Origin of the sequence: Sphingobacterium siyangense, assembly GCF_023277505.1 — a bacterium.
GTDB lineage: Bacteria > Bacteroidota > Bacteroidia > Sphingobacteriales > Sphingobacteriaceae > Sphingobacterium > Sphingobacterium siyangense.
The window spans coordinates 3226260-3283930 of record NZ_CP080574.1; the positions used below are offsets into that span (position 1 = coordinate 3226260).

Here is a 57671-nt window from a genome sequence, read left to right on the forward strand (position 1 = left end):
TTGACCAGAAAAAGTTCCTTTGTTGCTCGGGTAACCCCAGTGTACAGCCATCTTAAGAATTCAAGATCCAACATATCATCGTTTATATACCCCTGGTCGACAAACACGATTGGCCATTGGCCACCTTGTGCTTTATGACAGGTAATTGCAAATGCAAATTTAATCTGAAGCGCATTATAATAGGGGTCTTTTTTGATTGCTTCGAGCCTGTCCTTCTTATCCATGATGTCGGCATAATCTAAGGCAATCTCTTCGTAGAGTGCTTTTTGGGTTTCATAGGGCAGATTAGGGCTGTCTGTATAAAGGCTGTCTAGGATAACGCGGCAGGTGATGGGTTCTATTTCGTCAATGTCTACAAATTCAAGCGTGACATCTGCAAATCGAAATCCATGCTGATCGTGGATGTTACTTACTTTTCGCACTTTGGCCATATCGCCATTTGCAATAAATCCATCGCCCATGTTGTTTTCCTGTAGCCAGAAGTAGTTGTTTTTTACAACCATAATATAATCTCCGCCGGTGAGCTCCTCGTCCCGGAACAAAATCCTGTTCCTTATATTTTGGTTGTATAAATTTGCAGATCGATTTGAACGGCAGATAATCATTGTATTTTCGAGTCCATATTTATCATACGCATAGTTTATACCTTCGATTAACCGTTCACCTGTCATTCTGTAAAGATCTTTAAATCCTTTTGTTATGAATTTTGGAAAAGGGAAGTCGTCTTGATCTTTCTCTGCCGAGGTTATCTCTTCGCGTATTTTGGTTGCATTGTACAATATACCGGAGTCTTTGGATTGGCGGACAACCGTGGTTAGCTCAAAAGGATAAACGCAAAGATGAAATTCACTTTCGAGATAGCTTGGGTTTAAGGCAGGACTATCCAGGAGTCCTACAGGAGGTAATTGAGCCGTATCTCCAACAAATAATAGGGTACAGTTCTTCCCAGATTGCACATAACGGATCAAGTCGTCCAAAAGGCTTGCCGAAAACGCATTCACTGAAGCATTGGATATCATTGAGGCTTCATCGATGATAAATAAAGTGTCTTCATGCAGGTTCTCCGCCAAGGTGAAATCGAGCTGAAAAGAAACAGCCGATTTTTTACGGTATATTTTCTTATGGATCGTCAGTGCTTTGCGTCCCGAATAATAGGTGATCACTTTTGCAGCCCTGCCTGTCGGTGCCAGCAGAACAGCCTTTTTCCGCAATGCAGGCAGCACTTTAACCAGCGCAGAAATTAATGTTGTTTTTCCCGTACCCGCATATCCTCTAAGTACAAAGCAGGATTGTTTGTCAAAAGCGAGAAGAAATTCTTGCAATAATTCGAAAGCCTCCAACTGCTGTTCGGTGGCTTGCCAAGGGAATTGCTGTATTAACAGATTTTTGATGAACACCCTCAAAGTTATTTAAAAGGTTTGTCTTATCCTCTAGAAAAAGCTATTTTTGCTCTAAGAAGTTTTAATTTTTACAATTCAGCGAATGAATTATATTTCAAAACAATTTAATATTCATTATTTACCGGAGTACAATCTTTTGGTCAAGGCTGGCTTTCAGAAGGATGTCCTGGCCGTGGTTGATAAAAAGTCGATCGCACCGATTTTGATCGAGTATCCTTCAGAGGAGCCAATTTTGGATGCCACACGAATTATGAGCCTTCCGTTTCGATTTGTCCGCGTTGTGATACCACATCAAACTTTTACGTTTATTCCAAAAGAATTTTTTCTGAGCGAAAACATCAGTGATTACCTCCAGTTTTTAGGTACAACTGATCTTGAAAATACATTTAGCTATTCTTTAGATAATCTTAATTTAGTTGCTGTATATCAGTTTGATGGTCTTTTATTGAATAGGTGGAAGCGGTTGTTTCCTGATGCTGTTATACTTCCCGAATTTGCGGTTGTACTTGACCGTGCGCAGGAGCGTGTATCCATTAGGGGGAGCGTATTGGGGCTTCATTTTGTAGCTGACAATACAGTTGATTTTTATCTTTTTAAAAATGGTGTTTTCCAGCTTTACAATAGTTTTGAAATTCATAATCTAGATGATATCAGCTACTATGTGCTTAATATTTTAACACAATTCAATCTAGGGGACTCCATCAATAAAGTGCTCCTTTCAGGAGAAATTCCAAATGAATCTTATTATAAACGTATCTCTACTTATGCGGGGGATATCGAAATATTGGATTTGAAGACAAAAGTCATATTGGCGGATAGCGAGATCGAGTCAAATTTGGCCCCATATAATGTATTGTTTGATTCTATACTATGCGAATAATCGGAGGTCGTTTAGGTGGTTTAAGGCTGAACCCACCAACCAATTTACCTGTGAGGCCAACCACGGATATCGCTAAGGAAGCGTTGTTTAATATTTTACAGAACCGACTGGATTTTGATCGTTTAAAGTGTCTGGATCTTTTTGCAGGAACAGGAAATATTAGTTTTGAGCTCGCATCGCGGGATGTGGAATCAGTAGATGCAATAGATCTTCATTTCAAATGTGTGCAATATATTAATGAAACAGCCGGGAAGATGAAACTGGAGCAAATTAAAGCAAGGAAAGCCGATGTATTTAAGTTTATTGCCAGCTGTAAGAATACCTATGATTTTATTTTTGCAGACCCACCTTATGATATTCCTAAATTGCCACAATTGCCAAAATTAATTTTTGAACAGGAATTGCTGCATGAACATGGGCTCCTTGTTGTTGAGCATCCGTCAACAAGACAAATGGAAGATCATCCAAATTTTATAGAAACTAGAAAATACGGGTATTCATCATTTTCCTTTTACGCTAAGACTATCTAATATGAAAATTGCTGTTTTTCCGGGCTCTTTTGACCCCTTTACATTAGCTCATCAAGATCTTGTTGAGAGAGCAATGCCGCTATTTGATAAAATTATTATTGCAGTGGGCTATAACGCCAATAAAAAAGGAATGTTAGATCACGACGAAAGGGTAGATTCAATTAGCCGTGTTTTTAACGACGTAAGTAGGGTTGAGGTGCATAAATATAAAGGTCTTACAGTAGATTTCTGTAAGCAAGTTAAAGCACGTTTTATATTGCGTGGGCTTCGAAATACCAATGATTTTGAATTTGAAAATGCTGTTGCTCAAAATAATTTGTTGCTCAATAATGATGTTGAAAGTTATTTTTTAATGAGTAGATCTGGCAAGGCTCATATTTCTTCATCCATTGTTAGAGACGTGTGGTTTAATGGCGGAGATATCAGTGCGATGGTGCCTGTTTCTATTCTATCTTTGTTGAATGAAAAAATAAGATAAGTTACCTAAGTATAGGAAAAGCGATATTTAACAAAAAATGGCTAACAGAATATTATTTTGTTAGCCATTTTTTATAACTGAAAAACAGGAGCTTATATTCGTTATCTAACTAATATGTTTTCTTAAATTAAAGTCATTTCACTTTCTTCTATACTGTGTGACCAAATATTATTTGGTAATGCGATTGAAATATATTTACTACCCTTATTTTCAGTATATTAAAATGTTTTCCCCTTGCAGCTAGTCTAGTAAGAGCTTGCTTTATCCAAAAGAAAACATTCTTCCGGTGTCAACTTGATTTCTACAGCTCTACTGAGTTCCTCGAGCTGTTGGATACTGGTTGCACTTACAATAGGCGCCGTAACTGAAGGCCTGTGTAAACTCCAGGCTAAGGCAATAGCTGACATACTAGCTTGTTGTGTATGTGCTATCTCAGCCAACACATCTAAAATGCGCAGGCCACGCGCGTTAAATCTGTCTTTTAATGCATCGTAACGCTTAGTCTCTTTGATGTCTTCAATAGATCGGTATTTGCCCGATAGGAAGCCACTGGCAAGTGAATAGTAACTGATTACGCCCAAATGATTATCAATGGCTAATTGTTCATACTGCTCTTCGTATTTCATACGGTCGTAAAGGTTATATTCAGGCTGGATAGCGATATAATATGGCAAATTGTGGTCTTCGGCTATTTGGAGGGATTCTGAAATACGTTCTGGACTTAGGTTTGAAGCGCCGATCCATTTTATTTTTCCAGTCTGGATCAGGTGATGATAAGCCTCCAGTGTTTCATCGATTCCAGTTGTCAGATCATCATGATGAGATTGGTAAAGATCGATTGTGTCTACGTTCAATCGCAGGAGTGAATCTTCCACAGATTTAATAATATACTCTTTTTTAAGATTAGGTTTACTATTGTCAATTCGGCGTCCGCCGACTTTTGTTGCAATCTGAATTTTATCGCGAATATCTCTTTTGCTGATCCATTTGCCAATGATTGTTTCTGATTCGGACCCACTGTGACCCGGGACCCAATGTGAATAGTTGTTGGATGTATCAATAAGACTGAATCCCATATCGATAAATGCATCTAACAGGGCGAAAGACTGTTTCTCATCGACGGTCCAGCCAAATACATTTCCACCAAAGACAAGAGGTTTGAATTCAATTTCACTGTTTCCGAGTTTTACTTTTTCCATGATCATTTGATTGTTTCCTGATTAAAATTACGTAAAAAAGGCCATTTTCAATCAATTGATAGAGCATTGAAAAGTTTTTTTAAAATTTTCTCATTCATTTTCAGTGAGTTTTAAAAATGCACGTTATGGTGATTTGGAATAATAAAAACTTTGCTTACTTTTGCATCATCCCAAACGGATATGCCCGGATGGCGGAATTGGTAGACGCGCTGGTCTCAAACACCAGTGGGAAACCGTGCCGGTTCGACTCCGGCTCCGGGTACTAAAGCTTCTCAATCGAGAAGCTTTTTTTATTTACTTACTTACTTACTTACTGCTTTTTAGACTTAGTTTAAGGTAGTTTTGCGTGGTTCCTTATTCATTTCCAAAACTAATGGCCTTATTCTTCTGCTTTTCAGCTTTCTCCATTAAAATGTATTAGAAATAAAAAACACCACAATACAGCGTATTATGGTGTTACATGAATATGTGGTTTGATTAGTTTTTTGCCAAGACCATTTCTGGTTCTTCTTTTCCGCCGTGACAGGTTTTACAGGAAATAGCTTTGGCAGGCGAGCTATCCCAGCTACGATTAAAATACTTTTTGTTTATCTTTTGGGTCATCTTAATCATCGCTCGTCCAATTTCTTTTTTGTGGTTATCGTCACTTGCAAAATCCATTTTTTTAGGATCCTCTTTCGATGGTGCGTGACAGAAACCACATTTTACGCCCAAAGCGACATTAAATTCCTTCATGGTGGAAATCAATTCATCGTGGGAGATATTCTTGGGAAGAACTTTTAGATTGGTCGGTTTTGGTTCTTCTTTAGGTTTTTCCTGTTGGAAGCTAAATGCACTCAAAGCAAGGGCGATAGCAAACACCGATGCAATTGCACCTAATTTATTTATTTTTTTCATTTCTCTTTTCCTTTATGCTTACCTAAATATAGGGAGAAAGCGATAATTTTCAAACAGAAAATGAAGTTAATATGACAATTTAGATTGATTATTATTTACGTACTGCGTTATCTACATTCCAAGATTGGCTATTGGATTGATAGTTAATTCTCAGCAGCTTTCCTTCGATTGTTACGTTTTTTAAGAGTGTTGTATCAGTGGAGACCCAAGTGCTATCATTGGTTTTATTAAATCTAACTCCTGTGATATTTGGAATGCCCGTGAAAAATTCAATTTTATAGGTGTCTGTACCATCAGGCAGCACGCGTATCAAGCGATTATCGCGGTCCACTTCAATTGAATTTCCTTGGTATTTAACACGACCGATAAAGCTGCCGGAAGCGCCTGCAGAAGCACCGCCTGTATTTTCATTTTTTTTACACGAGATAAATATGATAACGAATAAAACGGACGCGACTAGAGGCTTAAACAACTTCATGTGTGTAATTTTTTGTGCTAAAATAAGCTTTTTTGGCCAAAATCTCAATTGATCAAACCAGAAATGATGTTAATAGTCAATGCAACGACAAAGGTATTTAACGCAAAGGAGAGGAGGCCGTGAAATAATGCTACTCTTCTTATTTTTTTTGACGAGATTCCCACATCAGATACTTGAAAGGTACAGCCCATCACAAATGAAAAATAAGCAAAATCCAAATAGTCGGGCTTGTCGTCTCCCGGAAATTCCAGTCCAGTTCCGGCAGCTTTATTTTCATAGTATAATCGGGCGTAATGAAAGGTATATATGGTATGGACCAATCCCCAGGAGGACAGCATGGCTAATATGCAAATAATGATAATATACGCGTCATTTAACTGTTTATCCTTACTTGATATAATAATCATCAATACCGAAACAAAACAGCCTATGGTCACTAAGATGATAAATAACGACACGAAGAGACGGCTACCATCCTCTTGCTGTGCTTTCCTGGCAATGGAAGCAATCGGCATTGTGTAGAATGTGTACCAGGATATAGAAATATAGGATACACAAAATCCAAACCAGCATAACATCAAATTAAGCAGCGGAAGGCTTTTGATCGGCGAGAGCAGGTAGATCAACAGAAAGAAAAAGACCGAAATCAGTGCCCTATGTATGGATTGCATCCGATGCAGGTAGTAGCTCATTTTTCCCATTTCAGGTTCAATTAACAGTCAAATTGTTCTTCTGCTTCAAACATCAATGGGTTGCCGTTATTGGACAGAAACAGTAGCATAGCTTCTTCCTCATAATTTTTTGGATTGGAAAAAATAAAATCTAATGCACCATCTCGGTCGATATCCCCAACGAATAGAGTCGACATAAATACGTGGTCATATTGGTCAACCTGAAAAAGTATTTTCTCTTTATTTCGATTATTTGGAATATAGAGCAGCTTGTAATTGGTAACCTCATGAAACACCTTTTCGTGCCCTTTTTCATCTGTTTGTACTTCTGTGGACTTGATAGTTCCCGAGCCCTTAAGCTCGATCGTTTGGTTATTGAAAGAATATGCAACGGATTCTTTTGGCCATACTTCGGAGTGACTTATTTTAACATGTTCCACAGCACCAGCTTTAAGCCCCTTGAGTTTCAAGAATAACAATGAATTTCTTCGTGATTCAACGCTTTTAGTCGCTACTTGTGCGCAATCGTCAAAACCGTCCTTGACCTCAAAATCGGCTTTACCTAGATAATATTGACCATTCTCTTCATAGAGATCATACCATTCTTTGTTTAATACTGTTGTAGGATCGTTCTTTTCCCATATGCGATAGCTGCGTACAAGAAAAATCTGTCCTTGTGAAGAATCGCTTTCAGGAGAAACGAACGATGTAGTGCTATCGCTAGTTGATACGGCTAAACTATCCGAAGTGTTTGCTGTATCAGGTAAATTTCTATGTTGTTTTGTAGAGGAGTTTGTACATGCCTGCAGGAAAAATAATCCCAGGATCAGGCTCATGTTAATGGAAATATTCATATACGGTGAATTTTGTTTAAATATATAAAATTCACCGTATATAAAGTAGCTTGGATCCTTAAGCGAGTATTTCTTTCAACAATGATAACGAATGGAGACACTTTTCATCATCAAAGATATAAGAAGTAGCCATGATCTCGTCCACTTTGTGATCGTTTACGAATTTTTCTATTTCTGGAAGAATTTTAGTACCATCGCCAATAAATGCACAGGAAGCCATACTTTGCACGGCCTGCTCTATGGCCGGAATGCCTTTATAGATAACTTCCTGAGTAGGTTCTGAAAGTGGCCTTCTGGTATTTGTCACAATACCAGCGAATAGATTATAGAAGCTTGTGGCCAAAAAATTGGCTTCTTCGGTACTATCGGCAGCAATAACATTTATACAAGAAATGAAATATGGCTTTTCCAAAGCATCAGAAGGAACAAAATTTTGATGATAGATCATGCTTGCTGAGGCAAACTGAGCGGGAGCAAAATGCGTTGCAAAAGCATAGGGAAGACCTAGACTAGCGGCTAAATAGGCACTATCGGTACTTGACCCGAGGATATAAAGTGGGATATCCAGTCCTTCTCCTGGAAATGCACGTACTTTTGCGTCATAGTTGTCTGCACTGAAGTAGCGCTGTAAGTCTTTTACCTCTTGAGGAAATTGAAAGGCTGTATTCAAGTTGTTTCTACGTAAAGCCATTGCGGTCAATTGATCAGTACCTGGGGCACGTCCTAAACCGAGGTCAATACGCCCTGGAAATAAGGTTTCTAAGGTTCCAAATTGCTCTGCAATGACTAAAGGAGCATGATTGGGTAACATAATCCCACCAGAACCCACGCGAATAGAACTGGTATTTGATGCGATATGTTGTATTAGGAGTGAAGTTGCTGAACTTGCAATATATTCCATATTATGATGTTCGGCCACCCATATTCTTTTAAAATCTAATTTTTCTACATGCCGGGCAATCTTAACGGTACGAGCCAATGCGCTCGCTGTATGCTCCCCTTTTTTGATCGGAGCCAAATCCAGTGCCGATAATGCTATTTTATCCATACACTAAAATTACGGAGAAGATTTTCGACAATTGTAATGAAAATGTCTATTCTAGCATTCGTTGTGTATGTATGACACTAAATTGATCATTTAGGGTTGTCGTAAAAAAAGAAAAGGAGTTCCCAACGTCCTTGATTTTAAATTTCTTTTTAATCTCTTCTGTTTTGAGCGGGAAATTTTTGGCAATGATCCCTGATTGCAATAATTTCTTGTTTTTCTTGAAATCAGAAAAGGATTCTACCTGTTTTACGATAAATGTTTTACCAGGAAAGTTTTCGATCTTTTGATCGGAAGTGTAGAGATGTGTGTTTTTATGAAGTTTTTTGATGTTAAATAATTGGCCAACCGTTTTAAAGGCCCCGGCTTTGGAGAGAGCAACATCTGGTTCATATAAATAGGATAGTGGTTCGCTATATTCATTTACTAGAGCGCGCTCACTTTCATAGCTGAAGGAGATAACTTGTTGCTGTCCGTGATATAATCTGACGGCATGAACGATGGCGTCACCTTCATAATCTTTTTCTTGCACGAAAATAAGCTCTTTGCATTCATTTTGTGAGGATACAACATAAACATCTTTTACATGTCTCAGCTGTTGTATGGCAGAAGAGATATCCAATAGTGGTGCAAGTTTGCTGATGATGGTGTTGCTGCGCTGAAAAAAGTCATCCTGCAATTGCACTAAATTAGGTTCACATTCATCTAATAAAAAGACTTTTTTGTTCTGAACTCTTCTCGAAGGATCTAAATAGATGTAATCAAATTGTTTGATTGGATCATTGAGAATGTAATCGACACCGTTAGCGGCAATGATCTGAAGGTTATCTGCTTTCAATACAGCGGCATTATGTTTTGTGATCGCTGCCAAATCAGGATTTAGTTCGCAAGACGTAACCTGTGCAGCCTGTTTTGAGAAGTAAAAGCTATCTACCCCAAAGCCACTGGTGGCATCAATCAAGCGTGTACCTTTTTTAATTAGTGAACTTTTGAATACTGCCGTTGTTTCCGAAGAACATTGCTCCAAGTTAAGCTTAGCAGGAAAATAGATCCCTGGCGTTTCCGCCCATAAGGGAATTTTTGCGCTAGCCCGTTGTCTTCCGTCAAGTTGTGCGGCAAGCTCGGAAGACAATATTCCTTCAAAAGGAGATTTTTTTAATGCAATTTTAGTAGGTGACTCAAGTGCGTTTCTGTCTAAAAACCGTTGAATCTCCTCTTGAAGGATCAATGTATTCATTTATATTTTCTTTACGAGAAGCTGACAGGTATATGTATCCTTTAATTCACTAATAACTTGCTTATCAACCAAAACGCGATCAATTGTTTCTTGATTGTAATAACGAATTGTAATAAGTTCGAGTCCGGATTCATATTTGACTTTGAACCTTTGCTCCAGCTCATTGATTAAGTCCACCAGATTTTTTCCTGTATCATCTACTGCAACGGTGAAATTGATAGCTGTGTTGTGCATCATATTGATTTTGATACGATGCTCGTAGAATAGATTAAAGATATCTCTTAAATTATCTTCCACGATAAAAGAAAAGTCCCTTGGAGAGATTGAAATAAAAATTTGATTTACCTTGAATATGAAAGAAGGGACAGGTAATGTTTGATTCGTACTTTTTATCATAGTACCCGGAGAATCGGGGTCGACAAAGGAACGTACGTTCAATGCGATTTTCTTATTCTGTAATGGTTTGATGGTTTTAGGGTGAATGACCGTGGCACCATAATAAGTGAGTTCGATGGCATCCGTATAGGATAACTCGGGAATTAGCTCGGTTTTCTCAAACCATTTTGGATCGGCATTAAGTACACCAGGAACATCCTTCCAAATCGTTACATTTTCAGCATTTAGGCAGGAAGCAAAGATCGCCGCCGAATAGTCGGAGCCTTCACGACCCAAAGTAGTTGTGAAATTTTCAGAGGTAGAGCCCAAAAAACCTTGCGTAATCACGATATATTCGTCAAGTATTGCAGGCAGCTCCGTACGAATTTTTTCTTCAGTTTTATTCCAGTCTACAACTGCTTCGCGATACGTATTGTCTGTGAATATATAATCACGCGCATCGAGCCACTTTACCTTTTCACCAATAAAAGAAACATAAGCTGCCACAATCTTCGTCGAGATAAGTTCACCCATCGATACAATTTGATCGAAAAGATAGTCATATGAATCTTGAGGTTCCTCCTCTAAAATCCATTCGATCTCCACAAAGCAGTTAGAAATCTCATCAAATATAGGGTGTTCAGCGTCAGGAAATAATTCTCGAAGAATATGAAAGTGAAATTCTTTGGCCTCTTCCAATGTCTGAAATTGATTGCCAGTATTGTTAAAATATTCTTTGGTCAATTTTTCTAGAAGGTTTGTTGTCTTTCCCATCGCTGATATGACAACTAACAAGGCTTCGCCCTTGTATTTTGAAATAATCCGCGCTGAATTTCTGACACTTTCTGCATCCTTTACTGATGCGCCCCCAAATTTAAAAACCTGCATTTATTTATTAGTTTAGTTGATTGCTAATTGATACTATCTATATAATGTAATCCTTTGTCCGAAATCAGATGTTTGAATGTCGTGTAGGGAATACGTAATTCTGTATTTCCCTCCGCATAGGATTTGATCTCATATAGGTTATAATAAAATAGAATATCGTCCTTTTCAAACGTAAAATTATCTGCGAGCGAAAACTTACCATCTTCAAAAAAATACTTTCCACTTAAAGAATCGTCCGTGCTTAACCCTTCTTGTTTGCGGAAATATTGCTCAGCGATTTTGACAAATTTATCTTTATTCTCTTTCTGAATAATGTCATCAATCATAATCTGTTTGTTTGACTGTCTATCGAAGTTTGAATAAAGGGTAAAGTGGTCACCATGTGCACCGCCCGTGTATTCGTCCTGCTTTGTCCTTAGCCCCAGAAAAACAGGAGTATTGGCAATCACATCGACCTGTAGATCCCGGTTCCAGGTTGCAGTGGATTTGCCGTTATTATCCTCCACATATTCATTGTAAGAATTAATAAATCGATGGGCGGCCTCCTGCATACTTGTGTCGCCTTCGAGATGAACAATATTGGTGATAAGTTCATTAATTTTATCTTCTTGAAAAACAGGGTATTTTGCGCGAAAATACGTTGTGTCCAATCGATCATCTTCTTTTAGAAAATAATTGCTATGCTCATCTATGCTTTTTTGACTATAGGAGAGTGTGTCTGTGGGCTGTGTCGCTATAGCGGCCTTTTTGTGGTCATTGCAAGCGGACAGCAAACAGCTGATAACTAATACTATTAAAGAAAAGTAAAATCGCATTGAATAGATTATCTCTGTTATTTAATAAGTGATTGACACATTGATCCATTCGGCATCAAAGTTTGCTTTATATTTTTCATAAAACTTTATAGCGGGCTCATTCCAATCGAGGACTTGCCATACCATGCCATGGAATCCACATTGTTTACCGTAAGCTAAAGTTTTATCAAAAAGCAGTTTTCCTATCCCCAAACCTCGCATTCTTTCGGTGACAATCAGATCCTCCAAATAGAGTCTTCTGCCTTTCCACGTCGAATATCGGACATAATATAATGAAATTCCGACAATTTCGCCATCCACTTCAGCAACGAATGCGCCCCATACGGGATTCTTTCCAAAGCCTGCATCTTTAAATTCTTCAAGTGATACTGTGACTTCGTCTGGTGCTTTTTCAAAAATAGCCAATTCTTTAATCAGCTCGAGCATTTGTGGGCAATCATTGTCGATAGCCTCTCGTATGGTTGCTTTAATCATTGTTTTTGAAGTGCTTGATTACTCTTTTACCAAATATTGTGCTTCCAATGCGTACCATTGTTGAACCTTCTTCAATCGCCAGCTTATAGTCTGAAGACATCCCCATGGAGAGAATATTGAAGTACGCTTCCTTCCGGTAAAAACTTGCCTTAATTCCATCGAATAACATTTTTAACTCATAGAATTCAGCTTTAATGACTTTTTCTTTATCCGTATTGGATGCTATGCCCATTAAGCCGCAAATTCGAATATTTTTTAATTCGAGAAACTCGTCGTCGCGAAGAAGCTCCACTAGCTCAGCATGGTCGAAACCAAATTTTGTTTCTTCTTCTGCAATATATACTTGCAACAAACAGTCGATTGTACGCTTCGCTTTCTGAGCATGTTTGTTAATCTCTTTTAATAATTTTAATGAATCAACTGACGCAATTAAGCTGATGAATGGTGTAATATATTTAACCTTATTTGTTTGAAGGTGGCCAATCATATGCCACTGAATATCTTTGGGTAAAAGCTCTGCTTTTTCAACTAATTCTTGAACATGATTTTCACCAAAGATACGTTGTCCTGCCTCATAGGCTTCCATAATGTCCGAATTGGATTTTGTTTTTGAAACTGCTACAAGTTGTACCCCAACAGCCTCGGTTTCCAATCTTAACGTTTCTAAATTACTAGCAATACTCATTTCCGATATAGTTTTGATGATGTAAAAAGTGCCAAATGTCGGTGCTTTTTGTAAATTTGTACAAAACTACGAAATGCTACGATTAATACTGAATCTACTTGCAGTGATTTTTTTATTTGGTTCTTGTGTCGGAACTGGGGGGAAAGATATTATCTCTCAAAGTAAGTTTGTGGATGCCTTGACAGAAATTCAGCTGACAGACTCTTATCTTAATATTTTACCCATTGATAGTGCACGTAAAGTGATGTTGCCTTTGTATCAAGTGACCTTTGATAAATATGGATTGGATTCGGTTTCTTTTCGAAAGAACTTAGACTATTATGGTAAGGATGCTGAAGTGATGTCTGCGATTTATAAAAAAGTGGAGGATAATTTAACGAGGGAAAATAAGATTTATGCAGATTTAGAACGGAAAAAACAAGATTCAATTCGAACGCGCGATTCAATCCAAAATATGCGTATTCAAGATAGTACCAATCGTGTTATGCGTGCACAGCAGGCTTATCAGGAACGAATTGCAGCCCTTATCCATTATCTGCCGAATAAGACGAAATTCAACTTTAGAGAAGCTTCTTCCTTGTTTAATACAAACTTTCAAACAAAGACCGGTATAAACTTGAACGGCTATCTCATGAACCAATTGTCGGTCGGTAATTCAAATTTACCAATTGAATCACCTTCTCCACAGAAAGATACGGTTTCCCAACTGAAAACACCTGGTACTTCAGTCAAGGATACTGTTGTGACACAAAAGCGTGTGGAGCCACAATTACCAACAAATGAATTGGAAAAAAGACCAATTCTTACGCCGCCGCAGCATATCAAGCCGCCGACGAAACTTTAACCATCAAAGAATATAATTTCTATGGTATATCCAATAAATGCAATTGATAAACTCGGGTTTTCCGAGATAAAAGATAAAATAAAACAAAAATGCCTAAGCGAGTCGGGGCGTGAGTTGGTTGAAAAAATTCAACCTCAAACTCGGTTTGACCAAATCGACCGGTTTCTAAGACAAACCAGCGAGTTTAAGGATCTTCTAATGAATGATGGCGCATTTCCGGTTGAAAATTTCTTTCCGCTTCGATCTATTATTGAGAAAGCTCGGGTAGAGGGGGCGTTTTTATTCGAGGATGAATTCTTTCGGGTGTTATTATCCCTCAAGACTGTTTACGCGATTATTCGTTATTTTAATGAACGGGAGGGACTCTATCCCAATCTAGAGGTATTATTTGAACATTTACCGATCGAGAAGGGAATTATTCGCGATATTGAAATGATCATTGATGAACGTGGAAAGCTTAAAAATAATGCTTCCCGATTATTGTTGGAAATAACTCAACAGATTCAACGAGCGGAACAGGAGGCACTTAAACGTATCAATAGTATCTTTAAGAGCGCACAGGACAGTGGCTGGACAGCGGACGGGAATCTGACGATACGGGATGGAAGGCTCTGTATTCCTATTCTTGCGGAAAATAAAAGAAAGCTCAAAGGTTTGATTCATGATGAGTCAGCTACAGGACAAACAGCTTATATAGAACCTGAAGAAGTATTTCAGTTAAATAATAAGATTAGGGATTTAGAGTTTGAACGTAGACGTGAGGTCATCCGTATTTTAGTGGAGCTAACGGACAAGGTCCGACCACATATTCCGCTATTGCTTTCCTATCATAGCCTATTGACCAAAGTAGATTTTGTGCGTGCGAAAGCACTTTTTGCCTTGGATATTGAGGCGGAAATGCCGGAGTTATCGAAGGAGGCCGAGATTAATTTGGTCAATGGTCGACACCCGCTTCTATTGCTGAATCAGCATCATACTGTTGTTCCGTTGAACATTCAAATCGATAATATTCAACGCATTATTGTTGTCTCAGGGCCGAATGCGGGTGGGAAATCTGTATGTATGAAAACTGTTGGTCTGTTGCAAATCATGGTACAATCGGGCTTATTAATACCAGCGGAACCGACAAGTAAAGTCGGTGTTTTTAAGCAAATATTTGCAGATATAGGCGATGATCAATCCATTGAAAGTGATCTAAGTACCTACAGCGCGCATCTGTCCAAGATGAAATATTTCACGGAATTTGCAAACGGGCGTACTTTGGTACTGATCGATGAGTTTGGAACAGGTACTGACCCTTTGTTTGGCGGACCTATTGCTGAGGCTGTATTGGAATCACTTAGCAAAAAGCAAATTAGGGGAGTTGTGACAACACACTATTCAAATCTTAAAGTTTTTGCTAGTAACACGACGGGTTTGGAAAATGCTTCAATGTTATTTGACAATCGCGAAATGAAACCGATGTATATCCTTCAAATTGGCAAGCCAGGAAGCTCTTATGCTTTCGAAATCGCGCAGAAAATAGGATTAGGTAAGGATATTCTGGAATCTGCTAAAAGTAAAATTGGTGTTCAGCAGAAGAAGGTAGATACACTATTGATCGATCTTGAACGAGAGAAGAAAGAGGTGTTTGATACAAAAATTGCTATTAATAAGCGCGAGAAGGAACTGGAGTCGATTAAATCGGAGTATTTGGAATTGCAAAGTTATTTGGAAGAAAATAAGCGCGTGATTTTGAAGAAGGCGAAAGAGGAAGCGCAGCAGATTATTAAAAGTTCGAATAAGTTAATCGAAAATACCGTAGCACAGATCAAATCTGCAAAAGCGGATAAAGAGAAAACACGTGAGTTGCGCAGCAATTTGGATCAGGCACTTCAAGCTGTTCTCCCCAAAGAGCAAAAACCAGCAAAGCAAATCGTCAAAGAGAAAACACCTGAAGCCACTGTATTAAATATTGGGGATTGGGTGCAGATTATTGATAATGGTGCTGAAGCGCAGATTGTCGAAATTGCAAAGAACAACCTTATTCTTGCCATGGGTGAATTGCGTACTGTTCAAAAGCGAAAAAATGTCGTTAAACTCGAAGGTCGGGAAGGGAAGAAGTCCGCAAAAAGCCTGTCAAAATCACTGTCTTCTGGTAGTGTTGCTGATTTTAAACCAGAACTTGATTTGAGAGGCATGCGCACAGAAGACGCACTGAATGAATTAGAACGTGTTCTGGATCGGGCCGTCATGATAGGTTACCCATCCTTAAAAATTATTCATGGTAAAGGTGATGGTATTTTGCGCAAATTTATTCGCGACTACCTCCGTAAATATAGCCATGTAAGCCGTTTTGAGGACGAGCATCAAGATCGTGGGGGCGATGGTATAACATACGCTTATCTATAGCCTATATTGCATGGAGCTGCGAATGTTCGGAGCTCCATGTTTCATCTTTCTGCAAAGTTTAGTATGGAGAATATTATTAACTTTTTGACTAGTGAGCCTTTGTTAAACGCGATCACTTCAATTCTGTGTGGCAGTTTAATTGGTTTTGAACGTGAATATAGGAATAAATCTGCTGGATTTCGAACGGTAGTACTTATTTGTTTCGGTTCGGCGATGTTTACTATTGTCTCCTGTTTGTTTATTGGAAATAGTACGGATCGCGTAGCTGCAAATATTGTGACTGGTATAGGCTTTATTGGCGCTGGTGTGATCTTTAAAGGCAAGCTATCGGTCAGTGGTCTCACAACGGCGGCCGTTATTTGGGCGACAGCTGGTATTGGAATGTTTGCCGGATTGGGGCAACTGGTTTATGCCATTTCCTTTGCTGTCTTTATGGTGGTAATACTCGCGCTTTTTCAGCGGATAGAAATTCTTCTGGCTCGTTATTACCTAATCCGTTCTCTACACGTGAAATTTAGTTCCAATGAGTTTTATCACTTACATGAGTTTGAACAATTGGCATTGGATTTTAAGATTAAAGCTACTAGACGTGTTATTGAAAAGATCAATGGTAAGTTGGAGGTAATGTATGATATTTCTGGCAAAATGACCGATCTAGATCGTTTTAACCAACAATTGGCAGGTTCATTAGTTATAGATGAGTTTTACTATAACAAATAAACACATCTATAACTAATTTCAGCATAGCTTAGGTTGTTTCTTTACCTCCAAAAGTAATCAAAACCATGCCTGAAATAATGACAAACATACCCAGTACTTGCTGCCAGCTCAATGAACTTTTAAAATATAGCGCCATCGCCAACTGGACGGTCAAAAACGTACCGCCAGAACATAAGGCAATTACGATGGGTTGAGAGACATTTTTAAATAACTGTACAAGAAACCAACTTGCTGATAAAAGAATAATGTTTCCAATAATTAAAGTTGTCCATTTATACTTCGGATGTACCCCGCCAAGTTTAAATAGGATAGATGAAATAATTTGACAGGCCCAAAATGCCACAAAATAGATATAGTTCAGCATAGATTTTTTATTCGTATCTACTGTAAGCATTGTTAAAAGATTGGCGCATCGAAGCGAATTGATTGATCACACTCTTTAGAAATTCTTCGTCGAGTAAATCAAATACCCCATTTACACCGCCAATTATATCCATTTCTGCAATTTTATAGGATTGTTCTAAGTTTCCTTGCTCAAATTTAATAATGAATTTTTGATTCATACCAAAAATTGAAATCTTGCAATCGGGATGGGGGAGTTCAGCTATTAATCTCATGTAAATTTCGTGTTTTTTAAAATTAGCATAAAAATATAAAAAAACGCCCAAATGCAATGCATTTGAGCGCTCAGGATTATGATATGATTAGAAAAAGGCGTGTTATACGATACCTTGTGCTTTCATCGCGTTAGCGACTTTTATGAAACCACCAATATTGGCACCTTTCAAATAATTAACGAATCCACTGTCTTGGCCATATTTCAAACAAGTTTCGTGAATGCTTTCCATAATAATTTTTAAGCGATTGTCAACTTCTTCTGTACACCATTGTGTCCGGATTGAGTTTTGAGACATTTCTAAACCGCTGACAGCAACACCTCCAGCATTCGCGGCTTTACCGGGTGCAAAACTGATTTTTGCGTCTAGAAAAACTTTAATAGCTTCTGCAGTAGAAGGCATATTGGCACCCTCAGCTACGCAGATACAACCATTTGCTACAAGCGCTTTAGCATCCGATTCTTCTAATTCATTTTGTGTTGCACATGGCAATGCGATATCACATTTAAATTGCCAAGGCTTTTGACCAGGTAAGAACTGGGCATTCGGATAACGTGCAGGGTATTGATCGAGGTTTCTTCCCAAGGTAGCTCCAAATGCCATTTTTTCGGCATCAAAACCATCAGGATCATAAAGTGTACCCAAGCTATTTGAAACTGTAATCACTTTGGCACCAAGTTGAACGGCTTTTTCAACAGCGTAAAAGGCTACGTTGCCAGCACCAGATACTGTCGCTACTTGACCTTGTAAAGATTTTCCTTGATATTTAAATATACAGTCAACAAAATATAGAAGCCCATAGCCAGTAGCTTCAGGACGAATATATGATCCACCCCATAATTCACCTTTACCTGTTAGAACACCTGTAAAATTGTTTTGAAGTCGCTTAAATTGACCAAATAGGAAACCTATTTCACGTCCACCAACTCCAATATCTCCTGCAGGAACATCTGTATCTGCACCAATATGACGATAAAGTTCAGTCATAAAGCTTTGACAAAAACGCATAATTTCATTATCTGATTTACCTTTAGGGTCAAAATCAGAGCCTCCTTTACCACCACCAATTGGCAGTCCTGTTAAACTGTTTTTAAATACTTGCTCAAAAGCGAGGAATTTTAAAATACTTTGATTAACAGAAGGAGCGAAGCGGAGACCGCCTTTATATGGACCGATTGAACTGTTCATTTGAACACGATAACCACGATTTACCTGTACCTGATGGTTATCATCCAACCAGGTTACACGGAAGGATATAATCCGCTCTGGTTCAGTCAGTCTTTCAAGAATCTTTTGGTCGAAAAATTCAGGATGGTTTTCGGTAATATAAGGAAATAAATCCTCGGTAACTTCTTTTACAGCTTGTAAGAATTCTGGTTCATTTGGATTGCGTTTCTCAACGATTGAGATGAACTCGTTAAAATTTTTTGACATGTTTTAATTAGTAAAATTTCCCTTTGGCTGGCACTAATTTATGTATTTTTTAATGAAAAACCAATATTTGTTAATTATTTACAAATATTAATCTGTTTTAATGAAATTTCATATTTTATTTTTTTTGTCTAAAATCGATGATTCATTGGTGAAATGTGTGTGTAGTGATAAATTGACTGTATTTTGTTCGATTTTTATTATTGAAAAACGAAAATGATTCTGTTTTGATAAAATAGATTGAAATAGAGCTAATAATTATAAAATATCTAACATCTAATGCTTTTTTATGATTATTTGGCAAATATTTCAGCTTAGTTTTAACTCGGATGCCTATATCCTTTTTGTATATTAGTTATTTATAATTTATATTATGTTAAATAGTTGTTTTGAATACTCTCCTTTTATATTGATTCAATAGTATTTTTTTAAATCAACAGATTTTAATAATAAGCCGAATACTGAGATGTTCGTTGTAATAGTTGTAATAATTGTCTCTGCTTTTGTACTACAGCAAATATAAAAGGAACCCAAACATTGTCTGAGTTCCTTAAAAAATATTTAGGTTGAATATTTACGATTAATCGTCTTTGTTAGTCGACAGCTTGAATCATCAATGCGCCGACTGTTAAATTTGTCCGTGGATCAATAACAATGGCTTGAGAATTTGCGGCATTTTCCTGCTGTAAATCAAATACTAGATTCTCAGCAGATTTAAGGGTTATTCGACCAATATCATTTAGTTTGATCGGGTCGTGATATATTTTTTCCTGTGTATTGATATCAAATTTATACAACACATCTACGATCTTAACTTTGGTTAATTTACTGTGACTTTGGACAAGATACACTTGTGTTGTATCCAAAGGTTTATTGTCGAACCAACATAAATTTGCTTGAATATTACGCTCAAACTTTGGTGGATGTTTTACACTCGCAATGGTATCGCCACGACTAATATCAACATCATCACTGAGGTGTACAATAACAGATTGTCCGTTTTCAGCCCGTTGAAGTTGTTGTCCGTTTAATTCAATGGCGTGAATTGTACTAGATGTTTCTGCTGGATAAACAATAACCTGGTCACCAACCGTTAAGCCCTCTCCTAGTACGCGGCCTGCATAACCTCTATAATCGTGCAAATCATCTGTTTGCGGTCTTACAACCCATTGGACGGGAAACCGCCAGCTGGCTGCTTCCTGTTCGTGAATTTCCACATTTTCTAGGTAATCCAATAAAGATTCGCCTGCATACCAACTCATTCTTTCGGACTTATGGACAATATTGTCTCCTTTTAAGGCTGAAACTGGTATGAAATCAATATCCTTAAGTCCGAGATTGGTTGCTAAAGTTAAATAATCGGCTTTGATCTGTTCGAAAATAGAAGCGCTATAATCGACCATATCCATCTTGTTTATGCAAACCAAAACTTGTTTCATGGCCAATAATTTAGCAATGAAAGAATGGCGTTTTGTTTGCTCTATTACACCTTTACGTGCGTCAACCAAAATGATTATAAGATCCGAATTGGACGCGCCAGTTACCATGTTTCTGGTGTATTGGATATGTCCTGGAGCATCCGCTATAATATATTTTCGGTGTTCGGTCTGAAAATATTTATATGCTACATCGATTGTTATCCCTTGTTCGCGTTCAGCTTTAAGTCCATCAGTCAATATGGCCAAGTCTACTGTTCCGTCGTCATTTTTTCGGTTGGCACGTTGTATAGCTTCCAATTGGTCATCCAAAATGGAGTTTGTATCGTATAGTAATCGGCCAATCAAGGTACTTTTACCATCATCTACAGAACCGGCCGTTATAAATTTCAATATATTCATTGTTGTCAATATCAGGTATTTGATTTGAATTAAAAGTATCCTTGTTTTTTGCGTTCTTCCATAGCTGCTTCCGATACCTTATCGTCCATTCTGGCGCCACGCTCACTTACCGTTGAGGCCTTGATCTCAGCGATAATATCATCTAGCTCTGTTGCCGTTGAATCTACCGCTGCTGTACAAGTCATGTCACCCACAGTTCTGAAACGTACAGATTTGCGTTCTACGATATCCTCTGCATCGATATTTAAGAATGAGGCGGCAGCCATCAATTGCCCATTTCGGGTAATAACCTCCCGTTCATGGCTGAAATAGATAGATGGCAATGCGATCTGTTCGCGTTTGATATAATTCCAGACATCGAGCTCGGTCCAGTTTGAAATGGGAAACACGCGTACATTTTCACCTTTATTTATTTTGCCATTAAAGATGCTCCACAGCTCAGGTCTTTGGCGTTTGGGGTCCCATTGTCCAAATTCATCACGCACTGAGAAGATTCTTTCCTTGGCACGGGCTTTTTCTTCGTCCCTACGTGCGCCACCGATACAAGCGTCAAAACCATGTTTTGAGATTGTATCGAGTAAGGTAACTGTCTGCAAGGCATTTCTACTTGCATTTTTTCCCCTTTGCTCAACGACTTTACCCTGATCAATGCTGTCTTGAACATAACCAACAATAAGTTTTTCTCGTATATCTTCAATCAGTGAATCCCTGAAAGTGATTGTTTCGGGGAAATTGTGACCAGTGTCAATGTGAACTAATGGAAAAGGAAATTTACCGGGTCTAAATGCTTTTTTTGCCAAGTGGACAAGCGTAATGGAGTCCTTACCACCAGAGAATAATAGCGCTGGTTTTTCAAATTGTCCGGCTACCTCTCTTAAAATATATATTGCTTCCGCTTCTAAATGATCTAAATAGTCCATTCTCTGAAATAATAAAATTTGATTTAATGAATTTGGGTTTCTGCTTCGCTATTTTATGATTTAACACCGTGCAAACCACATTCTTTTTTACTTTGATCTTCCCACCACCATCTACCAGCACGGAAGTCCTCTCCTTCTTGTATCGCTCTTGTGCAAGGTTGACAACCGATACTTGGGAAGCCCCTGTCGTGCAACACATTGTATGGAATATGTTGTTCTTTACAATAATTTTTTACTTCCTCAAAAGTCCAGTCAAATAAAGGGTGGATTTTGAGGATTTGGTTTGCTTCATCGTATTCGATAAAGTCCATATCGTGGCGATTGATGGATTGATCTGATCGGATGCCCGTTACCCAAATTTTTTTTCCTTTAATCGCACGTTGTAAAGGTTCAATTTTCCTTATCCTACAACATTCCTTTCGATTCTCAACCGATTCATAGAAGGAGTTTGGGCCTTTTCTGCTGATAAAATCTTCCAACAATGTTGTATCTGCAGTATAGGTTTTGATGGGCAATTGATAACGCTCCAAGGTACGGCTCCACAGGGAATAGGTTTCTTTGAACAGTCGTCCAGTATCCAGCGTGAATATTTCGATATTAATATTATTTTTACCAATCCATTCCGTGATTACTTGATCCTCAATACCGAAAGAGGTTGAAAAAACTACCTCATTAGGAAATAGTGATGCTATTGTTTGTAAGAGCTCCACTCCTTTTTTTTCGCCAATAATTTCTTTAATTTCCTTAACGTTCATAACGTAATATATTTTTGGTATGCTCGTTCAACTGCTTTACTTTGTATTCGAAATCTCCTCTAAGCTGCTCTCGATAAGTACTCATGAGTGACAGTGTTTCGTCAATTTCCTCAGGTAGCAGGTCATTTAATAGTTCTTTCACCCTTTTGGCAATTGTTGGTGATTTACCATTGGTGGAAATGGCTATTTTCAGGTCGCCTTTTTTAACAATGGATCCCAGATAGAAGTCGCATAAGTCGGGTTTGTCCGCAGCATTAAATAGGATGTTATTTTGCGTTGTTAGATTACGCAACTGCTCGTTAAGCTCTATGTTATTGGTTGCTGCAATGACAAGTTGTTTGTCGGTAAGGTCATCTGGTGTAAAAGGGCGAATGAAGAGCTGAATTTGTGCGTAATTTTGCAATAGTTCCTCAAATTCTGGGATGATTTCCCTAGTCACAATGGTCAGTCTTAATTTCTCATCATTGGAAATTAAAGCCTGAAATTTTTCCAATGCAACTTTCCCGCCTCCAACAAGTAAGGTGTCAATTTGATTTAGTTTGACGAATATTGGAAATAGCTGGTTCATATTTATAAAGCTAAAGCTTTTTCTTTAATGTTCTGGAATGAACGATGCTTAGCAACGACCTCGCCGATTACAATAATCGCTGGTACACCGACCCTTTTCTCAGTTGATTCATCAAGAATATTATCGATAGTACCCAGTACAACCTTTTCATTAGGCAATGAACCATTTTGAATCAAGGCTATTGGTAAATTGTGAAGATTTCTTTCACGGTAAATTTCCACGATCTCTGCCAATTTTCCATAGCCCATCAAGACAACGACGGTGGCCTTGGATTCTGCCGCCAGATAAAGATCTGTTGATAGTGAGCCATCCGATTTGGAGCCTGTGATGACCCAAAAGCTCTCACTGATTCCCCGGTAAGTTAATGGAAGTTGTTGTAGTCCGGTAAGCCCAATTGCGGAGGAAATACCCGGCACAACTGCAGTTTCAATACCGTATTGTTGTACGTAATCAATTTCTTCTCCACCACGACCAAAAACAAATGGATCACCACCTTTTAGACGGACCACATGGCCATAGTTTAAGGCATAATCAACCAAAAGGCGATTAATTTCATCCTGTGAAGTAGAGAGTTGTTCTGCTCGTTTTCCAACATATATCTTGATGCATTCAGCCTGTGCGTAATCCAGTAATTCTTCATTCACCAAGGCATCGTATAAAATGACATCTGCTTTTTCTATTGCTTTGATGCCCTTTAGGCTGATCAGATCCGGGTCACCCGGACCTGCTCCTACCAATGTTACTTTTGCTTTTATTGACATACCTATTCCCTCCTATACCAATACTGGTTTTAAATTTTTGCGTTGATAGACTTCATTGATAAACTTCGTTGCTTCCTGAAGATAGTTAATTGCAAAATGCTCCGTTGGTTCATTTTTACTCATCTGTAAGACTAATTCCGGAAACGTTTGGTCAAAATTATATTCACCTGTTTCCACGAAATGCGTTTGGAATTCGTTGATTACGATATTTTGTGTACTTGCGCTAACTCCCTTATCCAATAATAGGGCTTTTGCTGCTTGTACAAAGGCATTATAGGCATGATAAATTGCATCCGAGAATTTGGATTCTTGAAATGTTTCATTTGCCCATTGTAACTTTTCTTCCGCCTCATAGATCAACGTGGCAACCAAGTCAATAACGACACCCGCACACTCGCCAACCCCGATGGCTGTTTGGAAAGTTCCTTCATGCCCCCAGTCGACAAATTCGTCTTCAGCAAGATTGGTTAGATCCGATAGCGGTTTTAAAAGATTATAAAAGTAATTCTTACTTTGTCTGTCGTAGTAAGCATGGAAATTTTCATTTGCTTCCGCATTTTTTTTATAATCATTTAGCACCCATTCGACAACATGTAGAACTCTTTTTGTTGGTACTTTGATAATACGCTCTGCGACACGCCCTTCACCATTGCCAATTGTTCCACCGCCAAGCATAACTTGTGCTGCAGGAACCACTTTGCCCTCCGCTTTGACGGAACTACCATGAAAGCCAATATGTGCCAGGCCATGTTGCCCGCAAGAATTCATACAACCAGAAATTTTTATTTTTAAATCACGATTAAAGACAAAATCTTGGTGAAATTCAGCGATATAAGATTCAATAACCCGAGCCATTTCGGTACTGTTTGAGATACCTAGATTGCAGGTGTCTGTACCAGGGCAAGTTGTTACATCTGCTGTACTATCAAAACCGACCTGAGCTAGATCCAAAGATTTAAGTAATTGATAGATATGTGGCAGTGACTTTTCTGTTGCGTATTTTAGCAGTAAGCTTTGGTTTTGCGTGATACGGATATCGTCAGCGACCAAATTGTTCAGACCAGCAACCAACGCGCGAGATTTATCTGTACCAATATCCCCCGTGGATACCCGCACATAAACACCATAATATCCGTCTTGTTTTTGCGCGAATGTATTGGTGCCCTTCCAGACCTGATAGTTTAAATCGCTATCTAGATCAATAGTAGATAGCCGGCTGTCATCTGGTGGTAATGGCTGTTCGATTTTGGTTCGGTCGATCGGATAGCTTTTCACCTTCGTAGCAATTTTTTCGGCTTCAATTAAATTTAGCACTTCTTCCAACCCTAATTTCTGAATAAGGTATTTGAATCGAGCTTTATTGCGGTTATTTCTTTCACCATAACGATCAAAGACACGAAGTGTAGCTTCTATATAAGGGATCAGTTCATCTTCTGGTAGAAACTCACTTGTTACTGATGCTAAGAAAGGCTGAGATCCCAATCCCCCACCCAATAGTACTTTAAAACCCCTCGTTTCCACACCATTGACAACTTTTAGTTTTGGAATAAAACCAAGGTCATGAATATAGGAAAATGCAGTGTCTTCATCACTGGCAGAAAATGACATTTTGAATTTTCTTCCCATTTCCGCACATACTGGATTGCGCAAAAAATATTCAAAAGTTGCCTGAGCATATGGCGAAACATCAAAAGGCTCCTTTGGATCGATTCCTGAACTTGGAGATGCTGTGACATTACGGACTGTATTCCCACAAGCTTCACGTAATGTAATATCGTCTTCAGCTAATTTGGACCAAAGTTCTGGTGTACGGTCAAGACTAACGTAATGAATCTGTATATCTTGACGTGTGGTCAGGTGCAGGTTGCGGCTTGCGTATTCGTCTGATATCGCTGCAATTTTGTTCAATTGCTTAAACGTAACCTTTCCAAATGGAAGTTTTATACGAACCATTTGAACTCCAGGTTGTCTTTGTCCATATACCCCCCTAGCCAAACGCAACGATCTAAATTTCTCGTCGGCAATTTTGCCCTCATGGAACAATCGAATCTTTTTTTCAAGTTCGATAATTTCCTTTTCCACGATTGGGTTCTCTAATTCTGTGCGGAAGCTTTGCATATAACAAATAAAATCTATTGATTTAGTATTCTTTTCTCGAGGTCAAATGTAAAAATATTTTTTTAATATTCTATAATATCTACCAAATTAATATATATTTGCCCTATAAAATTTAATATACAAAACCTGTAGACTTTTAGGTGTAATGATGAGAAAGTGTTTTATAGTTCTGATTTTAAGCTGTGTAATCGTATTTAAAATGACTTCCTGTGCGCCGAAAGTTAAAAATGGTTACAGCAAGGAACATGGTTTTGAAGGGAATATTTCTTTGTCCGGTGCATTTGCCCTTTATCCTTTGGCAGTGGTTTGGAGTGAAGATTTTAAAAAAATGCACCCGAATGTTCGCTTCAATATTTCAGCTGGAGGTGCTGGAAAAGGGATTGCAGATGTTCTTACAGGGATGGTTGATATCGGGATGGTGTCGAGAGATCTGCATGAGCAAGAAATAAAAAAAGGAGCTGTTCCGATTATTGTTGCTAAAGATGCTGTTATCTGTACAATCAATCCTGACAACCCTAATTATCCTGCTATTTTGAAGCGTGGTTTGAGTCGCAAAGAATTGTTGAATATTTTTGTGGATCGAAAGTTCAAGACCTGGAAAGAGATCGATTCTCAGTTTACGGCGGACCCTATCAACGTGTATGTGCGTTCCGATGCCGCTGGAGCAGCTGAAACATGGGCCAAATTTTTTGGTCATAAGCAGGAAGATCTGCAAGGTATTGGCATTTTTGGTGACCCCGGGATTGCCCAAGCTATTAAGGATGATATCAATGGGATTGGATTCAATAACATTAACTACGTTTATAATCTAAAAACTAACAAGGTCTTTGACCGTATTGCTGTTGTTCCTTTGGATCTGAATAAAAATGGACATGTTGAAGATGATGAGCAGTTTTATGGTACCCTATCTAATTTGACTGAGGCCGTTGCTACGGGGAAATACCCTGCTCCACCTTCAAGAGAGTTAACCTTTGTAACGCGTAATAAGACCGAATCCCTTCTGTTGAAGGAGTTTATTTCTTTTGTACTCCAGAAACAGGGGCAATCGCAACTCCTTGAAAATGGTTATGTCCCACTAAATGAAACACTGATAAAAGAAGAACTTAATAAGTTATAGCATGCTAAATACTCGTCTCGTTAAAGATACACTGGTCAAGCGATCCACTTTGCTCCTCTTACTGATTTCACTTTCAGTTGTGGTGATTATTGCAGTTGGTTTAACCATAAAATCGATTCCGTTATTTGAATATAGTAATATCTTTCAACTGTTAACCGACAAGGTTTGGTCACCAATGAAAGGGTCGTTTGGCTTTTTGCCTTTTATTGCAGGTACGCTTGCTGTTACCTTGATTTCTCTTGCTATTGCGATTCCGCTTTGTATACTGACAGCTGTTTATTTGACTGAATATGCTTCGGATGCCTTAAAGAATATGATGTTTCCGTTGGTCAATATTTTAGCGGCAATACCACCGGTTCTTTATGGTGTTTGGGGAGTGTTATTTATTGTGCCTTTAATTCAGTTGTATATAGCTCCCGTCTTTGGGGTTGTTACATCGGGTTATTCTGTGCTTGCCGGTGGAATTGTATTAGCGGTGATGATTTTTCCCATTATGATTTCTATTATGGTAGAGGTGCTTCAAACGATACCCTATGAGTTAAAAGCGGCTTCGCTATCCTTGGGTGCGACAAAATGGGACACCATCAAACATGTTATTCTGAAGAAAGCTAGACCTGGGATTGTGGCTGCAATTGTTTTGTCAACATCTAGGGCCTTTGGTGAAACAATTGCGGTATTGATGGTCTGCGGCAATGTTGCAAAAGTACCGACTTCGGTATTTGATGCGGGATATCCAATTCCAGCATTAATAGCCAATAATTTTGGGGAAATGATGTCAATTCCACTCTATGAATCTGCATTAATGTTCTCCGCGTTGCTGCTGTTTGTAATCATATTTGTTTTTAACTTAATATCTCGTCTTATATTGAGACGACTGGAAGGAGCTCAGCATGGATAATACGAAAAGACGGCTATTGAGTGAAAAGGTAGCCAAAGGTTTTATGCATCTCTCTGGGATAACTGTGACTGCTTCCCTATTTTTTATCGTAGGAACTATCTTGTATAAGGGGCTTCCTTATCTCAGTTGGGAGATGGTTAGTCAGTTACCAAAAGGTGGGTTTTATATTGGAAAAGAAGGTGGGATTTTGAATGCGATTTTGGGTTCTCTTTATTTAGCAGGTGTCGCAACAGCCTTGTCTGCAATTATAGGAATTCCGATTTCGTTGTACCTTAATGTTTATTTGGGAACAAAATCAAAAGTGACACAACTTTCTAAACTGTTGTTTGATGTATTGTATGGTGTCCCTTCTATCGTGTATGGGGCTGTTGGTTTTGGGATTATGGTTTATTTAGGTATTCGAGCTTCACTGTTGGGGGGAATCATTACAGTGACATTGCTGACCATTCCAATTGTGGTTCGTACCGTGGATGAATTGATCAAAACCATTCCTGAAGACCTAAAAAATGTCACTCTTTCGCTAGGGACGACACGCTGGGAATTGGCTAAGGTTATGCTAAAGAGCATCCGAACAGGGCTTCTTACTGCGATTTTACTGGCTTTTGGACGTGCTATTGGTGATGTTGCAGGCGTTTTATTGACAACTGGTTTTAGTGATAATCTTCCAAAATATATTGATGAACCGGCAGCAACGTTGCCATTGGCCATATTTTTTCAGTTAAGTAGTCCTATTCCTGAAGTTCAGGGTCGCGCTTATGCTTCAGCTTTAGTTTTAACAATCATTATTTTAATTATTGTAGTATGCACTCATATCCTTCAATCGAAACAAAAAAATCGTCGATAACAGACCCCTTGAGCGATCCACACATTGAAATCAAGGATCTTAATGTCCATATTGACGGCCGACATATACTCAAAAACATTAATCTTGCCCTGCCTAACAATAGTGTAACTTCTATTATTGGTCCTTCGGGTTGTGGAAAGACTACGCTTTTAAAGACGCTTAATAGATTGGTAGATGATACCAAGGGTGTTGAAATAACGGGTTCTGTTCTCGTTAATGGTGAGGATATTTATGGCAGAAATGCTGAGGTAACACATATCCGTAAGAAAATGGGTCTCTTATCCCAAAAGCCCTACCCGTTGCCAATGTCGATCTATGATAATGTGGCTTATGGCCCCCGTATACATGGTACACGAAGCAAAAAGGAATTGGATAGAATTGTAGAGACGCAATTGCGAAATGTGGCTCTATGGGACGAAGTTAAGGATCGACTTGGACATTCGGCCAGCGGATTGTCCATTGGTCAGCAACAAAGGCTTTGTCTTGCAAGAGGTTTGGCTGTAGAGCCTGAGATTATCCTTGGGGATGAATCGACATCAGCATTAGATCCCCTTTCTACTGCTAAAATTGAGGAATTATTAATTGAATTGAAGAAAGATTATACCATTGTATTGGTGACGCATATATTGCGGCAGGCGCGACGCGTTTCTGACTATATTTTGTTTGTCTATGGTGGAGAGATTCTTGAGTTTGGACCAACAGAACAAGTTTTATTGAATCCGCAGAATGAAATCACAAAACAGTATGTAAAAGGATTTATTTCCTAAAAGGTTAAGAAGCGTCCACGCTGGATCAAGTTTATGAGAAAGCAAAGAAGATTTGCTGATAAAAAGAAAAGGCCAAAGGTTTATTTTGAAGCCAAAAACGATGGTCTAATTTCTTCTGAGGGTTATGTTCCCGATAATTGTCAAGACGATTGCTTTGTTGGATAAACTTCAGTAAAATCAGCATGCTGCTGGTGTTGTTTCCATAAAATCAGTTTGTAAACTTTGTTTCAGGAATTATGCGGGACGATTCTAGTTAAAACATGAATAATCCCGCATTTTATTTTACTATAGTATCAGATAAGTTCTACTTCAGATGAAATAAATCATCAACGCCAAGTATCTTCTTTGAAGTAAACCCTTCCGCATATTTCGCTTGGATGTACCGTCCAAATTCTCGCGCTCTAGCAGCAGTTGATTCCATGAAATCCGGATTAGAAATATAAGTCTGTGGTTCATCCGGGTTTACATTTTCTCCGGTATAAAATTGAGTTTTGTAAGCTAATACAGATTTTTCTTTAATGTGATAATAATCCGTTATATCAATGACAACATCAGGTTTGATATAATAGTCCTGTACAAATTGCAGTACCAATCTGGGGCGGTAGGCCTCCTGGGAAATATTGTTCTGATCAAAAGTTTCCACTTTTCTCAAGCCGGCAAGAAAGCAGGCTTCGTTGACCATCTGTCCGGCTCTTCCGTGGTCTGGGTGACGATCCGTAATGGCATTTGTAATGATAATTTCCGGTTGGTATTTGCGGATGGCTCTTATTACAGCCATTTTTTCTTTTTCAGCATTTTCAAAGAAACCATCTCTTAGGCCAAGATTTTCTCTAACGGCCAGCCCTAATATTTCGGCAGCATCTTTTGCTTCCTGTGCTCTGGTCTCCGCTGTGCCGCGTGTGCCGAGCTCACCTTGGGTTAAATCAACAATTCCTACCTTTTTTCCTTCAGCAACATATTTTGCCATCACACCTCCGGCGCCTAGCTCGGCGTCATCTGGATGTACAGCAATGATAAGTAAATCTAATTTTAACATATAATATTTCTCTCTTTAAATTGGCTTCCCTTTTCATGGTAAATCATTCCAATTGACCGATGGATAGCTTTGGCAGAAAGCCTTTACTAATCCCGCGTAGTTATTGATGCTAAGTCGATATACAACTTGGCCTGCGCTGTGGGGAGCTGCCGCAAATGTAAGCAGTTTATAGATTACTCTTGTAAAAGACGCTCAATATTGCGGCAAATTTTACTTGACAATGGCGAAGTAGTCGGATAATAGAAATCAATGACCTCTCCTTTTTTGTTTACCAGATATTTGTGGAAATTCCAGGAAGGTTTACTATTAATGTGTCCATTTTGATCTTTGCTCGACAGAAAACTGTATAGAGGTGTTGTATATTCGCCGATAACATGGCTACGCTTAAAAACAGGGAAACTCACCTGTTGATTGATCCGGCAGAATGTCTCTAGCGTACCACCGGTTAACGGTTCCTGGTTACGAAAGTTATTTGCTGGAAATGCCAGAATTTCGAAGCCTTGGTCTTTATATTTTTGGTAGAGTTTTTCGAGCGATTTAAATTGTCTGGTAAAGAGACATTGGCTGGCAGTATTGACGATGAGTAAAACTTTACCTTCAAAGTCAGCGAGGGATTTTTTTTTACCGTTAAACTGAAGTGCGTCAAAGTCGTATACTGTTTTCATCTGGTTTTGGTTTGATTGGTCACATGACAGGTTGAGGTCTCGACTTTTCGAATTCCCTAATGATATTTTCAATGGCAAAGTCTTCTTTTGGGTCATAAGTTGACTTTAGGTTGTGACCGAATATTTTCGCAACTCCCTGATAGAAAAAAGCGGAAATCCCACCTTTCATTTCCTTTACCATTTCATAGCCAGTATGTCCCGTATAACGATCGATCAATTTAATGAGTATTTTGCCTTGTGAAATAGTCATATTTTTGATTTCTCGGTCAAACATCTGTTTTACGTCACTTTCACATTTTTCAACCAATGCTTTATGTTCCTTTTTATCCGAAGTCAGCGCGAGATCTCTGTCTAGCTGATCATATCTTTTTTGCGCATATATCGCATAAGGAAGAACCTTTAGAACATTTCTTCTAAAGCGGAGATATTCTCTTCGTGCTTCTTCACTTGACCAGGTTCTTTTGGCCACGACAGTGACCTCTGGGATCGGAAACCAGGGTAACACCTCTCCGGTTACCAAGGTTGTTGTCATATAACTGTTTACGGTCTCCTGCGCACCTTCTCCGTACAAAGGAAGAGTGAGTGATTGAGACTGTGCCCATACGGACAAAGTCCCTGTGAGGAAAAGCAAACAAAATAATATTGTCTTCATTTGGGCAATTATATAACGCTTTTTAATTTGTCAATGCTATAATATTTTGGTAGATTTATTACAAAATAAGTTAGCTTGAAAATAGTATTCAAGAATACATTAACTAAATTACACAAATTTACTCAAAAAACATCATTTACCTGCAACGTTTATGAAAGATTATGTGATTGATATTGAAGCAGAAAACAAAGAGATTAGGAAACGTTACCGTGCATTGTTGCGCGCTTGTAAGCCAACTTTACAACGCGGAGACAAGCAGGAGATCCGAAAGGCATTTGATTTAGCATTGGATAGTCATAAAGAGATGCGACGCAAATCAGGAGAGCCTTATATCTATCACCCTATTGCTGTTGCCCAGATTGCTGCTGAAGAGATTGGCTTAGGAACAACATCTATTGTATGCGCCTTGCTCCATGATGTAGTTGAAGATACCAATGTTACATTGGATGAAATTGAAGAAATGTTTGGTAAGAAAGTTCGCCGAATTATCGATGGGCTTACCAAGATTTCAGGGATTTTTGATCCAAATAGTTCCATGCAAGCGGAGAATTTCAGGAAAATGTTGCTCACACTGGCTGACGATGTTCGTGTAATTCTCATTAAATTGGCAGATCGATTGCACAATATGCGCACCATGGAATTTATGGCCAGGGATAAGCAGTTGAAGATTGCTTCGGAGACAAGTTACCTTTATGCACCATTAGCGCATCGTCTTGGGCTGTATGCGATAAAATCTGAATTGGAAGATCTCTCGATGAAATTTACCGATCCGGATACCTATAAATTTATCGCTCGAAAACTGAATGAGAAAAAAGCCGAGCGCGAAAAATTTATAGGCGATTTTATTGGTCCCATCAAAGAGATATTGGAGGAACAGGGTATTAAGGCGTCCGTATTTGGACGACCTAAATCAATCCACTCTATTTGGAATAAGATGCGAAAAAAATCGATTCCTTTTGAGGAGGTTTATGATTTGTTTGCTATACGTATTGTAATAGATGCTGTTGATGAGAAAGAAAAGACCGAATGTTGGAAAGTCTATTCTATTGTCACAGATTTATATCGCCCTAACCCCGACCGTCTTCGGGATTGGATTTCCTCTCCAAAAGGGAATGGTTATGAGTCTTTACATACTACGGTAATGGGGCCTAAAGGGCAATGGGTCGAAGTTCAGATTCGAACCAAACGGATGAATGAAATTGCAGAAAAAGGGTTTGCAGCGCATTGGAAGTATAAAGAATCAAATTCCGATTCTGGCCTGGATCAATGGATCAAAAAGGTGCGCGATGTCTTAAGTAGCCCGGATCAGAATGCGATGGATTTTGTGGATGATTTTAAGATGAATCTTTTCTCCGATGAGATTTTTATATTCACTCCCAAAGGAACGCTGATTCAACTACCCAACAATGCCACTGCTTTAGATTTTGCCTTTGAGATCCACTCTGATATTGGGGCAAGTTGTATTGGCGCCAAAGTAAATCACAAACTTGTTCCTTTAAGTCATATTTTGCAAAATGGGGATCAGGTAGAGATTATTACATCAAGCAAGCAGTCGCCTAAGGAGGATTGGTTGAATTTTGTTGTGACTGCAAAAGCAAAATCCAAAATCAGATCTTCTCTAAAAGAGGAAAAGAGAAGAGTTGCGGAGGATGGGAAAGAGATTTTGGAACGTAAGTTGAAATCGTTAAAAGTTACCTATAATACGGATAATATTAACAAAATTGCCAACTTTTTAAAATACCCCAGTTCGCAGGATCTTTTCTACAATGTTGCTAAGGGCATTGTTGACATTAGGCAACTGAGAGAATATGTAGCGCATGAAAAAGCAGTTGAAATTAATGTAAGTTCTTCATCAGGAAATCAATTTAATACCCATATAGGTGGACTAGTTGAAAAGATAAATAAGAAGGAATTCGATACGATCTTAATCGGGGACGATATGCAGAAAGTCGATTATACCTTAGCTCCTTGTTGTAACCCTATCCCTGGTGACGATGTCTTTGGCTTTTTGACCGTAAATGATGGTATAAAAATTCATCGTACAAGTTGCCCAAATGCATCCAAGCTGATGGCAAATTATGGTTATAGAATTCTAAAAGCACGTTGGGCTTCTACAAAAGATTCTGCATTTTTGACAGGTTTACATATCGTTGGCATAGATGATGTTGGATTAGTAAATAAGCTTACAACTGTTATTTCGCAAGAATTTGCTGTTAATATTCGGTCCTTGTCAATTTCAAGTAACGATGGTATTTTTGATGGTAATATTATGGTCTATGTGAATGATACTGCTCAGCTTGAAAGTTTGATGAGAAATTTAAAGCAAGTCAGAGGGATAACAGGTGTCAATCGATATGAATCGGAAAATTAATAACCAAGTGTTGGATTGAAAATTTCGCTAAGGCGACTACTATTAAGCACTATTTTTAATAGAGGAAATATCAATCTTAATTGGTAAATTTGTACAAGAATATTTTTACTATGAATCAAGCTGAAAATTTTGCAACTGTAAAAAAAATCTTTGAAGCCTACTTAGAAAATAAAAATCTAAGAAAAACACCAGAGCGCTATGCGATTTTGGAAGAGATTTATTCACGTACTGATCACTTTGATGTAGAGTCTTTGTATATTCATATGAAGAACAAGAAATATCGTGTCAGTCGTGCTACAGTTTATAATACCCTAGAACTTTTGGTCTCTTGTGATTTGGTTACAAAACACCAATTTGGAAGGAACATGGCACAATTTGAGAAGTCTTACGGGTTCAAACAACACGATCACGTGATCTGTATTGAATGTAATAAGGTTGTTGAATTCTGTGATCCACGTATCAACCAAATTCAGAGCCTCATGGGAGATCTTTTAAAATTTGACATTAAGCACCACTCACTCAATTTGTATGGTGTATGTCAAGACTGTCAACTTAAGAACAAAAAAGAAGAGGCCGTCGCTCACGAAGCTATTTCAAATTAATCTTATATTTTCTTAAATATAATAGTACATTTGTTCAGGAATGTTCAGGGGAAAAATTCCTGAACATTTTATTTTTAAATAGAGTCTATTTTTATTAATAACATTTTAATTACTATACTTTAAAAGCTATGCAAGTTGATGTGCTTTTGGGCTTACAATGGGGTGACGAGGGTAAAGGTAAAATCGTAGACGTATTTTGTCCAAAATACGATTTAATCGCTCGTTTCCAAGGCGGCCCTAACGCCGGACACACGTTGGAATTCGATAACAAGAAATTCGTACTCAACACAATTCCATCTGGTATCTTCAATGAAGGTACACTAAATCTTATTGGTAATGGTGTCGTTATCGATCCGATTATCTTAAAAAGAGAGTTAGACAACCTGAAGACAGCTGGTTTTGATCCGGTGGGTAAAGGCAATTTGGTTTTAGCGCGTAAAGCACACCTTATTCTGCCGACACACCAATTATTGGATGCTGCCTCAGAATCAAAAATGGGTGCAGGAAAAATTGGATCCACTCTGAAAGGTATTGGTCCAACTTACATGGATAAAACCGGTAGAAATGGTTTGCGTGTAGGTGATACAACACTTCCAGACTTTCAAGAGCGTTACCAAAAGTTGAAAGAAAAACATCTAAGTATTCTTTCGCACTATGGTGAAATACCTGATTTCAGTGAAAAAGAGAAAGCATTTTTAGATGCAATCGAATTCATAAAATCTATCCCACATGTGGATTCAGAGCATTTGGTGAATCAATATTTGAAAGAAGGCAAACGTGTGTTAGCTGAGGGTGCTCAAGGTACGCTTTTGGATGTTGATTTTGGTTCTTATCCATTTGTTACTTCATCTAATACCACAACAGCCGGAGCTTGTACAGGCCTGGGTATCGCACCAAATAAAATAGGTAAGGTATATGGTATCTTTAAAGCATATGCTACTCGCGTAGGTGGCGGTCCCTTCCCTACTGAACTTCACGATGAAACTGGCGAAAAATTACGTCAATTAGGTCATGAATTTGGAGCGACTACAGGGCGTGCTCGTCGCACCGGATGGATCGATATTCCGGCTTTAAAATATGCTATTATGCTGAATGGTGTGACAGACTTGATTATGATGAAGGCTGACGTTTTGGACACCTTCGACAAAATCTACGCATGTACACATTATAAATATAATGGTGAAGTGATTGATTATATGCCTTATGAAATCATCACGCATCAAGCAGAACCTATCTTAGAAGAAATTGATGGGTGGAAACAAGATTTGACCGGTATAACGTCTGAACAAGAAATACCTGAAGCATTAAAAAATTATATTTCTTATTTAGAGAAAGCTCTTGAAGTACCTATCACGATCCTATCGGTAGGTCCTGATCGTAAACAAACATTAGCTTTATCGAAATAAACTATGCGGATCGAAAGTTTTGATCTTCTCGATTCTAAAGATAAATTTCATCAAAAAGCCCTGCATTGGTCGGGGCAATTTGATGAAATTTCTTTCTTTAATAGTAATGGGATGTCGGATCAATGGGGCAAATTTGAACAGATACTGGCTGTCAAGGCATTATTCTCTTTCCGTGCAAATGAAAATGTATTTGACCAGCTCGACACTTTTTTGAGATTACATCAATCTCAGTTTATCCCTGGATTTCTATCTTACGACCTTAAGAATGAGATAGAAGAATTAAAGACAACAGGAAAGGATCAGCTCGAATTTCCAGAAGCTTATTTCTTTGTGCCAGCAATTACGCTTCGATGGACGGCAGATCAAGTGCATATAGAAGCCGAGGATCCTGTTAAAATCTATCAGGCCATTTCGGATACTCAGATTCCTGCGATAACCCCAATTTCTGTACAGGTAAAGTCGCGTTGGACAAAGTGTGAATATGTCAAAGCTTTTGAAAATGTACAGGCACATATTCAGCGTGGAGACATCTATGAAGTGAACCTTTGTCAGGAATTTTTTGCTGATGATGCTGATATCGCTCCTATGGAAGTTTATCATCGGTTGAATACCATATCACCTACGCCCTTTAGTTCATTTTTCAAGGTAGGAAATCATTTTATCATGAGTGCTTCTCCGGAGCGATTTTTAGCGAAAAGACAAGGAAAGTTGATTTCTCAGCCGATTAAAGGGACGGCCAAAAGGGGGGCAAATTCAACAGAGGACCAACAGATTATAGCTGATATGTTGAGGTCAAAAAAAGAGATCGCCGAAAATGTGATGATCGTTGATTTGGTTCGCAATGATTTGACACGAAGTGCTCTTCCCGGAACGGTTGAGGCCACTCGCCTTTTTGAGATTCAATCCTTCGAACAAGTGCATCAAATGATTTCAACTATTACCTGTATGCAAGACCCAAAAGTCGCCAATGTGGATGTATTTAGAAATACTTTTCCTGCAGGTTCGATGACAGGTGCTCCCAAAATTGCAGCTATGCAAATTTGCGATCAGCTTGAAGCTCGAAAGAGAGGTATCTATGCAGGATCTATCGGTTACTTTGACACCATGCGCGATGAATTCGATTTTAACGTTGTTATCCGTTCATTGCTTTACAATAAACAAAAAAGGTACCTTTCCTTTCATACAGGGGGAGCAGTTACTAATCAGGCAGCTGCCGATCAGGAGTATCAAGAATGTCTTTTGAAGGCTTCAGGTATTCTTGAAGCTTTAGATGCTAGCTTGGGAGAATAAAACTATACTAATTTTGTAGAGAATATTTTTTGCTTCAAGTATTTTTTCGACCTTTGTCTCGTTGGCTACACAGATTCCCTATATCGATCTACACACGCATCGGAATTATCCGATGAAAGAACGTGCTACTCTTTCCATTAAGAATATCACCTTGAACCATTCGGAGATAATTTCTGAAGCGGATTGTTCAGTAGGTTTGCACCCATGGTATATCAATGAGAATACTGAACATGATTTGGGACTCATGGTGGATGCATTAGCGCTGAGTCAGGTTTTAGCCATAGGTGAATGTGGTATGGACAAAAATATCGCCACTCCCCTCGCCGACCAACAGCTTGTGTTTGATCAACAGGTTCGCTTGGCTAAAACGTATAGGAAGCCTTTGATCATTCATTGTGTTCGAGCTTTTCAGGAGATTGTTGGTTGTTTGAAAAAAGTGAATTTTAGCGAAGCTGTTGTTTTTCATGGATATCGTAAGAACTGGACCTTGGCTCAACAGTTAATCGATCAAGGGTATTATCTTTCCATAGGAAAACATTGTTTAAACGGAAGTCAAGACGAACTTTTAGAAAATATTTCACTCAGTCATTTGTTTCTAGAAACGGATACAGATACGACCGTAGAAATTGCTACACTTTACCGATACGTTGCTCAGATCAGATCGATCGAATTGGAAGAGTTAAAGCGGGTTTTATACCAAAATTATAAGAATGTATTTAATAAATGAGGCCATCATAGTCTGTTTATTCACGTTGTCGGATAGCTATAAGGTTTCATTATAATATAAAAAACAAATTTAGATAAATGAAAGATTTAAGTTGGCTGTCACGTACCGAAGCATTGATAGGTCGATCAGCGGTTGAAAAATTGGCAAATTCGCATGTGATGGTTTTGGGATTAGGCGGTGTTGGATCATTTGCTGCCGAATTTATATGCCGAGCAGGTGTTGGAAAAATGACCATTATTGATGGAGACACCGTAGATCCATCCAATCGTAATAGGCAGCTACCTGCCTTGGCAACTAATCATGGTGAAGCAAAAGCTGAGATTATGCGAGAAAGATTAATGGCGATCAATCCGGAATTAGATTTAACTGTGATACAGGATTTTATTATTCCGGAAAAAATACCAGCTTTGCTAGATTTAGCGCCAGATTATTGTGTAGAAGCTATTGATAGTATTACACCTAAACTATTTTTTATTCGGAGAGCATTAGAAGCCAATATACCATTTGTCAGTTCAATGGGCGCCGGTGGCAAAGTTGATCCTACAAAAATAAAAATTGCTGATATCGGTAAATCTTATAATTGTAAGTTGGCCCAGCATATCCGTAAGAAATTGCGTAAACATGGTATACGTGATGGAGTGAAAGTGGCATTTTCAACTGAACTTCCAAACAAGGATTCATTATTATATACTGATGGGAGTAACTTTAAAAAGTCTGCTTATGGTACCATGTCATATCTACCAGCAGCCTTTGGTGGGGCAATAGCTTCTGTTGCTATACGAGATCTAATAGAAAATGCTTAACTTAGGTATTAAATAAACATATGAACAAATGAAGGAAGCTACCCGTTAATCGATGGATAGCTTCTTTTCGTTGTTTAGCGACTGGTGACACCTTTCATATCAATACCTTTGGGCTTGATATGCTCTAATCTTTTCTTTAGTGTATCGATTTTTGATTTTTCAAGATTACCTGTCGCAATTATAATTCCTTCCTTCACCTGAGCCGTAATGGTTGGAAAATCTTCCAGAACAAGATTGACGTCTCTCGTTAAGGTAGAATCTATCGCGCCGCCCATAATTTCATGATATTTTTCACGGGCATCTTCTGGTTCAGGAAGATTTACAATGATATTGTTGTGAATGGATTTGATACCCTCTCCCCCCGCTAATTTTGTTCTGTTTTCTATATCCTGCTTGAGCGAATCCGAACCGATCTGTCCATCCAACGTTACATTCCCTTCCTCGACATCTACTTCGATGCCTGCAGTAGTTTCCAACGCTGCCTCGATTTTTGATCTTAGTTTTTCGTCCGATTCGGGCGATCTACAAGAGTGAATAAACAGTAAAGCGCCAAGTAAGAAGATTAAAAGTAAATTATTCAATTTCATGTCATTCTTCGTTTCTGTACTAAATAAGAACAGATGCATCGACATATTGTTTAATTTTTCGGTATTTTCATCACTTAGTAGATTGCAATAACTTTCTGATTAACGTTGTTAAAAACAAAACTATCACCTATTTTTTTTCCGATAAGTAGTTGTCCAATTGGAGATGCAGGCGAAATGACGAAGATATTATTGGTCCCTATTTTTACAGCTCCAATACTTGTGGCGATCAAATATAGACCAACACTGGTTTGAACAAGCGTTCCTAATCTGGCTACATCCATTACATCATTTGGTAATGATTCTATACTGATTAGCTGCTGTAGATCTTTATTGGCTTCGAGGAGTTGTTTCTGGTAGCGGTTGATGTCCTGTTGAATCATTTCACGTGAAGTTTCATATTTGTCTCCAGCACTACTTTTGGTATCGTCATTACTTGAATCTCTTGCTGTTTCTAAAGCAGATTCTATCATTGTGATACGTTCCTGAGTACGTTTTAGTGCCATGTCGAGGATCTCCCCTTTTATGTCGAAATAATTATTTGTCATTCCGAAAAATAAGGAATAAGTTTTATTCATTAAAAAATAAAAACAATACGCTTATTCTCAATAGAATATAACAAATCCGATGGTAAATAACACGAATAAGGTTGCAATAAATTAAAAAATTGCTACATTTGTGCACTGAAACACGGAAAGGTGTCAGAGTGGTCGAATGAGCAGTCCTGGAAAGACTGTATACGGGATGACTGTATCGAGGGTTCGAATCCCTCCCTTTCCGCAAAAAAAAAACCGTCTTTAACACTGTTAAAAACGGTTTTTCTGTTTTAAGTGTTATACCAACACCAAAATCAAACCAAAGGAAGAAACGTTCTATTAGAATTTCATCTTACAAAATCCCACGTATAATAAGAGCCAAATCTGGGGAGTCGTTTATGAATACGAAATTCTGAGGAAGCTTAATGAGTTTAAAAAAGTTTTACGTTCTCCAAGGATGCAGAAATAAACTGAGTTCACGATCTTCAAGAAAACGAAATAGTTGCCCGAGTGAAAAGTACTTCTTTATACCTTGTCGGTTTCCTGAGTTAGTTGTCTAAATTTTGACTTCAGCCCCTAAAAAATTCAAATCAGTATATAACTTAAACAATCAACTGTATAATTCTTTTGTATACTTTCTTGATAAAAAGAATATACGGCGTCTGTTAATTTTTATAATGGATTATGTTGCCAATTTAAAGTCGGTCTATCAAATTTCCTGCGTATTTTGTGTTAATATTTTTTTATATTATATTAATATATGTTTATATTTAATTGATCGTATAAGCTAATGTTAATTAATTTTTAAATGAAAAGGATAATTCAAGAAGAACAACTTGTCAAAACTGGAAAGATGAAAAAAGACCCATTCACTATGTCTGCGGATGAAAAGATTCAATGGAGGCAAGAATTACAAACGAGCATTCGCTCCTACTTGTTTTCCCGTGAACAGCCGTTGGTTTATAGCAAGGATGGCCAAATGGTTGAAGAGCATAGCGATGGGACAATTCAAAGTATCTGATCATGGCAACAATATATGTGATAACTGGTCCTCCTCATATTGGGAAAAGTACTTGTGGGCAGTATTTCATTCCCGAAGGGATCAAGATACTTGACCCTAATCTCTTTGTTCAAAGCTATGCTGCACTTGGTTTAAAATATGGATATAGGAGATTTGAGGAACAACTGTTGTTGCTGTTAAGTAACGATGAAGATTTTGCTGTGGAGATCAATATCGTTAATAAGACGCATCTTCAAATGCTACAAGATATTAAAGCCTTGTACCCTGAAAATAAGATTGAAATGATCTTTTTTTACACCGATAATATGCATATATGCCATGCGAGGTCTAAGGCTAAGAAAAGTACTAGTTGTGACTCCAGCACGGACAAAATAACTCATTTATATATTCATACCATTCCGCTTGTGAAAAGGCATCTAAATCTCTTTTCCTCTGTTAAGGGGGTCGATATAAGCGAAAACGACATGGTACCTGAAACTGTGTTTAAATACCAGGATGCTGTTTCAGAGATCGAGATATCTACACATCTCCCCATATGGGCTCAATGAAAGAACATCACATTGGCTTAAATTCTATCTTTGTTCGAGCACTGTTCGGCTTTTCCTCAAGTTGTCGTCGGTTGACTTCGATGAAGACTAAAGGAAAAGTATTTATTACTATATTTGGGGATAAACCGAATATAAAAAGCATGGATGACCGCAACTTTCAACTTACTCTTAGACCGACAGTATACACGGATTTAGAAACACATTATCAGTTTCAGCTTGATGAAGAAGCAAATTATCTCGCGGCTTTTACCTCAAGTAGTTCTTCAGATAAGAAAGCTTACCTTGAGAAGTATGCTAAATTTCTCAATGAGCCAAGTATAAACAATCAAACGATTCTGATTGATGGGACAATTGTAGGAAGTATTGCGAAGTTTGTTATTGAAGGTGATGCTGAGATCACTTATTGGATTGACCGAAAATTCTGGGGACGTGGAATTGCAACAAAGGGACTTAAAGCGTTTCTTTCAATTGAAACAAACCGCCCTATGTATGGGCGCGTCGCTTTCGATAATCTCGGTTCCCAAAAAGTATTGGAAAATTGTGGTTTTGTTAGGGTTGGTACAGATCGCGGTTTTGCTAATGCACGCCAAATCGAAATTGAGGAATTTATTTATAGATTAGATTAATGAGCGATTTGATCAGTCTATTTTTATTACCAGCCCCCCTCAGTCGGTTTCACACTTAGGTTTCGCGACCCTAACGAGAATATCCCAATCTTAATAGAGCTTATTGTATATACTACTAAACTGGCTATTTAGGATCGCTTTTATCTGAAAAGATCGCCTGTAATTTTTCTTCTAAATCTTTCCCCCTGAGGTTGCGGTACACAATTTTTCCTGTAGGATCCAACAAGAAGCTTGCTGGTATGGAATTGATGCCATAACGTTTTGCTGCTTGGCTATCCCAACCTTTTAAATCAGATACTTGTGGCCAGCTCAGCTTATCATCTGCAATTGCTTCGACCCATTGTTTGCGTTGAGCTACTTTATCCAAAGATATTCCTAAGATTTCGAATCCCGAATCTTTGTATTTATTGTAAAGCGCTACTAGATTTGGATTTTCTTCGCGGCATGGTCCACACCAACTAGCCCAAAAGTCTACCAATAGATACTTTCCTCGGAATTCAGATAATTTTAGACTTGTACCCATTTGAGTTTGAAGTTCGAGATCGGGGGCAACCTGTCCAACTTTGGTCCTGATTGACGATTCTAACTGCATGGGTATCTCTTTGGCCAAAGGATAGCTTTTGAGCTTCTCAGCTAAATCGGCATATATCCTTTTAACCTCGTCTATAAATTTCTCCTGTCCAGCAACAAAGGATAAACTGATTAAACTAAGGTAGGACGATGGATGCTGACGAGCAAATGCTAAATGAACACGATATAGGTCATCCATTAATCCTTTTTCCCGATCAATATAAGCCTCCCGTACTTTAGGATCGTTTTGTTGATTGGCTGAAAGTGCATAAAATTCTTTATTAAGTGCTGTAAAGTTATCATCTACGGAGCTACGCATCTTTTTAAAAGCATCTTGGTCGAGATTAATTTGAGATCCACTGATCGTTATATTTTTCAAGGAGTCGCTTGCTTGCATTTGCATAGTGACAGGCTCAAGGTAAAAACGAAAAAAATCCATTTGCTCATTGCGAGAGGGTCTATTTACATAAGGATTTTTATCGAGATATAGCGACGATGAAACAGGATAGTCTACCGTCCCAAAAAACGAAAAATTTCCACCTCTTGAAATAGTGGAATCAACAACAGACTTACCTTCTATTTCGTAGATCAAAAATACTTTGGAACCGTCCTTCAATTGAGGTATTACCCCATTGATCTGATAGGGATTTTGTCCACAAGCGAGGAAAGGAAGTATAAAAACCGCTATTAATAGCAATCCTGTCCATATTTTCATAATATAGCCTATTTTCTGGTAATTTACTATCATAAATATACGCAATTTCTCTGTTCTGAGCCCGTTACTATTTTCTTCCTCAAAAAAGTAATGGACAAGTTATTAATTTGTGTGTTTTACCAAACTTTTGCATCTTTGTGTATTAGCACCAATATTTAACAAAATCACCTTTATATTAACTTAAAGCTGTAAAATGCAAGACGAGATCATTAAGCACACGAAGAAAATTTATAAAACCGCAAAAGAGCCAAAGCATAGCCTCTCTGAAAAACTGAAAGAAATATCCATTGAGATCTTCATTATCGTTTTTGCAGTATCACTTTCTATATGGCTTCACGGCTGGAGCGAGCATCGGCATGAACAACGAGAAGTAAAAGAATTTTTGGAAGATCTAAAAGTCGACCTCCAAAAAGATGTCCACGATTTGGAAAAGCAAAATTCCTACTTGACAAATACAGCTGAAGGTTGTAAATTTTACGGAGAACTAAACCAACAAAAAATTGATAGCTTGGTGAAAGTCAACCCGAATGACCGTATTAAGATGAACCTTAATCCGATCTTTAAGATCAGAAATACCGGAAATTATGAAGGATTCCGATCTAGTGGGAAAATTGGTCTCATCAAGGATCGAAAATTAAAAACAGGAATTTTGGAATATTATCAAACCGTAGTGCCATCAAAAGACGATTGGCAAACCTACTACAACGCATTGGTTTTTAAGCTCGCCGATGAACTAGTATCCATTCCTAATGCAAATATAAATCCCGATATGATGTATAAAGCAGTTAATGCATCGCCAAAAGTAAAAGGAATCCTTATCAATGCAGCATCTCAAGCAAATATGATTATTCAGCTGAATAATCAGGTCATCAAATCTGCCAAAGAAATCATTGCCGAAATTGAGCATAATAATGAATAAATCGGTTTCGAATGAGTTCATAACGCCAAAAAAAGACAGCTTTTAAAAATTTAAAAGCTGTCTTTTTTTTAATTTGTTATAGAAATTATCCCAATGAATTTTCATTATTATCAATCATCGATTTCCATACGCATTTCCAGAAGATTTGGTCTAAATCCTGCCTTTGCATAGGCTTTTTTTGCACTCGTATTTTCTTCATAAACCTGAAGTCTTACTTCTGAAATATTTCTTTCTTTTGCCCAGTTGATCAATCGATGTAAAATCATTTTGTTGATACCCTGCCCTCGATATTCGGGTTTAACAAACATAAATCCGAGGTAAGCATACTTTTCATATTTTTGATAAGGTTTTGCATCCAATAATCTCGCATATCCTGATCCGACAACTTGATTGTCAACAATTGCAACAAGAACTTCAGCCTCCCTGGACCTGATCAGTTCTAGGAGATCATAATAATGAATTTCGCCTAACTTCAATGTATTATCAAAAGGTCGTTCAGCTTCAACAATTCCTTGTTCAAACTCGATTAATACATTGATTTCGCTTTCTTTTGCTTGTCTGATGATTATTTCCATAATTAAGAATCTACGTCTATTATTTTGCCTTTTGTTGGCTATATCCACTGTTTGCAAATTACAAAACGAATAGCAACTATAGTATTATTTTCATATTTTAAGTTCTTGTAGAAAGGAACTTAAGAACCTTTTTGCCTTTTCAAATACAAGTTACATGTTTTATCACTTATAACAGACGGCCTATTTATCAAGAACATACTCTCGTTTTTCCAATACCCCATTTTTGTATAGTTCAGTATAAACCAACGGGCCTTTTTTTCTTGTGTTGATTATTGGTTCACCCGTTTCTTCATTATATTCTTGCAATAATTTATAACAGTTCCATTTGCCATCAGGAAGACCTCCTTTATACCTTGCTTCCAAGTACGTATACGAATCTGTAAATGATGGATATTCTTGTAAATCCACATACCGATTTGCTTTAAATTCTATCCATTTTCCTTCTTTGTGGTGATTTTTTATTGAGCCCTGTTCTTCATCAGTTTTATATAAACCATTCTGATCATAGTATCTGACAAATGTTCCGTTGTGTAAAAGCTGAAATTGATAAACAGGTTTCTGTCTAAAGGGATTTTCATTAAATTCATAATCCCGCAATGAGATTATAAAGTTTTTATCTATATAAAATAATGTATAGTCCGTGAATCCCATTTCTCCCTCATGATGAAGATATATTCTTTTTATATCAACTGGCTTCCCATTCTTTACTGAAATTAAATATATTTTTTCTATGAATGGCTCGCTATAAAGGACTGCATTATATACAGCTAAAAAATGCAGCGAATACCCTCTATAACTGAGAAAATTAGAGGCAATTTTAATATGACTATATTCTTTACCTATAGCTTGCTCAAATGGAAAAGAAACGTCATATGCTTCTGGTAGCACCATGAGATCGTTTTTGAGTAATTGCTCAAATTTGAGCGCATAAAGATTTTCTAAGCCACGATGATCTTGTATAGCAGACAATATGGAGTCGATAGGTAGTTGTTTTGAAATATTTGAATATCCAAATGGAAGTGCTATGCAGTTTTTTTTATCCGCGTTAAAAAAGGTAGATCCTTTAACAAATACAGGTATATTCAAGCTCTTATTTTCCGTTTGTGCTTTGCAGTAGTTGGAAAGAAGCATAAACAAAAGAAGGATAAAAGTATCGTTAACTTTATTAAGCATAAACTTTTTATTTGTTCACATTGATCATAACATTGCTCCACAAGTTTTAGGGCAAACTGAGTCGGAATCCCCTAATTAATCTAAAAAGCCACCTCCCTAGCTTTTTCTAATGTTTCTTCGATATTTTTACATAAAATCTTGGGAATAAAATCCTCTCTTGGTATTCCGTTGATATGATACAATCTTTCAGTCGGAAATTGAAATCCAATTTTTGTTTCTGTGAGACGGAAATTTGAAATTGCGCCTAATAGTCCCGCCATAGGTGTGCCAATAACTGTAGCGCTATCTAGCGCGTCAAAACCAATAGCTATCCCTTCTCCCATACTTCCTGTCCAGTGTCCCACGAGGATATACACATTACCCTTGTAGGTTTTCTTACGTGGACTTACATACTCTACCCAATGTCGTTTTGTGTCATAATCCTTCTCATCAAATTCGTGAATCTGATAAGGTAGAACTTTATTGACAAACCGGCCCATAATGGCCCTCGCAACAGTTGAATTTCCACCGCTAGGAGTTTCTGTCAAATCCAAAATAAGGTTTTTATTAGAAATCAAACTGTCAAGAGCTTTATCAAATTCACCGATCAAGTTGTCATTTCCCAGTGAATTATTGATTTTGACATACCCCGTGTTTTCATTTATAACTTTATAATACAACAATTCATTCCTATTGGCATAGCTCACTGGTTCAAATGTCTTGCGTTCTCCGTTTTCAACTACGGTAATCACTCGTTTTTTATCGTGAGTTCCTGCAAAAAGCATATCTAAAGCATACTGATACATCTTTGGACTGTGATAATCTGTAAATCGAGGTAAGAAACTTTTTAACTGTTCATCTATTGATACTCCGTTGAAAAGAGTTACTTGCATACCAATTTTTAACCCAGCTAAATCTGCACCAAAACCTTTTCTTAAGTCTTTTATTAAATATTTGTTCTGATCTTTTTCTACACGTATGTCGGACCACGATGGAATTAACCTGTTCGACGTATTAAGATTTATGCTTAATGATGAATGCCCATTGTACAGCTCATTCAACGTATTTTCAAGTAACTGAATAAACTCGTTGTCGTTTCTAACTTTTTCTGCTTGTGCTGAATAAATCTCTTTGACTTTATTCCAGTCGATATTTTGACTTTCTAAATAGGCGTAATGTTTATTGATGTCAGACCAAAACTCGTAAAAATCCTTTTGATATTTGGTTTGAGCGAAAATATTATTCTCTGTTAAAAATAAGAATGCTATAGTAAAAATAGCTTTAGTCAATAGGCTTAATTTCATCGTTGTGTTCTTGAATTGGTATTTCATTGGTTCAATAGGTAGCAAAAATAATAAAACCATCGTTAAAATAATACGGACTCTTTTGAAGTTACATTACTTTCTCATAATTCCTTCGCATAGATAGTTATAACTTGGAAAATCGTAGTTTTGTGATTCAGCAACTAAACTACTAACATCCCATAGGAGTTTTGATAATGATAAATTTGGTGAATTCTTTACCGTTGTCTTTACGACGACATGTGATCCGTAAAAAATACCGGCTTACGCTGACTGCTGATGGATATTCAGTTGGCGATTTTACTTTAGCCAAAAGTTTAAACCATTCTTCACCACAGTGCTCTTTTACTTTTTGTCTCAACTCGTCCATAGACACGCTAGGAAAGGATCGATAGTCCTGATCGGTATATTCTTCACTAAAAAATAGTCCATTCCTAACTTGTTTTAAAGACTTCCAGTCTGAGTTAAAATGTTTCCAATCAGTAAGATCACAATGGGGCCCTTCGTTCATAATAGTTACGCTGGTTTCATAGCGTTGTTCCACCATCAAATCACTAATCTGATCACTTAAAATAGAAATATAACTTCCCTCGATACTTTCTCCGACTTCTGCATCGATCTCTACCGTATCCCTTTGTAGCTGATCCATCTTTTCTGGATCAAAAATGGCCATTCCTTGAATTGAAACGACAAATTCATTGAACTTTATTGTTGTTGTAGCCTTCACGTTATTCGCAGTATGTGAGGTAGGTGCAGTATCTATCTGCTGCTGGGAGATTGCTACTTTTCCGTCAATAAGATGTTCTAATTGCTTCACATCCCTTTTTTGTTGGAGGATGCTAGGGTTGTTACAAGAGCAAATTGCGGCAGTTAAAATGATGATATTATGTCGTATTTTCATAAAGTTTTTAAGAGGTAAGTAGATACTACTTTACCTTATTAAATAAATCGATTCGTTATTACTCAAGTGATCAGCAAGTCACTATACCTTACTTGTTGTTTTCTTGTCTTAATCGGGCAGTGTAGTATGCAAACTGCTTGCTGTTTTCATTGTCAATTTTCTTAAGCGTAAAGGCTTTTATGATAATTGTCGTGTTATCGACCCATCTGATATTTTCCACTGCCCAATTGTCCGTTTCAAAACTGTTGTATTCGGAAAATTTGATTCGGAAAGGAGCTTTTCCACTATGGACGGCAATAACCCCAATAAAGCAACTATTCGAAGTATATACCTGATTGTAATAGTAAGCAAGAAAATATCCGTTTGGAGAAGGAATTGGTATTTCAACTGCTGCGTCGCCAATTGAAGCAATTGTATGTTGACTACCATTGGTGCTATCGATTAAAACCAGATCGCTAAAACCTAATGATTCGGAAACATGATTGCTTACGAGAATATGCATTTTTAGTTGGGGAAGATAGCCTTTATACTCCCAGCCCCGAAATCCATCACCCTGATTTGCTGAAAAACTATATTTCTTGAACTTTAACTCGCCTTTGCCAGTTTGAATCAAAAGGTTTTTTCCTTCAATAGTAGGAGTTTTATTGACAATATTATTGGAGCTAATTGCTTTACGATAGTCTTCTATTGTAGCCGTATTGAATACTAATTTAGGAAGGCTATTATACCGATCTCCATAACCTACTGTTAAATTTGGTATAGATTGACCGTAAACAAGGTTTATCGAAAAAAAAAATATCAACATCAATTTCATATTTATTTCTTGATTTTAGTAAGAGAAGGATCCTATCTGAGATGAACTTCCTCGCATCGTACGATAAAATAGATCAATTCATTTAAAAATGAATTTTTGAACTGATTATCTTATAAAGATAGGCCACAAGCCACAAGAGTTAAAGACCATTTTATATTTGCATGCGGCGATTTATTATTCGCTATATTTTTTTTAAAAGAAGAAGATTTGATGCTGCTGTATCGTTATGCAACTCTCCTGTTTTATTTCAACATTTGATCCTTTTGAAAACGAGGAATTCTACTTAGCGTCATCCTCCCAATAGAATGGCAAAAACATACAATAATAGCGGGTTGTTCCCAAACAATTGCGAATTAAAATGTGGTTTAAAATGATGTCTTTATTTATTGGATTTGCAGATTGATCAATTTCGCTTAAAGACTGTCTTCCCTTCTTTGATGGTTTCAACTACTTTGACATCCCGTAATTTTTTTGGGTCAATTGTTAACGGATTCTGATCCAAAATAACTAAATCAGCTAGTTTTCCTTTTTTAAGAGAGCCTTTATCTTTTTCTTCCTGATACTGATAGGCAGCATTGATCGTAATTGCTTTGAGCGCGTCCCTTACATCAATTCGTTCATCTGGCCCCAATAACATACCCGAACGTGTCGTCCGGTTGACCGCAGCATACACCCCAGTCATTAGATCGGGAGGTGTTACAGGACTATCATGATGGATGGTAAACAATATTCCTGCTTTTTTTGCTGATTGAGCTGGACTAATAAACGCCGCACGTTTGGGGCCAAAAACACTTTGATAGTGCCAATCCCCCCATAAATAAACATGGGACGAAAAATATGAAGGAATAACACCGATCTCTTTTATCTTGGCGATGTGATCAGGTCGGCTGTTCTGCACATGTATCAAGGTTGCCCTAAGCTCAGGCTTATAAATTCCTTCGGTTTTCAATTTGCCGATCACACGAAGTGCTTGATCAATAGCCGCATCGCCGTTAACATGTAATTGCGCCGTAATATGATTTGAAAACACTGTTTTTAAATCATTGTAGAGGGTCTCATCTGAAAAAATTGGAAAACCTTTGTAGTCGGCCGATTGGCCTTCTGGGGGAATGAGGTATGGTTCTGTCAACCAGGCTGTCTTCCCTTGAGGGGAACCATCGTCCGAGAATTTAAATCCACCAAATTTCAAGTGCTTTTCGTATTTCATGTAATTGGGTTTAAAGGATTTCCATTCGGCTTTGTTTGCTTCAAAATCCGGAAAATAAACCACGTCAGCCTTTAAAAGATTTTTCGAAGCGGCTTCCTTTAACAGGCCAACACTCACTCCCATCGAACGTCCATCACAGATCGTTGTCTGACCATAGCTAAGCCATTCGTCCTGCGCTTTGACAAAATCTTTTAGGGATTGGGATAGTTTATCTTCTGCCTGTTTGGGCTTGGGAATCATATCCGTTAACTTCACCAACGCGGCGAAAGAAGCATTTTCTTCCAATTTACCGTTTAGTCGATTATCAGGGCTTCGGCCATAATGCCCTCCCTCGGGGTCTTTCACATTTTCGGCAATACCTAATAACTTCAACATCGCACTATTGACAACGCTTGCATGACCAGAAGCATGAATGACAATAATGGGATTTGTCGTACTGACTGCATCCAATTCCTGACGAGTCGGATGACGATGCTCAAGCATGATGGCGTCATCATAACCATTTCCTAATACAGGAACAGCCGCCCCCAGTTTTGTTTGCTTAATAACTGTTAATAGAGCCTTTTGAAGATCGGGTATTGAATTAACGGTACCGTATGGACTTGGAGATAAATCTACTGCCTGTTCAATCCCTGCTCTTGAAGTGATATGGCCATGGGCGTCAATAAAGCCGGGCAATAAAGTTTTTCCTTTTAAATCGATCTGTTTGGTGTTTTCTCCTATATAGGGATCTGCTTCTTTCCGGTTACCAACGAAAAGAATCTTCCCGTCTTTTAATACTAAAGCATCTACTTGAGGAAAATCATCTTCCATCGTTACAATATTTCCACCAAAATAGAAGGTATCCCCTTTTTGCTGGTTGCTCTTACAGCTTAAAATAAAAAGAGGTAAAAAGAAAAATAGATATTTCGTAATTATTGCCATGTGAAAGGTTAACTGTACTAATGAATAACAAAAGAAATCAGTTAATTGTTTCGCAGCTCTTTGCAGGGGAATAGTCAGTTAATGCTTTGTGTTCGGCGATAAACAGATCGTCGACCTAACCGCGAGGATCATTTTGACGAATGCACTGAACCGACTGCAGATCGGTATGGAGGATAACGATTAAAAATAGTGGTATTGAAATGACTAAAAATGCGCATCTAGATACGCATTTTAGATTAAAGCAGAATCGGTAGTAGTTGATTCAGACTTTCTACCTGAAGAAAATTGCTTGGTTTAATCTCATCACTAGCTTGCTCATGTGTCCAGGTCACATGGTAAGGGACATGTATTGCCTGCCCTCCCAATTCCAATACTGGCAGCACATCGGAGTTGATTGAATTTCCGATCATGATAAAATTTTCGGCGGGGCATTCAATTTTGTTCAATAATTTTATGTAATCCTCATTTTTCTTGTTGCTCATAATCTCCACATGATGGAAATGCTTTTGGAGCCTCGATTTTTTTAGCTTTCTTTCTTGATCCAAAAGGTCACCTTTTGTGGCTACAATTAATTTATAATGTGGACTAAGCCTTACCAGCGTATCTTCGACACCTTCCAATAATTCAATCGGCATCTTTAATAAATCCTGTCCAATCGCTATGATTTTGTCTATTGTCTTCAGCGATAGCTGTCCAGCCGAAATACGGCTGGCAGTCTCTATCATACAAAGAATAAAGCCTTTCACACCATACCCATAGAGGGACAGGTTGTTCATTTCTGTTTCAAATAACTCTTTTGATACTGCATGTTGTGGAAGATAATTTTCCAATAGTGCGCAAAAATCATGTTCTGCTTTTTGAAAATATGGCTCGTTTATCCATAATGTATCATCTGCATCGAATGCAATGACTTTAATGGCAGTTTTATTGATAATCATTCTAATTTTAATTCAATTTAAGTAGTTTACTTGATCTTGGTACCATCATATTGTTCCCTTAGCCCCGTCAAGTTTAGGTCTGAATCATATACGGCATTAAAAGCAAACAGTTTTCCCTTAGCCACATAATCATAAATATAAAGATCGGTTAAAGGGGTCGGAATAGATTCCAGTTCGTCTGCAGAGATCCATTCGAGGTCACCCTCATTACAATAGGGTGCCTCTATATATTCGATATCCGATACATATACATAGCTGATCCAATTGTAATTGACCGGTGATGTTTCGGTTAACAAGCCACAAAATTGTTTTGAAGTGATATGGATTCCTGTTTCTTCCATGACCTCACGAACCACTGCATCGTCCGGGTTTTCAAATGGGTCTAATTTCCCACCAACGGGAACATACATATCTTTATTGGGTTCTTTAAGGCGCTTTAGCAATAGAAACTTATCTTTATTTCTTAATATACATAGTGTGGCTACGCGCTTCAAACCTGTCACTTCATTGCTCATCTCTTTTCTGTTTGTAACAAAAATAGAAAATGTTGCGAGAGTCTTCAAGCATTTTTAGCGAATTCATTCAGCTTATATCTCCTAAGTGACGACTTGCGTATCTATCTGATCGACATAAATCGCTTTGGTGACAGCTTTACCACGAGGCGAGCTAATAATTCCTACGCACTCATCTTTCATTTTGAATAGCTCTTTAAGAGGATAATATGGTTTCAATATTTTCATGGATCTAGGCTTATAACTTCGTATAAATGGGAAAGCCCATTATCCGATGAACTATCGGCATAATGGGCTATATCTGTAAAATAGATATGAATCATAGGGATCTTAAATGATAGGCTTTAGGCTGAACAAATGCCCGAATACCTTGAGCCGACAAAGTTGAACCTAAACCAGAATTTCTCCGCCCGGACCAAGGTACATTAGGGCTTACTCTGTCGCAGCAGTTCCAATATACTGTTCCTGTATCCATTTTGCCAAGGATATTCATTGCTCTGTCCTGATCGGAAGAAAACACTGCTGCAGTAAGGCCATACCTCGTATCTTGCATCAGCATTATTGCCTCCTCGTCTGAAAATACCTTTTGTATACCTATCAGCGGGCCAAAAGTTTCTTCACGCATAAGTGCCATATTGTGATTACAATGTTCGAATACAGTTGGGGCATAATAATATCCCTCACCTTCTAATGCGTGTCCGCCCAACCGCAGTATTGCTCCCTTTTCAAGGGCATCTTTCACCTGCTCTTCAAGAACGTCCAGTTGAGCAGCTCTGGTTAAAGGGCCAATAAATGTATCTTCAGCACATGGATCGCCCACCCGATAGGACGCTACCTCCTCAATAAATGCCTCGACAAACTGATCGTATATCTGTTCTGAAACATAGATGCGTTCAACAGCACAACAGCTCTGCCCATTGTTGTAGAAAGCGCCCTCAGCTGCCGACACTGCCGCCTGTTTTATATCTTTGACATCTTCAGTGACATATAGCGGATCCTTTCCGCCCAACTCAAGCTGGACTGGAACTAATTTATGTGCTACGGTCGTGGCAATATGCACTCCTGTCTTATAGGATCCAGTAAAAAAATAGCCGTCCAATGGCAATGATAAGATATGCTCGCCAATCCGCCCATCTCCTACAACACAATGAAATACATTATCAGGTACGCCTGCCTGATAAAGATATTTTGCAAACTGCAAGCCTGTCAACGTAGCAAATTCAGAAGGTTTATAGAGAACAGCATTGCCCGCAACCAAGGCATAGAGAAAAACATTGAAGCCGACATTATAAGGAAAATTCCATGCAGAAATATTGGCAATTACACCAAGTGGTTCATATCGAATATGTTCTAGCGTTGTGCCATCACGCACAATAACTTCTTCTGAAAGCCATCTTTCAGCATTTTTTCGGAGATGTTCAATGCGGTTCTGTGCTCCGTTAATTTCATTAAGCGATTGTATTATGGGTTTGCCCGTTTCTTTGGTAAGGATCTCTGCAAGCTCCTGTTTATTTGCCAAGATCAGCTGCCCAAATTGTATGATGCACTCTAAACGATCCTTTAAAGGAACTTTTGCCCATGTGTGCTGTCCTTGCTTTAGTAAGGATAGTGTATTTTCCAACTCAACTGTTGTGGTGGAAGGCAACGTTGCCGCTACAGCGCCAGTTGCAGGATTTCTAATTTCTATGTTGTTTTGCATGTTCAATAAAAACATTAAAAATCAAATTTTCATCTAAAAGTATTCCCTTCTGTGTTTGGGAAAATTCGGGATGCCATTGAACACCCATAACTTTCCCGGTCGCTTCTTTGGTATAACCAAATGCCTCGATAAATCCATCTTCTGAACGCGCATACACTTCGAGATCACGGCCAAGATCTTTAACAGCCTGATGATGTACCGTGTTGACCAATGGATTGGCAACATGGCCATATAGTCTGTCGAAAAGTGTTCCTGCCTCTATATGGACCGGATGATTGATTGTATCATATAAACTTGCTGAGCGATGAACAGCCGAATGAGGAAGCTGACTAACGATATCCTGATACATTGTACCTCCAAAATACACGTTCATCAACTGAAATCCCCGACAGATGCCTAAGACCGGCTTATGATTTCTGATGGCATAATCCAATATTTTTAGCTCGTATTGATCCCGATAAGGGTCCCCTTTCCAGGGGCCGATAGGTTCCTCGCCATAATGTTGAGGAGCTATATCGCTTCCACCTTGAAGAACTATACCATCCATCTGGTGTAAGATGTCCGCTAACAATGATTCTTCAAGATCCGGCAATAATATAGGAAGAACACCTTTTTTACTTATCCATCGAGCCATATCATTTTCCATATAACTCAGTGATTTGTGGCCAAAGACTGTCCTCTCGGGGTCTGGATAAAAAAAACAGGCACTAATACCGATTTTTAACATATCATTTTCCTTCGTATGCGGTTTCATAAATTGCAAGAAAATCTGCTTTACTAACAGGCTTGGGGTTCGATGGGTGACAGAAATCTGCAAGCGCAAGTTCTGATAAAGGTTGCAAATGTTCCTTTTTTACGCCAATTGCGGGTAACTGTGTAGGCAGTCCCAAACGCACATTGAGGTCAAACAGATAGTCAACAACCTTGTCTCCAGCATTGTTGCCAAGCCCCAAAGCCATGGCCATCTTATCGAAACGATCTTCAAAACCCGCATAATTAAACTGCATGCCGTAAGGAAGATTTACCGCGTTGGCCAGTCCATGATGAGTATCGAGGAGCGAAGAAAGCGGATGCGCTAAACTATGAACGACTCCTAATCCCTTCTGAAATGCAACAGCTCCCATCAATGATGCCAAAAGCATTTTAGAGCGCGATTGCAAGTCAGATTCTTTTGTAGCGCACTCAATCGAAGTAGCCACCATGGCCATTCCTTCAAGCGCAATACCATCACACATCGGATGGTACCCTTTGGCCAAATATGCTTCCATATTGTGGGTAAGTGCGTCCATTCCCGTTGCCGCCGTAATAAACGGTGGCAGGTCCATTGTAAGCAAAGGATCGGCAAATACAATTTTTGCCATCAATCTCGGACTAAACAGAATTCGTTTTTTCTTGGTTTCATCTTCTGAAATAATAGCACTACGGCCCACCTCACTCCCGGTCCCAGCGGTCGTAGGTACAGTAATCAATGGTGGTATCTCGTTGGTCACATAGATATCGCCTCCGATCAGATCGTCGTAATCAAATAAATCACGATGATGATTTGCGCGCAAGGCAATTGCCCGTGCTACGTCGAGTGCTGCTCCACCACCAACGCCAATAATTGAATCTCTATTTTGCCCTCTAAAGACATCTCCTCCCAAAAGGACATCAGATTTTACTGGATTTTTGTGCAAATCATGAAAGACAATAACGTCGATCCCTTTGTTCGTCAGCTTTTGTTGAACTTCCTTAAAAAATGGCAGTTCGGCAATAGTCGGATCCGTTACCAATAAAGGGCGACTAAGTCCATTGGCCAATAAATAGCCTGGGAGCTCGTCGATCACTCCAGCACCAAAACGGATCGGTGTAGGAAAATTAAAACCATAAATTTTTGCTGTATCCATCGTTCAGTTATATAATTTCAAAATATCTTTTTGTTTCCCAATCTGTTACTTGCTCTGAAAATTGTCGCCATTCCCATAACCTTGATTTACAAAAATGATCGACAAACTTTTGGCCAAACAACTCGGATGCTATTTGCGATTGCGCCATTCGAGTGGTCGCATCGTAGAGATTTCTTGGTAATACGCCATGTTGCAGATCTTCATAACCATTTCCGATAGTATGTCGATTGTCCAATGGCAATTTATGTTTGATGCCGTACAACCCGCTAGCCAAACATGCTACTATGGCCAAGTAAGGGTTCACATCTGAACCGACAACACGGTGTTCAATGCGCGTGGCTTTAGGGCCACCTTCAATGACCCGGAGTGCTGTGGTACGATTATCTATGCCCCAGGTCAGGGTTGTAGGTGCCCATGCTCCTTCAGTCAGCCTTTTATAACTGTTAACAGTAGGCGCCAATAACGGTAGAATATCAGGTAAACAATACAATTGCCCAGCAAGAAAATGCTTCATCAACTGGCTCATTCCGAGTTCATCTTCTTTATCATAAAAGAGGTTACTCTGTTTGTTGAGATCCCAAAGACTTTGATGCACATGGCCGCTGCAACCTGGTAAATCCTTTGTCTGTTTAGCCATAAAACTCGCGGTAATATTATGTTTTTTCCCAATTTCTTTAACGGCAGATTTAAAGAGCGTAGCCCTATCAGCAGCTTCAAGGGCATCACTACATTGGATAGCTGCTTCCAGTACACCTGGCCCGGTCTCCGTATGTAGACCCTCAAGAGGTACGTCGAATCTTTCGAGCATGGCTAAAAGATCCTGAAAAAAACCATAATTGTCGGACATCCGTAAGATAGAATAGCCAAACATACCAGATGTGATTGGTGTCATATCTGTGAAACTATTTTGGGAAGAGGCATCATTGGCTTTCACGAAATTAAACCATTCAAATTCCTGTGAAAAAATTGGTTTAAATCCAGCAGTCTCCGATTGTGAAATTATGGTTTTAAGGAGAGCTCTTGGACACACATTTTGGTCCTGAGAAAGCGGAGATTCAAAATCAGCTAGAAAAAAGGGAATATCCTCCTGCCAGGGAATCTGTCGAAATGTATTTCCATCAATACGTGCCGGGAAATCGCCGTATCCCGTATGCCAGCCTGTAATTTCCACATTGTCATAAACCTGATCGTTAACA

Annotated in this window: 59 protein-coding genes and 2 tRNA genes (2 of these 61 cut by a window edge); 22 read left to right on the forward strand and 39 right to left on the reverse strand. The window is 38.3% G+C overall.

All coding sequences use genetic code 11. The features are described 5' to 3' along the window. On the reverse strand, positions 1–1397 hold the 5' portion of the coding sequence (locus tag K2F45_RS13175) for an ATP-dependent DNA helicase (RefSeq protein ID WP_248933795.1). 28 nt of this gene lie to the left of the window's left edge; 1397 of the gene's 1425 nt are visible here — the first part of the coding sequence; it begins with the start codon at positions 1395–1397; the stop codon falls past the left edge of the window. Positions 1398–1482: 85 nt separating this feature from the next. Here K2F45_RS13175 and K2F45_RS13180 point away from each other — a divergent pair, with 85 nt between their 5' ends. The 3 genes from K2F45_RS13180 to coaD are packed head-to-tail and all read left to right on the forward strand — an operon-like array spanning position 1483 to position 3288. Beyond that, entirely contained in the window at positions 1483–2280 is a 798-nt protein-coding gene (locus K2F45_RS13180; protein ID WP_075992597.1) for a DUF3822 family protein, read from the forward strand. Further along, positions 2271–2810: a 16S rRNA (guanine(966)-N(2))-methyltransferase RsmD gene (gene rsmD, locus K2F45_RS13185; RefSeq protein ID WP_075992598.1), complete on the forward strand. Its 540-nt coding sequence runs from the start codon at positions 2271–2273 to the stop codon at positions 2808–2810. The genes K2F45_RS13180 and rsmD overlap by 10 nt, the downstream gene beginning before the upstream one ends. Position 2811: 1 nt before the next feature. Further along, positions 2812–3288: a pantetheine-phosphate adenylyltransferase gene (gene coaD, locus K2F45_RS13190; RefSeq protein WP_075992599.1), complete on the forward strand. Its 477-nt coding sequence runs from the start codon at positions 2812–2814 to the stop codon at positions 3286–3288. Positions 3289–3533: 245 nt separating this feature from the next. Here coaD and K2F45_RS13195 read toward each other — a convergent pair whose 3' ends face one another. Next, a complete protein-coding gene (locus K2F45_RS13195) occupies positions 3534–4487 on the reverse strand; it encodes an aldo/keto reductase (RefSeq protein ID WP_075994793.1) in 954 nt (317 codons plus the stop codon). A gap of 182 nt (positions 4488–4669) precedes the next feature. Between K2F45_RS13195 and K2F45_RS13200 the strand changes: the two genes are divergently transcribed. Then, positions 4670–4749 (forward strand) — tRNA-Leu (locus tag K2F45_RS13200). A gap of 215 nt (positions 4750–4964) precedes the next feature. On the opposite strand, the gene K2F45_RS13205 is transcribed toward K2F45_RS13200, so the two are convergent. From K2F45_RS13205 to K2F45_RS13250, 10 genes are all read right to left on the reverse strand, one after another. Continuing rightward, complete coding sequence (locus K2F45_RS13205; RefSeq protein WP_075992600.1) at positions 4965–5384, reverse strand: c-type cytochrome; 420 nt, start codon at positions 5382–5384, stop codon at positions 4965–4967. A 91-nt stretch (positions 5385–5475) separates the two neighbouring features. Continuing rightward, on the reverse strand, positions 5476–5862 hold the full coding sequence (locus tag K2F45_RS13210; RefSeq protein ID WP_075992601.1) for a hypothetical protein: 387 nt from the start codon (positions 5860–5862) through the stop codon (positions 5476–5478). Between the two features lie 44 nt (positions 5863–5906). Next, a complete protein-coding gene (locus K2F45_RS13215) occupies positions 5907–6563 on the reverse strand; it encodes a DUF1345 domain-containing protein (protein ID WP_075992602.1) in 657 nt (218 codons plus the stop codon). Between the two features lie 11 nt (positions 6564–6574). Continuing rightward, positions 6575–7387: a hypothetical protein gene (locus K2F45_RS13220; RefSeq protein WP_075992603.1), complete on the reverse strand. Its 813-nt coding sequence runs from the start codon at positions 7385–7387 to the stop codon at positions 6575–6577. Positions 7388–7445: 58 nt separating this feature from the next. Next, on the reverse strand, positions 7446–8435 hold the full coding sequence (locus K2F45_RS13225; protein ID WP_248933796.1) for an LLM class flavin-dependent oxidoreductase: 990 nt from the start codon (positions 8433–8435) through the stop codon (positions 7446–7448). Between the two features lie 46 nt (positions 8436–8481). Then, positions 8482–9669: a THUMP-like domain-containing protein gene (locus K2F45_RS13230; protein ID WP_248933797.1), complete on the reverse strand. Its 1188-nt coding sequence runs from the start codon at positions 9667–9669 to the stop codon at positions 8482–8484. Next, a complete protein-coding gene (locus tag K2F45_RS13235) occupies positions 9670–10932 on the reverse strand; it encodes an aspartate kinase (RefSeq protein ID WP_075992606.1) in 1263 nt (420 codons plus the stop codon). Between the two features lie 23 nt (positions 10933–10955). Then, positions 10956–11747, reverse strand: coding sequence for a DUF3298 and DUF4163 domain-containing protein (locus K2F45_RS13240; RefSeq protein ID WP_248933798.1), 792 nt, complete (start codon positions 11745–11747; stop codon positions 10956–10958). Between the two features lie 21 nt (positions 11748–11768). After that, entirely contained in the window at positions 11769–12221 is a 453-nt protein-coding gene (locus K2F45_RS13245) for a GNAT family N-acetyltransferase (RefSeq protein WP_248933799.1), read from the reverse strand. Next, the gene (locus K2F45_RS13250; RefSeq protein WP_075992609.1) at positions 12214–12906 is read right to left on the reverse strand and encodes a YggS family pyridoxal phosphate-dependent enzyme; all 693 of its coding nucleotides are present in this window, start codon (positions 12904–12906) and stop codon (positions 12214–12216) included. The genes K2F45_RS13245 and K2F45_RS13250 overlap by 8 nt, the downstream gene beginning before the upstream one ends. Positions 12907–12979: 73 nt before the next feature. Here K2F45_RS13250 and K2F45_RS13255 point away from each other — a divergent pair, with 73 nt between their 5' ends. From K2F45_RS13255 to K2F45_RS13265, 3 genes are all read left to right on the forward strand, one after another. Beyond that, a complete protein-coding gene (locus K2F45_RS13255) occupies positions 12980–13750 on the forward strand; it encodes a DUF4296 domain-containing protein (RefSeq protein ID WP_075992610.1) in 771 nt (256 codons plus the stop codon). A gap of 21 nt (positions 13751–13771) precedes the next feature. Then, complete coding sequence (locus K2F45_RS13260) at positions 13772–16141, forward strand: endonuclease MutS2 (protein ID WP_075992611.1); 2370 nt, start codon at positions 13772–13774, stop codon at positions 16139–16141. A gap of 63 nt (positions 16142–16204) precedes the next feature. Continuing rightward, positions 16205–16861: an MgtC/SapB family protein gene (locus tag K2F45_RS13265; RefSeq protein WP_075994794.1), complete on the forward strand. Its 657-nt coding sequence runs from the start codon at positions 16205–16207 to the stop codon at positions 16859–16861. 28 nt (positions 16862–16889) lie between these two features. Here the strand turns inward: K2F45_RS13265 and K2F45_RS13270 are convergent, their stop codons facing one another. The 9 genes from K2F45_RS13270 to K2F45_RS13310 all read right to left on the reverse strand — a co-directional run bounded on the left by K2F45_RS13270 (position 16890) and on the right by K2F45_RS13310 (position 25869). After that, complete coding sequence (locus K2F45_RS13270; RefSeq protein ID WP_237241648.1) at positions 16890–17255, reverse strand: hypothetical protein; 366 nt, start codon at positions 17253–17255, stop codon at positions 16890–16892. Beyond that, entirely contained in the window at positions 17233–17478 is a 246-nt protein-coding gene (locus K2F45_RS13275; protein ID WP_075992612.1) for a hypothetical protein, read from the reverse strand. Before K2F45_RS13275 ends, K2F45_RS13270 begins: the two co-directional genes overlap by 23 nt. A gap of 102 nt (positions 17479–17580) precedes the next feature. Further along, on the reverse strand, positions 17581–18912 hold the full coding sequence (gdhA, locus tag K2F45_RS13280) for an NADP-specific glutamate dehydrogenase (protein WP_075992613.1): 1332 nt from the start codon (positions 18910–18912) through the stop codon (positions 17581–17583). A gap of 590 nt (positions 18913–19502) precedes the next feature. After that, complete coding sequence (locus K2F45_RS13285) at positions 19503–20747, reverse strand: sulfate adenylyltransferase subunit 1 (RefSeq protein ID WP_083663627.1); 1245 nt, start codon at positions 20745–20747, stop codon at positions 19503–19505. A gap of 29 nt (positions 20748–20776) precedes the next feature. After that, positions 20777–21667, reverse strand: a complete 891-nt coding sequence (gene cysD / locus K2F45_RS13290) for a sulfate adenylyltransferase subunit CysD (protein WP_075992615.1) — start codon at positions 21665–21667, stop codon at positions 20777–20779. 53 nt (positions 21668–21720) lie between these two features. Next, positions 21721–22422 carry a phosphoadenylyl-sulfate reductase gene (locus K2F45_RS13295; protein ID WP_248933800.1) on the reverse strand — a complete coding sequence of 234 codons (702 nt, stop codon included), beginning with the start codon at positions 22420–22422 and terminating at the stop codon, positions 21721–21723. Continuing rightward, positions 22412–22990, reverse strand: a complete 579-nt coding sequence (locus tag K2F45_RS13300) for a precorrin-2 dehydrogenase/sirohydrochlorin ferrochelatase family protein (protein ID WP_075992616.1) — start codon at positions 22988–22990, stop codon at positions 22412–22414. Before K2F45_RS13300 ends, K2F45_RS13295 begins: the two co-directional genes overlap by 11 nt. Before the next feature lie 2 nt (positions 22991–22992). Next, positions 22993–23751: a uroporphyrinogen-III C-methyltransferase gene (gene cobA, locus K2F45_RS13305; protein WP_075992617.1), complete on the reverse strand. Its 759-nt coding sequence runs from the start codon at positions 23749–23751 to the stop codon at positions 22993–22995. A gap of 12 nt (positions 23752–23763) precedes the next feature. Beyond that, complete coding sequence (locus K2F45_RS13310; RefSeq protein ID WP_088161558.1) at positions 23764–25869, reverse strand: HEPN domain-containing protein; 2106 nt, start codon at positions 25867–25869, stop codon at positions 23764–23766. A gap of 199 nt (positions 25870–26068) precedes the next feature. Between K2F45_RS13310 and K2F45_RS13315 the strand changes: the two genes are divergently transcribed. From K2F45_RS13315 to K2F45_RS13330, 4 genes are read left to right on the forward strand one after another with little or no spacing between them, the layout of a single operon-like run. Beyond that, positions 26069–26986, forward strand: coding sequence for a PstS family phosphate ABC transporter substrate-binding protein (locus K2F45_RS13315; RefSeq protein WP_248933801.1), 918 nt, complete (start codon positions 26069–26071; stop codon positions 26984–26986). Position 26987: 1 nt separating this feature from the next. Then, complete coding sequence (gene pstC, locus K2F45_RS13320) at positions 26988–27884, forward strand: phosphate ABC transporter permease subunit PstC (RefSeq protein WP_075992619.1); 897 nt, start codon at positions 26988–26990, stop codon at positions 27882–27884. Further along, positions 27877–28728: a PstA family ABC transporter permease gene (locus K2F45_RS13325; RefSeq protein WP_075992620.1), complete on the forward strand. Its 852-nt coding sequence runs from the start codon at positions 27877–27879 to the stop codon at positions 28726–28728. Before pstC ends, K2F45_RS13325 begins: the two co-directional genes overlap by 8 nt. Continuing rightward, on the forward strand, positions 28686–29495 hold the full coding sequence (locus K2F45_RS13330) for a phosphate ABC transporter ATP-binding protein (RefSeq protein ID WP_075992621.1): 810 nt from the start codon (positions 28686–28688) through the stop codon (positions 29493–29495). The genes K2F45_RS13325 and K2F45_RS13330 overlap by 43 nt, the downstream gene beginning before the upstream one ends. A 304-nt stretch (positions 29496–29799) precedes the next feature. Here the strand turns inward: K2F45_RS13330 and bshB1 are convergent, their stop codons facing one another. From bshB1 to K2F45_RS13345, 3 genes are all read right to left on the reverse strand, one after another. After that, the gene (bshB1, locus tag K2F45_RS13335; protein ID WP_075992622.1) at positions 29800–30531 is read right to left on the reverse strand and encodes a bacillithiol biosynthesis deacetylase BshB1; all 732 of its coding nucleotides are present in this window, start codon (positions 30529–30531) and stop codon (positions 29800–29802) included. Between the two features lie 173 nt (positions 30532–30704). Then, positions 30705–31196: a glutathione peroxidase gene (locus K2F45_RS13340; RefSeq protein WP_075992623.1), complete on the reverse strand. Its 492-nt coding sequence runs from the start codon at positions 31194–31196 to the stop codon at positions 30705–30707. A 19-nt stretch (positions 31197–31215) separates the two neighbouring features. Beyond that, positions 31216–31848, reverse strand: coding sequence for a DUF4294 domain-containing protein (locus K2F45_RS13345; protein WP_075992624.1), 633 nt, complete (start codon positions 31846–31848; stop codon positions 31216–31218). Positions 31849–31999: 151 nt separating this feature from the next. Here K2F45_RS13345 and K2F45_RS13350 point away from each other — a divergent pair, with 151 nt between their 5' ends. The 6 genes from K2F45_RS13350 to K2F45_RS13375 all read left to right on the forward strand — a co-directional run bounded on the left by K2F45_RS13350 (position 32000) and on the right by K2F45_RS13375 (position 39047). After that, a complete protein-coding gene (locus K2F45_RS13350) occupies positions 32000–34219 on the forward strand; it encodes a RelA/SpoT family protein (protein ID WP_075992625.1) in 2220 nt (739 codons plus the stop codon). A 110-nt stretch (positions 34220–34329) separates the two neighbouring features. Then, positions 34330–34821, forward strand: coding sequence for a Fur family transcriptional regulator (locus K2F45_RS13355; RefSeq protein WP_075992626.1), 492 nt, complete (start codon positions 34330–34332; stop codon positions 34819–34821). Between the two features lie 128 nt (positions 34822–34949). Further along, entirely contained in the window at positions 34950–36227 is a 1278-nt protein-coding gene (locus K2F45_RS13360) for an adenylosuccinate synthase (RefSeq protein WP_070564133.1), read from the forward strand. Between the two features lie 3 nt (positions 36228–36230). Beyond that, positions 36231–37517 carry an anthranilate synthase component I family protein gene (locus K2F45_RS13365; protein WP_248931715.1) on the forward strand — a complete coding sequence of 429 codons (1287 nt, stop codon included), beginning with the start codon at positions 36231–36233 and terminating at the stop codon, positions 37515–37517. A 61-nt stretch (positions 37518–37578) separates the two neighbouring features. Then, the gene (locus K2F45_RS13370; protein ID WP_083663628.1) at positions 37579–38244 is read left to right on the forward strand and encodes a TatD family hydrolase; all 666 of its coding nucleotides are present in this window, start codon (positions 37579–37581) and stop codon (positions 38242–38244) included. Between the two features lie 77 nt (positions 38245–38321). Further along, positions 38322–39047 (forward strand): tRNA threonylcarbamoyladenosine dehydratase, encoded by a 726-nt coding sequence (locus K2F45_RS13375; RefSeq protein ID WP_075992627.1) that lies wholly within the window; start codon positions 38322–38324, stop codon positions 39045–39047. A gap of 74 nt (positions 39048–39121) precedes the next feature. On the opposite strand, the gene K2F45_RS13380 is transcribed toward K2F45_RS13375, so the two are convergent. Together K2F45_RS13380 and K2F45_RS13385 are read right to left on the reverse strand one after the other, a co-directional pair. Continuing rightward, positions 39122–39673 (reverse strand): BON domain-containing protein, encoded by a 552-nt coding sequence (locus tag K2F45_RS13380; protein ID WP_157698454.1) that lies wholly within the window; start codon positions 39671–39673, stop codon positions 39122–39124. A 35-nt stretch (positions 39674–39708) separates the two neighbouring features. Then, complete coding sequence (locus tag K2F45_RS13385; protein WP_083663630.1) at positions 39709–40209, reverse strand: GreA/GreB family elongation factor; 501 nt, start codon at positions 40207–40209, stop codon at positions 39709–39711. Between the two features lie 114 nt (positions 40210–40323). Here K2F45_RS13385 and K2F45_RS13390 point away from each other — a divergent pair. The 4 genes from K2F45_RS13390 to K2F45_RS13405 all read left to right on the forward strand — a co-directional run bounded on the left by K2F45_RS13390 (position 40324) and on the right by K2F45_RS13405 (position 42362). Further along, positions 40324–40411, forward strand: a tRNA-Ser gene (locus K2F45_RS13390). 564 nt (positions 40412–40975) lie between these two features. Then, positions 40976–41188, forward strand: a complete 213-nt coding sequence (locus tag K2F45_RS13395) for a hypothetical protein (protein WP_075992629.1) — start codon at positions 40976–40978, stop codon at positions 41186–41188. Positions 41189–41190: 2 nt separating this feature from the next. Beyond that, positions 41191–41736, forward strand: coding sequence for a hypothetical protein (locus K2F45_RS13400; RefSeq protein ID WP_075992630.1), 546 nt, complete (start codon positions 41191–41193; stop codon positions 41734–41736). Beyond that, a complete protein-coding gene (locus K2F45_RS13405; RefSeq protein ID WP_237241654.1) occupies positions 41733–42362 on the forward strand; it encodes a GNAT family N-acetyltransferase in 630 nt (209 codons plus the stop codon). Before K2F45_RS13400 ends, K2F45_RS13405 begins: the two co-directional genes overlap by 4 nt. Before the next feature lie 124 nt (positions 42363–42486). Here the strand turns inward: K2F45_RS13405 and K2F45_RS13410 are convergent, their stop codons facing one another. Further along, positions 42487–43647, reverse strand: a complete 1161-nt coding sequence (locus K2F45_RS13410; protein WP_075992631.1) for a TlpA disulfide reductase family protein — start codon at positions 43645–43647, stop codon at positions 42487–42489. 193 nt (positions 43648–43840) lie between these two features. Between K2F45_RS13410 and K2F45_RS13415 the strand changes: the two genes are divergently transcribed. Beyond that, the gene (locus K2F45_RS13415) at positions 43841–44566 is read left to right on the forward strand and encodes a DUF6090 family protein (RefSeq protein ID WP_075992632.1); all 726 of its coding nucleotides are present in this window, start codon (positions 43841–43843) and stop codon (positions 44564–44566) included. A 110-nt stretch (positions 44567–44676) separates the two neighbouring features. On the opposite strand, the gene K2F45_RS13420 is transcribed toward K2F45_RS13415, so the two are convergent. From K2F45_RS13420 to K2F45_RS13475, 12 genes are all read right to left on the reverse strand, one after another. Further along, positions 44677–45141 (reverse strand): GNAT family N-acetyltransferase, encoded by a 465-nt coding sequence (locus K2F45_RS13420; RefSeq protein ID WP_075992633.1) that lies wholly within the window; start codon positions 45139–45141, stop codon positions 44677–44679. Positions 45142–45321: 180 nt separating this feature from the next. Further along, positions 45322–46314, reverse strand: coding sequence for a hypothetical protein (locus tag K2F45_RS13425; RefSeq protein ID WP_248931716.1), 993 nt, complete (start codon positions 46312–46314; stop codon positions 45322–45324). A gap of 80 nt (positions 46315–46394) precedes the next feature. Then, positions 46395–47624 carry a S41 family peptidase gene (locus tag K2F45_RS13430; RefSeq protein WP_083663821.1) on the reverse strand — a complete coding sequence of 410 codons (1230 nt, stop codon included), beginning with the start codon at positions 47622–47624 and terminating at the stop codon, positions 46395–46397. Between the two features lie 142 nt (positions 47625–47766). Then, positions 47767–48411 (reverse strand): hypothetical protein, encoded by a 645-nt coding sequence (locus K2F45_RS13435; RefSeq protein ID WP_237241656.1) that lies wholly within the window; start codon positions 48409–48411, stop codon positions 47767–47769. Positions 48412–48583: 172 nt separating this feature from the next. Continuing rightward, positions 48584–49300, reverse strand: a complete 717-nt coding sequence (locus tag K2F45_RS13440; protein ID WP_157626092.1) for a hypothetical protein — start codon at positions 49298–49300, stop codon at positions 48584–48586. Between the two features lie 412 nt (positions 49301–49712). Beyond that, on the reverse strand, positions 49713–51440 hold the full coding sequence (locus K2F45_RS13445) for an amidohydrolase (protein ID WP_248931717.1): 1728 nt from the start codon (positions 51438–51440) through the stop codon (positions 49713–49715). 236 nt (positions 51441–51676) lie between these two features. Beyond that, entirely contained in the window at positions 51677–52378 is a 702-nt protein-coding gene (locus K2F45_RS13450; RefSeq protein WP_075992636.1) for an HAD family hydrolase, read from the reverse strand. A 26-nt stretch (positions 52379–52404) separates the two neighbouring features. Further along, positions 52405–52893, reverse strand: a complete 489-nt coding sequence (locus tag K2F45_RS13455; protein WP_075992637.1) for an NUDIX hydrolase — start codon at positions 52891–52893, stop codon at positions 52405–52407. 316 nt (positions 52894–53209) lie between these two features. Further along, positions 53210–54589 carry an aldehyde dehydrogenase family protein gene (locus tag K2F45_RS13460; RefSeq protein WP_157626094.1) on the reverse strand — a complete coding sequence of 460 codons (1380 nt, stop codon included), beginning with the start codon at positions 54587–54589 and terminating at the stop codon, positions 53210–53212. Next, positions 54567–55343, reverse strand: a complete 777-nt coding sequence (locus K2F45_RS13465) for a gamma-glutamyl-gamma-aminobutyrate hydrolase family protein (protein WP_216640358.1) — start codon at positions 55341–55343, stop codon at positions 54567–54569. Before K2F45_RS13465 ends, K2F45_RS13460 begins: the two co-directional genes overlap by 23 nt. Next, positions 55318–56475 (reverse strand): iron-containing alcohol dehydrogenase, encoded by a 1158-nt coding sequence (locus K2F45_RS13470; protein WP_075992639.1) that lies wholly within the window; start codon positions 56473–56475, stop codon positions 55318–55320. The genes K2F45_RS13465 and K2F45_RS13470 overlap by 26 nt, the downstream gene beginning before the upstream one ends. 7 nt (positions 56476–56482) lie before the next feature. Continuing rightward, positions 56483–57671 carry the 3' portion of a glutamine synthetase family protein gene (locus K2F45_RS13475; RefSeq protein WP_157626096.1) on the reverse strand. The gene runs 173 nt beyond the window's last position, so 1189 of the gene's 1362 nt are visible here — the last part of the coding sequence; the start codon falls outside the window, past its right edge; its stop codon occupies positions 56483–56485.

What these genes read in the sequence shown, in the direction of transcription:
- K2F45_RS13315 (WP_248933801.1), top strand. Translation starts at nt 26,069, where the DNA reads ATGACTTCCTGTGCGCCGAAAGTTAAAAATGGTTACAGCAAGGAACAT.
- K2F45_RS13410 (WP_075992631.1), bottom strand. Translation starts at nt 43,647, where the DNA reads ATGAAAATATGGACAGGATTGCTATTAATAGCGGTTTTTATACTTCCT.
- gdhA (WP_075992613.1), bottom strand. Translation starts at nt 18,912, where the DNA reads ATGTCAAAAAATTTTAACGAGTTCATCTCAATCGTTGAGAAACGCAAT.
- K2F45_RS13420 (WP_075992633.1), bottom strand. Translation starts at nt 45,141, where the DNA reads ATGGAAATAATCATCAGACAAGCAAAAGAAAGCGAAATCAATGTATTA.
- pstC (WP_075992619.1), top strand. Translation starts at nt 26,988, where the DNA reads ATGCTAAATACTCGTCTCGTTAAAGATACACTGGTCAAGCGATCCACT.
- K2F45_RS13240 (WP_248933798.1), bottom strand. Translation starts at nt 11,747, where the DNA reads ATGCGATTTTACTTTTCTTTAATAGTATTAGTTATCAGCTGTTTGCTG.
- K2F45_RS13215 (WP_075992602.1), bottom strand. Translation starts at nt 6,563, where the DNA reads ATGGGAAAAATGAGCTACTACCTGCATCGGATGCAATCCATACATAGG.
- K2F45_RS13405 (WP_237241654.1), top strand. Translation starts at nt 41,733, where the DNA reads ATGAAAGAACATCACATTGGCTTAAATTCTATCTTTGTTCGAGCACTG.
- bshB1 (WP_075992622.1), bottom strand. Translation starts at nt 30,531, where the DNA reads ATGTTAAAATTAGATTTACTTATCATTGCTGTACATCCAGATGACGCC.
- K2F45_RS13260 (WP_075992611.1), top strand. Translation starts at nt 13,772, where the DNA reads ATGGTATATCCAATAAATGCAATTGATAAACTCGGGTTTTCCGAGATA.
- K2F45_RS13340 (WP_075992623.1), bottom strand. Translation starts at nt 31,196, where the DNA reads ATGAAAACAGTATACGACTTTGACGCACTTCAGTTTAACGGTAAAAAA.
- K2F45_RS13450 (WP_075992636.1), bottom strand. Translation starts at nt 52,378, where the DNA reads ATGATTATCAATAAAACTGCCATTAAAGTCATTGCATTCGATGCAGAT.
- K2F45_RS13470 (WP_075992639.1), bottom strand. Translation starts at nt 56,475, where the DNA reads ATGGATACAGCAAAAATTTATGGTTTTAATTTTCCTACACCGATCCGT.
- K2F45_RS13265 (WP_075994794.1), top strand. Translation starts at nt 16,205, where the DNA reads ATGGAGAATATTATTAACTTTTTGACTAGTGAGCCTTTGTTAAACGCG.
- cobA (WP_075992617.1), bottom strand. Translation starts at nt 23,751, where the DNA reads ATGTCAATAAAAGCAAAAGTAACATTGGTAGGAGCAGGTCCGGGTGAC.
- K2F45_RS13245 (WP_248933799.1), bottom strand. Translation starts at nt 12,221, where the DNA reads ATGATTAAAGCAACCATACGAGAGGCTATCGACAATGATTGCCCACAA.
- K2F45_RS13325 (WP_075992620.1), top strand. Translation starts at nt 27,877, where the DNA reads ATGGATAATACGAAAAGACGGCTATTGAGTGAAAAGGTAGCCAAAGGT.
- K2F45_RS13430 (WP_083663821.1), bottom strand. Translation starts at nt 47,624, where the DNA reads ATGAAATACCAATTCAAGAACACAACGATGAAATTAAGCCTATTGACT.
- K2F45_RS13455 (WP_075992637.1), bottom strand. Translation starts at nt 52,893, where the DNA reads ATGAGCAATGAAGTGACAGGTTTGAAGCGCGTAGCCACACTATGTATA.
- K2F45_RS13355 (WP_075992626.1), top strand. Translation starts at nt 34,330, where the DNA reads ATGAATCAAGCTGAAAATTTTGCAACTGTAAAAAAAATCTTTGAAGCC.
- K2F45_RS13285 (WP_083663627.1), bottom strand. Translation starts at nt 20,747, where the DNA reads ATGAATATATTGAAATTTATAACGGCCGGTTCTGTAGATGATGGTAAA.
- K2F45_RS13365 (WP_248931715.1), top strand. Translation starts at nt 36,231, where the DNA reads ATGCGGATCGAAAGTTTTGATCTTCTCGATTCTAAAGATAAATTTCAT.
- K2F45_RS13235 (WP_075992606.1), bottom strand. Translation starts at nt 10,932, where the DNA reads ATGCAGGTTTTTAAATTTGGGGGCGCATCAGTAAAGGATGCAGAAAGT.
- K2F45_RS13460 (WP_157626094.1), bottom strand. Translation starts at nt 54,589, where the DNA reads ATGCAAAACAACATAGAAATTAGAAATCCTGCAACTGGCGCTGTAGCG.
- rsmD (WP_075992598.1), top strand. Translation starts at nt 2,271, where the DNA reads ATGCGAATAATCGGAGGTCGTTTAGGTGGTTTAAGGCTGAACCCACCA.
- K2F45_RS13225 (WP_248933796.1), bottom strand. Translation starts at nt 8,435, where the DNA reads ATGGATAAAATAGCATTATCGGCACTGGATTTGGCTCCGATCAAAAAA.
- K2F45_RS13255 (WP_075992610.1), top strand. Translation starts at nt 12,980, where the DNA reads ATGCTACGATTAATACTGAATCTACTTGCAGTGATTTTTTTATTTGGT.
- K2F45_RS13220 (WP_075992603.1), bottom strand. Translation starts at nt 7,387, where the DNA reads ATGAATATTTCCATTAACATGAGCCTGATCCTGGGATTATTTTTCCTG.
- K2F45_RS13180 (WP_075992597.1), top strand. Translation starts at nt 1,483, where the DNA reads ATGAATTATATTTCAAAACAATTTAATATTCATTATTTACCGGAGTAC.
- cysD (WP_075992615.1), bottom strand. Translation starts at nt 21,667, where the DNA reads ATGGACTATTTAGATCATTTAGAAGCGGAAGCAATATATATTTTAAGA.
- K2F45_RS13205 (WP_075992600.1), bottom strand. Translation starts at nt 5,384, where the DNA reads ATGAAAAAAATAAATAAATTAGGTGCAATTGCATCGGTGTTTGCTATC.
- K2F45_RS13440 (WP_157626092.1), bottom strand. Translation starts at nt 49,300, where the DNA reads ATGTTGATATTTTTTTTTTCGATAAACCTTGTTTACGGTCAATCTATA.
- K2F45_RS13295 (WP_248933800.1), bottom strand. Translation starts at nt 22,422, where the DNA reads ATGAACGTTAAGGAAATTAAAGAAATTATTGGCGAAAAAAAAGGAGTG.
- K2F45_RS13230 (WP_248933797.1), bottom strand. Translation starts at nt 9,669, where the DNA reads ATGAATACATTGATCCTTCAAGAGGAGATTCAACGGTTTTTAGACAGA.
- K2F45_RS13400 (WP_075992630.1), top strand. Translation starts at nt 41,191, where the DNA reads ATGGCAACAATATATGTGATAACTGGTCCTCCTCATATTGGGAAAAGT.
- K2F45_RS13380 (WP_157698454.1), bottom strand. Translation starts at nt 39,673, where the DNA reads ATGCATCTGTTCTTATTTAGTACAGAAACGAAGAATGACATGAAATTG.
- K2F45_RS13425 (WP_248931716.1), bottom strand. Translation starts at nt 46,314, where the DNA reads ATGCTTAATAAAGTTAACGATACTTTTATCCTTCTTTTGTTTATGCTT.
- K2F45_RS13250 (WP_075992609.1), bottom strand. Translation starts at nt 12,906, where the DNA reads ATGAGTATTGCTAGTAATTTAGAAACGTTAAGATTGGAAACCGAGGCT.
- K2F45_RS13350 (WP_075992625.1), top strand. Translation starts at nt 32,000, where the DNA reads ATGAAAGATTATGTGATTGATATTGAAGCAGAAAACAAAGAGATTAGG.
- K2F45_RS13270 (WP_237241648.1), bottom strand. Translation starts at nt 17,255, where the DNA reads ATGCTTACAGTAGATACGAATAAAAAATCTATGCTGAACTATATCTAT.
- K2F45_RS13275 (WP_075992612.1), bottom strand. Translation starts at nt 17,478, where the DNA reads ATGAGATTAATAGCTGAACTCCCCCATCCCGATTGCAAGATTTCAATT.
- K2F45_RS13445 (WP_248931717.1), bottom strand. Translation starts at nt 51,440, where the DNA reads ATGGCAATAATTACGAAATATCTATTTTTCTTTTTACCTCTTTTTATT.
- K2F45_RS13345 (WP_075992624.1), bottom strand. Translation starts at nt 31,848, where the DNA reads ATGAAGACAATATTATTTTGTTTGCTTTTCCTCACAGGGACTTTGTCC.
- K2F45_RS13415 (WP_075992632.1), top strand. Translation starts at nt 43,841, where the DNA reads ATGCAAGACGAGATCATTAAGCACACGAAGAAAATTTATAAAACCGCA.
- K2F45_RS13385 (WP_083663630.1), bottom strand. Translation starts at nt 40,209, where the DNA reads ATGAATAAAACTTATTCCTTATTTTTCGGAATGACAAATAATTATTTC.
- K2F45_RS13465 (WP_216640358.1), bottom strand. Translation starts at nt 55,343, where the DNA reads ATGAAACCGCATACGAAGGAAAATGATATGTTAAAAATCGGTATTAGT.
- K2F45_RS13360 (WP_070564133.1), top strand. Translation starts at nt 34,950, where the DNA reads ATGCAAGTTGATGTGCTTTTGGGCTTACAATGGGGTGACGAGGGTAAA.
- K2F45_RS13375 (WP_075992627.1), top strand. Translation starts at nt 38,322, where the DNA reads ATGAAAGATTTAAGTTGGCTGTCACGTACCGAAGCATTGATAGGTCGA.
- K2F45_RS13310 (WP_088161558.1), bottom strand. Translation starts at nt 25,869, where the DNA reads ATGCAAAGCTTCCGCACAGAATTAGAGAACCCAATCGTGGAAAAGGAA.
- K2F45_RS13395 (WP_075992629.1), top strand. Translation starts at nt 40,976, where the DNA reads ATGAAAAGGATAATTCAAGAAGAACAACTTGTCAAAACTGGAAAGATG.
- coaD (WP_075992599.1), top strand. Translation starts at nt 2,812, where the DNA reads ATGAAAATTGCTGTTTTTCCGGGCTCTTTTGACCCCTTTACATTAGCT.
- K2F45_RS13210 (WP_075992601.1), bottom strand. Translation starts at nt 5,862, where the DNA reads ATGAAGTTGTTTAAGCCTCTAGTCGCGTCCGTTTTATTCGTTATCATA.
- K2F45_RS13300 (WP_075992616.1), bottom strand. Translation starts at nt 22,990, where the DNA reads ATGAACCAGCTATTTCCAATATTCGTCAAACTAAATCAAATTGACACC.
- K2F45_RS13330 (WP_075992621.1), top strand. Translation starts at nt 28,686, where the DNA reads ATGCACTCATATCCTTCAATCGAAACAAAAAAATCGTCGATAACAGAC.
- K2F45_RS13195 (WP_075994793.1), bottom strand. Translation starts at nt 4,487, where the DNA reads ATGGAAAAAGTAAAACTCGGAAACAGTGAAATTGAATTCAAACCTCTT.